Source organism: Crossiella sp. NPDC003009 (genome assembly GCF_053591555.1).
Window position 1 is genome coordinate 54,596 of the sequence record NZ_JBSFUA010000008.1, and the last position, 55,767, is coordinate 110,362.

Annotated in this window: 52 protein-coding genes and 1 tRNA gene (2 of these 53 only partly in view); 27 read left to right on the plus strand and 26 right to left on the minus strand. The window is 71.1% G+C overall.

What is annotated here, in order from left to right:
- Positions 1 to 24, plus strand: partial view of a hypothetical protein gene (locus ACWDY5_RS11375; RefSeq protein WP_449722127.1) — the end only. The gene continues 681 nt to the left of window position 1, outside the view; only the last 24 of its 705 coding nucleotides appear in the window; its start codon lies off the left edge, out of view; it ends in the stop codon at positions 22 to 24.
- A gap of 52 nt (positions 25 to 76) precedes the next feature.
- Here the strand turns inward: ACWDY5_RS11375 and acs are convergent, their stop codons facing one another.
- Both acs and ACWDY5_RS11385 read right to left on the minus strand, forming a co-directional pair.
- Entirely contained in the window at positions 77 to 2,068 is a 1,992-nt protein-coding gene (gene acs, locus ACWDY5_RS11380; protein ID WP_449722128.1) for an acetate--CoA ligase, read from the minus strand.
- Between the two features lie 131 nt (positions 2,069 to 2,199).
- Positions 2,200 to 2,805 carry a GNAT family N-acetyltransferase gene (locus tag ACWDY5_RS11385; protein WP_449722295.1) on the minus strand — a complete coding sequence of 202 codons (606 nt, stop codon included), beginning with the start codon at positions 2,803 to 2,805 and terminating at the stop codon, positions 2,200 to 2,202.
- Positions 2,806 to 2,918: 113 nt separating this feature from the next.
- Here ACWDY5_RS11385 and ACWDY5_RS11390 point away from each other — a divergent pair, with 113 nt between their 5' ends.
- Entirely contained in the window at positions 2,919 to 3,674 is a 756-nt protein-coding gene (locus ACWDY5_RS11390; RefSeq protein WP_449722129.1) for an oxidoreductase, read from the plus strand.
- Positions 3,675 to 3,689: 15 nt separating this feature from the next.
- On the opposite strand, the gene murQ is transcribed toward ACWDY5_RS11390, so the two are convergent.
- The 9 genes from murQ to ACWDY5_RS11435 all read right to left on the minus strand — a co-directional run bounded on the left by murQ (position 3,690) and on the right by ACWDY5_RS11435 (position 15,239).
- Positions 3,690 to 4,622: an N-acetylmuramic acid 6-phosphate etherase gene (gene murQ / locus ACWDY5_RS11395; protein ID WP_449722130.1), complete on the minus strand. Its 933-nt coding sequence runs from the start codon at positions 4,620 to 4,622 to the stop codon at positions 3,690 to 3,692.
- A complete protein-coding gene (locus tag ACWDY5_RS11400; RefSeq protein WP_252486285.1) occupies positions 4,619 to 5,554 on the minus strand; it encodes a MurR/RpiR family transcriptional regulator in 936 nt (311 codons plus the stop codon). Before ACWDY5_RS11400 ends, murQ begins: the two co-directional genes overlap by 4 nt.
- A 445-nt stretch (positions 5,555 to 5,999) precedes the next feature.
- Complete coding sequence (locus ACWDY5_RS11405; RefSeq protein ID WP_449722131.1) at positions 6,000 to 7,739, minus strand: serine hydrolase domain-containing protein; 1,740 nt, start codon at positions 7,737 to 7,739, stop codon at positions 6,000 to 6,002.
- A 9-nt stretch (positions 7,740 to 7,748) separates the two neighbouring features.
- Positions 7,749 to 9,017 (minus strand): exo-beta-N-acetylmuramidase NamZ family protein, encoded by a 1,269-nt coding sequence (locus tag ACWDY5_RS11410; protein ID WP_449722296.1) that lies wholly within the window; start codon positions 9,015 to 9,017, stop codon positions 7,749 to 7,751.
- Between the two features lie 17 nt (positions 9,018 to 9,034).
- The gene (locus ACWDY5_RS11415) at positions 9,035 to 10,753 is read right to left on the minus strand and encodes a glycoside hydrolase family 3 protein (protein WP_449722297.1); all 1,719 of its coding nucleotides are present in this window, start codon (positions 10,751 to 10,753) and stop codon (positions 9,035 to 9,037) included.
- A gap of 164 nt (positions 10,754 to 10,917) precedes the next feature.
- Positions 10,918 to 11,772: a carbohydrate ABC transporter permease gene (locus ACWDY5_RS11420; RefSeq protein WP_449722132.1), complete on the minus strand. Its 855-nt coding sequence runs from the start codon at positions 11,770 to 11,772 to the stop codon at positions 10,918 to 10,920.
- Positions 11,769 to 12,605 carry a carbohydrate ABC transporter permease gene (locus ACWDY5_RS11425; protein WP_449722133.1) on the minus strand — a complete coding sequence of 279 codons (837 nt, stop codon included), beginning with the start codon at positions 12,603 to 12,605 and terminating at the stop codon, positions 11,769 to 11,771. The genes ACWDY5_RS11420 and ACWDY5_RS11425 overlap by 4 nt, the downstream gene beginning before the upstream one ends.
- Positions 12,602 to 13,900, minus strand: a complete 1,299-nt coding sequence (locus ACWDY5_RS11430; RefSeq protein WP_449722134.1) for an ABC transporter substrate-binding protein — start codon at positions 13,898 to 13,900, stop codon at positions 12,602 to 12,604. The genes ACWDY5_RS11425 and ACWDY5_RS11430 overlap by 4 nt, the downstream gene beginning before the upstream one ends.
- Positions 13,901 to 14,384: 484 nt before the next feature.
- Positions 14,385 to 15,239 carry an HAD-IB family hydrolase gene (locus tag ACWDY5_RS11435; RefSeq protein WP_449722298.1) on the minus strand — a complete coding sequence of 285 codons (855 nt, stop codon included), beginning with the start codon at positions 15,237 to 15,239 and terminating at the stop codon, positions 14,385 to 14,387.
- Between the two features lie 1,077 nt (positions 15,240 to 16,316).
- Here ACWDY5_RS11435 and ssd point away from each other — a divergent pair.
- The 8 genes from ssd to ACWDY5_RS11475 all read left to right on the plus strand — a co-directional run bounded on the left by ssd (position 16,317) and on the right by ACWDY5_RS11475 (position 23,271).
- Positions 16,317 to 17,381: a septum site-determining protein Ssd gene (ssd, locus tag ACWDY5_RS11440; protein WP_449722135.1), complete on the plus strand. Its 1,065-nt coding sequence runs from the start codon at positions 16,317 to 16,319 to the stop codon at positions 17,379 to 17,381.
- A gap of 1 nt (position 17,382) precedes the next feature.
- Positions 17,383 to 18,540: a TadA family conjugal transfer-associated ATPase gene (locus ACWDY5_RS11445; protein ID WP_449722136.1), complete on the plus strand. Its 1,158-nt coding sequence runs from the start codon at positions 17,383 to 17,385 to the stop codon at positions 18,538 to 18,540.
- A complete protein-coding gene (locus ACWDY5_RS11450; protein ID WP_449722137.1) occupies positions 18,537 to 19,367 on the plus strand; it encodes a type II secretion system F family protein in 831 nt (276 codons plus the stop codon). Before ACWDY5_RS11445 ends, ACWDY5_RS11450 begins: the two co-directional genes overlap by 4 nt.
- The gene (locus tag ACWDY5_RS11455; protein WP_449722138.1) at positions 19,319 to 20,023 is read left to right on the plus strand and encodes a type II secretion system F family protein; all 705 of its coding nucleotides are present in this window, start codon (positions 19,319 to 19,321) and stop codon (positions 20,021 to 20,023) included. Before ACWDY5_RS11450 ends, ACWDY5_RS11455 begins: the two co-directional genes overlap by 49 nt.
- Positions 20,024 to 20,882: 859 nt before the next feature.
- Positions 20,883 to 21,083, plus strand: coding sequence for a DUF4244 domain-containing protein (locus tag ACWDY5_RS11460; RefSeq protein WP_449722139.1), 201 nt, complete (start codon positions 20,883 to 20,885; stop codon positions 21,081 to 21,083).
- Positions 21,080 to 21,853 (plus strand): TadE family type IV pilus minor pilin, encoded by a 774-nt coding sequence (locus ACWDY5_RS11465; RefSeq protein ID WP_449722140.1) that lies wholly within the window; start codon positions 21,080 to 21,082, stop codon positions 21,851 to 21,853. Before ACWDY5_RS11460 ends, ACWDY5_RS11465 begins: the two co-directional genes overlap by 4 nt.
- The gene (locus tag ACWDY5_RS11470) at positions 21,850 to 22,419 is read left to right on the plus strand and encodes an Rv3654c family TadE-like protein (RefSeq protein ID WP_449722141.1); all 570 of its coding nucleotides are present in this window, start codon (positions 21,850 to 21,852) and stop codon (positions 22,417 to 22,419) included. Before ACWDY5_RS11465 ends, ACWDY5_RS11470 begins: the two co-directional genes overlap by 4 nt.
- Before the next feature lie 225 nt (positions 22,420 to 22,644).
- Complete coding sequence (locus ACWDY5_RS11475; protein WP_449722142.1) at positions 22,645 to 23,271, plus strand: bifunctional DNA primase/polymerase; 627 nt, start codon at positions 22,645 to 22,647, stop codon at positions 23,269 to 23,271.
- On the opposite strand, the gene ACWDY5_RS11480 is transcribed toward ACWDY5_RS11475, so the two are convergent.
- Complete coding sequence (locus ACWDY5_RS11480; protein ID WP_449722299.1) at positions 23,249 to 25,705, minus strand: DEAD/DEAH box helicase; 2,457 nt, start codon at positions 25,703 to 25,705, stop codon at positions 23,249 to 23,251. The genes ACWDY5_RS11475 and ACWDY5_RS11480 overlap by 23 nt on opposite strands.
- Positions 25,706 to 26,067: 362 nt before the next feature.
- On the opposite strand from ACWDY5_RS11480, the gene ACWDY5_RS11485 reads away from it, so the two are divergent.
- The 3 genes from ACWDY5_RS11485 to ACWDY5_RS11495 all read left to right on the plus strand — a co-directional run bounded on the left by ACWDY5_RS11485 (position 26,068) and on the right by ACWDY5_RS11495 (position 30,148).
- Positions 26,068 to 28,392 (plus strand): sodium-translocating pyrophosphatase, encoded by a 2,325-nt coding sequence (locus ACWDY5_RS11485; protein ID WP_449722143.1) that lies wholly within the window; start codon positions 26,068 to 26,070, stop codon positions 28,390 to 28,392.
- Positions 28,393 to 28,517: 125 nt separating this feature from the next.
- A complete protein-coding gene (locus ACWDY5_RS11490) occupies positions 28,518 to 29,213 on the plus strand; it encodes a hypothetical protein (protein WP_449722144.1) in 696 nt (231 codons plus the stop codon).
- A 353-nt stretch (positions 29,214 to 29,566) separates the two neighbouring features.
- Entirely contained in the window at positions 29,567 to 30,148 is a 582-nt protein-coding gene (locus ACWDY5_RS11495; protein ID WP_449722145.1) for a hypothetical protein, read from the plus strand.
- 87 nt (positions 30,149 to 30,235) lie between these two features.
- Here the strand turns inward: ACWDY5_RS11495 and ACWDY5_RS11500 are convergent, their stop codons facing one another.
- A complete protein-coding gene (locus tag ACWDY5_RS11500; protein WP_449722146.1) occupies positions 30,236 to 31,063 on the minus strand; it encodes a S1 family peptidase in 828 nt (275 codons plus the stop codon).
- Positions 31,064 to 31,401: 338 nt separating this feature from the next.
- Between ACWDY5_RS11500 and topA the strand changes: the two genes are divergently transcribed.
- Genes topA through ACWDY5_RS11520 form a run of 4 tightly spaced genes read left to right on the plus strand, consistent with a single transcriptional unit; the run spans position 31,402 to position 37,999 of the window.
- A complete protein-coding gene (gene topA / locus ACWDY5_RS11505; RefSeq protein WP_449722300.1) occupies positions 31,402 to 34,200 on the plus strand; it encodes a type I DNA topoisomerase in 2,799 nt (932 codons plus the stop codon).
- Positions 34,201 to 34,255: 55 nt separating this feature from the next.
- Entirely contained in the window at positions 34,256 to 34,699 is a 444-nt protein-coding gene (locus ACWDY5_RS11510; protein WP_449722147.1) for a hypothetical protein, read from the plus strand.
- 52 nt (positions 34,700 to 34,751) lie between these two features.
- The gene (locus ACWDY5_RS11515) at positions 34,752 to 36,752 is read left to right on the plus strand and encodes a bifunctional MFS transporter/dTMP kinase (protein WP_449722148.1); all 2,001 of its coding nucleotides are present in this window, start codon (positions 34,752 to 34,754) and stop codon (positions 36,750 to 36,752) included.
- Positions 36,753 to 36,778: 26 nt separating this feature from the next.
- The gene (locus tag ACWDY5_RS11520) at positions 36,779 to 37,999 is read left to right on the plus strand and encodes a DNA polymerase III subunit delta' (protein ID WP_449722301.1); all 1,221 of its coding nucleotides are present in this window, start codon (positions 36,779 to 36,781) and stop codon (positions 37,997 to 37,999) included.
- A gap of 3 nt (positions 38,000 to 38,002) precedes the next feature.
- On the opposite strand, the gene ACWDY5_RS11525 is transcribed toward ACWDY5_RS11520, so the two are convergent.
- From ACWDY5_RS11525 to kduI, 3 genes are read right to left on the minus strand one after another with little or no spacing between them, the layout of a single operon-like run.
- Positions 38,003 to 38,761: an IclR family transcriptional regulator gene (locus ACWDY5_RS11525; protein WP_449722149.1), complete on the minus strand. Its 759-nt coding sequence runs from the start codon at positions 38,759 to 38,761 to the stop codon at positions 38,003 to 38,005.
- Positions 38,758 to 39,525, minus strand: coding sequence for a 2-dehydro-3-deoxy-D-gluconate 5-dehydrogenase KduD (kduD, locus tag ACWDY5_RS11530; protein ID WP_449722150.1), 768 nt, complete (start codon positions 39,523 to 39,525; stop codon positions 38,758 to 38,760). Before kduD ends, ACWDY5_RS11525 begins: the two co-directional genes overlap by 4 nt.
- A 9-nt stretch (positions 39,526 to 39,534) precedes the next feature.
- Positions 39,535 to 40,365: a 5-dehydro-4-deoxy-D-glucuronate isomerase gene (gene kduI, locus ACWDY5_RS11535; RefSeq protein WP_449722151.1), complete on the minus strand. Its 831-nt coding sequence runs from the start codon at positions 40,363 to 40,365 to the stop codon at positions 39,535 to 39,537.
- 139 nt (positions 40,366 to 40,504) lie between these two features.
- Between kduI and ACWDY5_RS11540 the strand changes: the two genes are divergently transcribed.
- Together ACWDY5_RS11540 and ACWDY5_RS11545 are read left to right on the plus strand one after the other, a co-directional pair.
- Complete coding sequence (locus ACWDY5_RS11540; RefSeq protein ID WP_449722152.1) at positions 40,505 to 42,109, plus strand: L-lactate permease; 1,605 nt, start codon at positions 40,505 to 40,507, stop codon at positions 42,107 to 42,109.
- A 50-nt stretch (positions 42,110 to 42,159) separates the two neighbouring features.
- On the plus strand, positions 42,160 to 43,392 hold the full coding sequence (locus ACWDY5_RS11545; RefSeq protein ID WP_449722153.1) for a glycoside hydrolase family 88 protein: 1,233 nt from the start codon (positions 42,160 to 42,162) through the stop codon (positions 43,390 to 43,392).
- A 22-nt stretch (positions 43,393 to 43,414) separates the two neighbouring features.
- On the opposite strand, the gene ACWDY5_RS11550 is transcribed toward ACWDY5_RS11545, so the two are convergent.
- Complete coding sequence (locus ACWDY5_RS11550; protein WP_449722154.1) at positions 43,415 to 44,761, minus strand: hypothetical protein; 1,347 nt, start codon at positions 44,759 to 44,761, stop codon at positions 43,415 to 43,417.
- Between the two features lie 168 nt (positions 44,762 to 44,929).
- Between ACWDY5_RS11550 and ACWDY5_RS11555 the strand changes: the two genes are divergently transcribed.
- A tRNA-Thr gene (locus ACWDY5_RS11555) sits at positions 44,930 to 45,003 on the plus strand.
- 103 nt (positions 45,004 to 45,106) lie between these two features.
- Positions 45,107 to 45,400, plus strand: a complete 294-nt coding sequence (locus ACWDY5_RS11560; protein ID WP_449722155.1) for a hypothetical protein — start codon at positions 45,107 to 45,109, stop codon at positions 45,398 to 45,400.
- Positions 45,401 to 45,406: 6 nt separating this feature from the next.
- On the opposite strand, the gene ACWDY5_RS11565 is transcribed toward ACWDY5_RS11560, so the two are convergent.
- Both ACWDY5_RS11565 and ACWDY5_RS11570 read right to left on the minus strand, forming a co-directional pair.
- On the minus strand, positions 45,407 to 45,910 hold the full coding sequence (locus tag ACWDY5_RS11565) for a DinB family protein (RefSeq protein ID WP_449722156.1): 504 nt from the start codon (positions 45,908 to 45,910) through the stop codon (positions 45,407 to 45,409).
- A 6-nt stretch (positions 45,911 to 45,916) separates the two neighbouring features.
- A complete protein-coding gene (locus tag ACWDY5_RS11570; protein WP_449722157.1) occupies positions 45,917 to 46,441 on the minus strand; it encodes a DinB family protein in 525 nt (174 codons plus the stop codon).
- 117 nt (positions 46,442 to 46,558) lie between these two features.
- On the opposite strand from ACWDY5_RS11570, the gene ACWDY5_RS11575 reads away from it, so the two are divergent.
- The gene (locus ACWDY5_RS11575; RefSeq protein WP_449722158.1) at positions 46,559 to 47,014 is read left to right on the plus strand and encodes a hypothetical protein; all 456 of its coding nucleotides are present in this window, start codon (positions 46,559 to 46,561) and stop codon (positions 47,012 to 47,014) included.
- 4 nt (positions 47,015 to 47,018) lie between these two features.
- On the opposite strand, the gene ACWDY5_RS11580 is transcribed toward ACWDY5_RS11575, so the two are convergent.
- The gene (locus ACWDY5_RS11580; RefSeq protein ID WP_449722159.1) at positions 47,019 to 47,432 is read right to left on the minus strand and encodes an ASCH domain-containing protein; all 414 of its coding nucleotides are present in this window, start codon (positions 47,430 to 47,432) and stop codon (positions 47,019 to 47,021) included.
- Entirely contained in the window at positions 47,419 to 48,702 is a 1,284-nt protein-coding gene (locus ACWDY5_RS11585; protein WP_449722160.1) for a hemolysin family protein, read from the minus strand. The genes ACWDY5_RS11580 and ACWDY5_RS11585 overlap by 14 nt, the downstream gene beginning before the upstream one ends.
- A gap of 35 nt (positions 48,703 to 48,737) precedes the next feature.
- Here ACWDY5_RS11585 and ACWDY5_RS11590 point away from each other — a divergent pair, with 35 nt between their 5' ends.
- From ACWDY5_RS11590 to ACWDY5_RS11600, 3 genes are all read left to right on the plus strand, one after another.
- A complete protein-coding gene (locus ACWDY5_RS11590; RefSeq protein ID WP_449722161.1) occupies positions 48,738 to 49,217 on the plus strand; it encodes a hypothetical protein in 480 nt (159 codons plus the stop codon).
- Positions 49,218 to 49,513: 296 nt separating this feature from the next.
- Positions 49,514 to 49,717: a cold-shock protein gene (locus ACWDY5_RS11595; RefSeq protein WP_252483067.1), complete on the plus strand. Its 204-nt coding sequence runs from the start codon at positions 49,514 to 49,516 to the stop codon at positions 49,715 to 49,717.
- A gap of 207 nt (positions 49,718 to 49,924) precedes the next feature.
- Positions 49,925 to 50,320 (plus strand): hypothetical protein, encoded by a 396-nt coding sequence (locus tag ACWDY5_RS11600; protein ID WP_283662603.1) that lies wholly within the window; start codon positions 49,925 to 49,927, stop codon positions 50,318 to 50,320.
- Positions 50,321 to 50,330: 10 nt separating this feature from the next.
- Here ACWDY5_RS11600 and ACWDY5_RS11605 read toward each other — a convergent pair whose 3' ends face one another.
- From ACWDY5_RS11605 to ACWDY5_RS11620, 4 genes are all read right to left on the minus strand, one after another.
- Entirely contained in the window at positions 50,331 to 51,164 is an 834-nt protein-coding gene (locus ACWDY5_RS11605) for an N-acetylmuramoyl-L-alanine amidase (protein ID WP_283662604.1), read from the minus strand.
- 121 nt (positions 51,165 to 51,285) lie between these two features.
- Positions 51,286 to 51,942, minus strand: coding sequence for a hypothetical protein (locus ACWDY5_RS11610; RefSeq protein ID WP_449722162.1), 657 nt, complete (start codon positions 51,940 to 51,942; stop codon positions 51,286 to 51,288).
- Positions 51,932 to 52,708 carry an excalibur calcium-binding domain-containing protein gene (locus ACWDY5_RS11615; protein ID WP_449722163.1) on the minus strand — a complete coding sequence of 259 codons (777 nt, stop codon included), beginning with the start codon at positions 52,706 to 52,708 and terminating at the stop codon, positions 51,932 to 51,934. Before ACWDY5_RS11615 ends, ACWDY5_RS11610 begins: the two co-directional genes overlap by 11 nt.
- Before the next feature lie 164 nt (positions 52,709 to 52,872).
- Complete coding sequence (locus tag ACWDY5_RS11620; RefSeq protein WP_449722164.1) at positions 52,873 to 53,328, minus strand: DUF4442 domain-containing protein; 456 nt, start codon at positions 53,326 to 53,328, stop codon at positions 52,873 to 52,875.
- Positions 53,329 to 53,496: 168 nt separating this feature from the next.
- Between ACWDY5_RS11620 and ACWDY5_RS11625 the strand changes: the two genes are divergently transcribed.
- Both ACWDY5_RS11625 and ACWDY5_RS11630 read left to right on the plus strand, forming a co-directional pair.
- Positions 53,497 to 53,988, plus strand: a complete 492-nt coding sequence (locus ACWDY5_RS11625) for a MarR family winged helix-turn-helix transcriptional regulator (RefSeq protein WP_449722165.1) — start codon at positions 53,497 to 53,499, stop codon at positions 53,986 to 53,988.
- Positions 53,989 to 55,659: an MDR family MFS transporter gene (locus ACWDY5_RS11630; RefSeq protein ID WP_449722166.1), complete on the plus strand. Its 1,671-nt coding sequence runs from the start codon at positions 53,989 to 53,991 to the stop codon at positions 55,657 to 55,659.
- 73 nt (positions 55,660 to 55,732) lie between these two features.
- Here the strand turns inward: ACWDY5_RS11630 and ACWDY5_RS11635 are convergent, their stop codons facing one another.
- On the minus strand, positions 55,733 to 55,767 hold the end of the coding sequence (locus tag ACWDY5_RS11635) for an inorganic diphosphatase (protein WP_252483075.1). 460 nt of this gene lie beyond the right edge of the window; the window shows 35 of its 495 coding nt (coding positions 461-495); its start codon lies off the right edge, out of view; the stop codon is at positions 55,733 to 55,735.

Here is a 55,767-nt window from a genome sequence, read left to right on the forward strand (position 1 = left end):
CCCGCGCCGTACCAGTCCTCTTGAACAGCGCGAAGGCGCCGTTCCCCAGCCCGGGGAACGGCGCCTTCGGCGTTTCTCAGTCCTCGCTGGATGAGCCCTTCTGCAGGCCCGCGCTGATCAGGTTCATCACCGTGGAGTCCGCCAGCGTGGTGACGTCGCCGACCTGCCGGTTCTCCGCCACGTCGCGCAGCAGGCGGCGCATGATCTTGCCGGAGCGGGTCTTGGGCAGCTCCGGCACGACCATGATCTGCCGCGGCTTGGCGATCGGGCCGATCTCCTTGGCCACGTGGTTGCGCAGCGCCTGCACCGCCTCGTCGCCGCCGTCCACGGCGTCCCCGCGCAGGATCACGAAGGCCACGATGCCCTGGCCGGTGGTCGGGTCGGTCGCGCCCACCACCGCGGCCTCGGCCACGGTCGGGTGCGAGACCAGCGCCGACTCCACCTCGGTGGTGGAGATGCGGTGGCCGGAGACGTTCATGACGTCGTCCACCCGGCCGAGCAGCCAGATCGCGCCGTCGGCGTCGTACTTGGCGCCGTCACCGGCGAAGTAGAAGCCCTGGGACTCGAAGCGCGACCAGTAGGTCTCCCGGAAGCGCTGCTCGTCGCCCCAGATCCCGCGCAGCATGGCCGGCCACGGCTGGTCCAGCACCAGGTAGCCGCCGCCACCCTTGCCGACCTCGTTGCCCTGGTCGTCGACCACCTTCGCGCCGATGCCGGGCAGCGGGCCCATCGCCGAACCGGGCTTGGTGCTGGTCACCCCGGGCAGCGGGGAGATCATGATCGCGCCGGTCTCGGTCTGCCACCAGGTGTCCACGATCGGCGCCTTGTTGCCGCCCACGTGCTCCCGGTACCACATCCAGGCCTCGGGGTTGATCGGCTCGCCGACGCTGCCCAGCACGCGCAGCGAGGACAGGTCGTACTTGGCCGGGATGTCCGCGCCCCACTTCATGAAGGTGCGGATCAGCGTCGGGGCGGTGTAGTAGATCGACACCCCGTACTTCTGCACGATCTCCCAGTGGCGGCCCTCGTGCGGGGTGTTCGGCGTGCCCTCGTAGACCACCTGGGTCGCGCGGTTGGCCAGCGGCCCGTAGACGATGTAGGAGTGCCCGGTCACCCAGCCGATGTCCGCGGTGCACCAGTAGACGTCGGTGTCCGGCTTGAGGTCGAAGACGTTGCGGTGGGTGTAGGCGGCCTGGGTGAGGTAGCCACCCGAGGTGTGCAGGATGCCCTTGGGCTTACCGGTGGTGCCCGAGGTGTAGAGGATGTAGAGCGGGTGCTCGGCGTCGAAGGCCTCCGCGGTGTGCTCGGCGGACTGGCCGTCCACCAGCTCGTGCCACCACAGGTCGCGGTCCTGCGTCCAGTCGATCTCCGAACCGGTGCGGCGCACCACCAGCACGTGCTCCACGCTGGGGTTGCTGGCCACCGCCTCGTCCACGGCCGGCTTGAGCGCGGCCGGGTTGCCCCGCCGGTACTGGCCGTCGGTGGTGATCACCAGGCGGGCCGAGGCGTCCTCGATCCGGGAGCGCAGCGCCTCGGCGGAGAAGCCGCCGAAGACCACGCTGTGGGTCAGGCCGAGGCGGGCGCAGGCGAGCATGGCGAAGATCGCCTCGGGCACCATCGGCATGTAGATGGCCACCCGGTCGCCCGCCACCAGGCCGAGCGAGGCCAGCGCGTTGGCCGCCTTGCTGACCTCGTCCTTGAGGTTGGCGTAGGTGATGGTGCGGGTGTCGCCGGGCTCGCCCTCCCAGTGGATGGCGACCTGCTCGCCGTGCCCGGACTCCACGTGCCGGTCCACGCAGTTGTAGGCGACGTTGATCTTGCCGCCGGTGAACCACTGCGCGAACGGCGCGTTCGACCAGTCGAGGACCTTGGTGAACGGCGTGTGCCAGTGCAGCCGCTGGGCCTGCTCGGCCCAGAACGCCTCCCGGTCCGCCGCCGCCTGCTCGTACAGGGCGGGCGTGGCGTTGGCCTGGGCGGCGAACTCGTCGCTTGGCGGGAACGTCCTGCTTTCGGTGAGCAGGTTGTCCAAGGTGTTGCTCGATCCTGCGTCGCCGCTAGGCGGGGTCATCGCGTGCGCCCTCCCTGCATCGTCGGTGCTGGCTGCGGGGCAAACGGTAGTGTCCGCCGTCACCCGCGAGTAGCCCTCCCCCTGCAAAGGTATAGACCACTCCAGCCATGCTCACTCAAAAGAGTGGCTAGTCAGACGGTCGCGGGCGCGTCGGCGAGCCGCTTGCGCAGCGCCGCCCGCGCGTCCGGCCACTCTCCGGCGAGCATCGAGTACTGCACGGTGTCGCGCAAGGTCCCGTCCGGCCGGATCCGGTGCTGCCGGAGCAGACCCTCCCGTTGCGCGCCAAGGCGTTCGATCGCGCGCTGGGAGCGCTCGTTGCGCACGTCGGTGTGCCACACCACCCGCAGCGCGGCCAGCTGCTCGAAGGCCCGGCCCAGCAGCAGCAGCTTGGCCTCGGTGTTCAGCGCGGTGCGCTGGAAGTCCGTGCCGATCCAGGTGTGCCCGATGGCCAGCGCCCGGTGCGCGGGGGTGATCTCGTAGTAGGAGGTGACCCCGGCGACCCGGCCGGTGGGCAGCGCGATCTGCGCGTAGACCAGGCGGTCGCCGTCGGCCTGGGCGGCCAGGTGGCTCTCGATGTAGGCGGTGGTGGCGGCCAGGTCGCTGGGCCAGCGCGCGGACAGGTGCGTCCACACCGCGGGGTCGCGGCCCGCGGCGTGCAAGCCGGGCGCGTGCTCCAGGGTCAGCGGTTCCAGGCGCACGTGGTTGCCGGTCAGGGTCGGTTGGCGCCACCAGTCGATGTTGTCCACGTGATCGACGGTAGGAGCCCGCAGTGGCCTGCAAAACGGCCACCAGGAAGCGATTCTGGCAGGCCAATTCGAGTTGTCGGCTCAGCCGGGTACGCTCCGCCGTCGTGAGTCCGCTCGCCACCGATCCGTTGCGTCCACTGCTCGAACTGCCCGGCGTGGCCGAGGCGGTGGAGTCCTCGCGGTTCGCCATCGCCGAGGTGCACCGGCACCCGGCCAACCGGCGCGGCTGGCCCACCACGGCCGCCGAGGCCTCCGTGCGCGCGGCCAGGGCCTCGGCCGTGCTGGACGGCGGCAGCGCGGAGATCCCGGCCGCGGGCGAGGTGAGCGACCCGGTGCTGGCCGGTTCGCTGCGGGTGGCCGAGTCCGTCGGCCTGCTGCTGACCACCTGGCAGCGCGCCCCGCTGCAGGCGCTGGCCCGGATGCACGTGCTGGCCGCCACCGACCTGGTGCCGGGCTCCGACCCGGAGCTGCTGGGCCGCCCCACCGCCGACCCCGCGGTCACCGCCCGGCTGGACCTGCTGGCCCAGCTGGTGGCGGGCGGCAGCAAGGTGCCCGGCCCGGTGGTCGCCGCGGTGGTGCACGGCGAGCTGCTCACCCTGGTGCCCTTCGCCGAGGCCAACGGCGTGATCGCGCGCGCGGCCGCCCGGCTCACCTGCATCGCCACCGGCCTGGACATGAAGGGCCTCGGCGTGCCCGAGGTGTCCTGGATGCGGCACCAGGAGGCCTACCTGGCCGCTGCCCGCGGTTTCGCCTCCGGCGAGCCGGACGGGGTCGCGGCCTGGATCGTGCACTGCTGCCAGGCCCTGGAAGCCGGCGCCAAGGAAGCCACCTCGATCGCCGAGGCGGCCGCGGCCGACTAAGCCGCGGCCCCGGCGTTACGCGGTGGCCGCTCGCAGGCTGTCCAGCGCGTGCCGGACGTGCCCGCTGCTGGCGCGCAGCGCCTGGTTGGCCGCCGCGGTGTCCACCCCGGAGAGCAGGCACACCAGCGCGGTCTTCACCTCGCCGTCGGCGGCCAGCAGCGCCGCCGAACAGGTCTTCTCGTCCAGCCCGGTCGCCTCGCCGAGGATGACCAGCGAACGGCCGCGCAGCTTGGCGTTGGTGGCCTTCATGCTGACCATCAGGTTCGAGTAGGTCCGGCCCAGCCGCACCATCACCGCGGTGGAGAAGGCGGTCAGCACCAGCTTCTGCGCGGTGCCCGCCTTCATCCTGGTGGAGCCCGCGATGGCCTCTGGCCCGGTGTCCACGGCCAGCCGCACGTCCACGTCCACCCCGGCGATCGCCGCCGGGTTGGCCGAGACCAGCCCGGTGCGCGCGCCCAGCCGCCGGGCCGCGGCCAGTGCGGAGAGCACGAACGGGGTGCGGCCGGAGGCAGCCAGGCCGAGCACGAAGTCCTTGGGGGAGGCGTGTTCCTCGATCACCGCGGCCCCGGCCGCCACGTTGTCCTCGGCGTCCTCGACCGCCTGCCGCAGCGCGGCCACACCGCCGGCGTGGTGGGCCATGAACCAGTCCGGCGGGGTGCTGAAGGTGGGCACCAGCTCGGCCGCGTCCAGCGTGGCCAGCCTGCCCGAGGTGCCCGCGCCCACGTAGTGCACCCGGCCGCCCGAGCGCAGCGCCTCCACCGCGAAGTCCACCGCCCTGGCCAGCTCCGGCAGCACCTCCGCGACCGCGCCGGGCACGAGCTGGTCCTCGGCGTTGATCATGCGCAGCACGTCCACCGTGGGCAGCTGGTCAAGTTCGAGCGTGCGGGGGTTGCGGCGCTCCGTGGGCGAGTCCACCCGGACCGAGGGGCGCGGCGCGGGAAAGCTCATTTGCCGGTCTCCCGCTGACGGCGCCTGCCGTCCGGGCGCGGCCCGAGCCGGTGACCGCTGACCGCCTCGAAGGTGACCTCCAGGGCGGCCGTGGCCGACTCGTGGTGGCGCTGGGCCACCCCGACGAACAGGCAGTCGATCACGGTGAGCTGGGCGATCCGGCTCGCGGTCGCCCCGGAGCGGAAGGTGGTCTCCCTGGCCGCGGTGGTCAGCACGTAGTCGGCGACCTCGGCGATCGGCGAGCGCGGGAAGTTGGTCAGCGCGACCGTGGTCGCGCCCCGGCCCCGGGCCACCCGCAGCGCCTCCACGGTGTCCGCGGTGGCGCCGGAGTGCGAGATGCCCACCGCCACATCGCCCTTGGACAGCACCGCGGCCGAGGTCAGCGCTATGTGCGTGTCGCTCCAGGCGAAGCTGATCCGGCCGATCCGGTGCAGCTTCTGCTGCAGGTCCATCGCGACGAAGGCGCTGGCGCCCACGCCGTAGACGTCCACCCGGCCGGCGGCCGACATCGCCTCCACGACCTTCTCCAGCTCGACCACGTCCAGCTGGTCCGCGGTCTCCTCGACCGCGCGGGCGTCGGCGAAGGAGACCTTGCTGACCACTTGGCGCAGGTCGTCGCCCTGGCCGATGTCGCTGCCGAGGTCCCGGTCGGCGCGGGCCGCAGTGCGCGCGGTGTCCGCGGCCAGCGCTATGCGCAGGTCCGGGTAGCCGCCGACGCCGATGGCCTTGCAGAAGCGGGTGACGGTGGTCTCGCTGGTGCCCGCGGCCTCAGCGACCTCCGTGATGGAGCGGTGCGCGACCACGGCGGGATCGCCGAGCACCACCTGGGCCACTCGCTGCTCGGCCCGTGCGAGACCCGGGAACAGGGAGCGGATCCGTACCAACGGACTCGCGTCAGCGATGTCCGGGGCCGAGCCAAGGGAAGAGGCCATGTCGGAAACTTACTAACAGTTAGGCGGAGAATCAACAGGTCATCTGGTGTCTTCCTGCCGTCTCAACCCACTGTAACCCCGTTACTGCGGGATGTTGAGGAAGAACTTTCGGTAACTGAAAAAGGGCAAAATGTCACCGATGTCCTTCGATCGAACGACATCGCGGATTCATGTTCAGTCGCAGGTCAGGCCTGCTGACCGGGCCCTGGAATGTCAGATCTTCCTTAAGTCTGCCAAGATCATCGGCTTGGTGCACACAATGCCCCGCCGGACTCCGTTCGGAGTAGTCGGCCAACCGGATTAGGCCGTTCGTGACTCCGAATCGTTACGCCTCGGTGTCGCCCCCGGGACCGGGGGTTGACGTGCCCGAACCCGTTCCGACACCGGTACGTGTTGTGCCCGGTGCGGACGGGGCCGGGAGGGTGGTGAGTGCTTCACCACATCGTCATCGGCTGACCGCGGTCCAGCCCCGCGCGGAGAGCTGTTCGGGGTGCCGTTCGCCGTCCAGCAGCAGGCCCCGGTGGTCGCTGACCCGGATGCCGTCCAGGAACACGCCCCGGCCGGTGTACTGCTTGTCGCTGGCGTAGCGCCAGCGCAGGGTCACCGAGGCGGCCTCGGGCAGCGTGGCGGAAATCCGCCACCAGGCCCGGTGGCCCGAACCGGCCAGCGCGGTCACCGCCGTCTCCGGCGCGCCGGGGCCGCTCGCGGTCAGGCTCAGCGGCTGCCAGCTCGCCCCGCCGTCCACGCTGGCCTCCACGGTCAGCCGGTCGGTGGCCTCGGTGTCGACGAACGCGCTGAAGCCCAGCCGGGCCGGGCCGCGCTGGTAAAGCGCCGGGCTGCGCAGCTCGGCGGACTGCTCCTCGTTGACCGCGGCGAACCAGGCCTCCGCGCCGTGCCTGGGCTTGACCGCCAGCGACTGGGCGAAGCCCTGGGCCAGCGCGCGGCGGGCCGGGTTGTTCGAACCCCAGGCCCGCGAGGGGTGCACCCGGTTGGACAGCAGCACCGCCACCGACCGGGACACCGGGTCGATGACCAGCGAGGTGCCGGTGAACCCGGTGTGCCCCGCGGTGCGCGGGCTGGACAGGCCTTCCATGTACCAGCGCTGGTCCAGCTCGAAGCCCAGGCCGTGCGCGTTGTCCGGGAAGCCGGTGTTGTGGTTGGTCATCATCTGCCGCAGCGTGCGCTCGCGCAGGATCCGGTGCCCCCGGTAGGTCCCGCCGTTGAGGATGGCCTGGCCCAGCACCGCGAGGTCATCGGCGGTGCCGAACACCCCGGCGTGCCCGGCGATCCCGCCGAGGGACCAGGCGTTCTCGTCGTGCACCTCACCGCGCACCATGCCGCGGGCCGGCACGGTCATGAACTCCGTGGCCGCGGTGCGGTCCTTGGCCGCCGGGTTGTAGCCGGTGTCCCGCATGCCCAGCGGCCCGGTGACCCCCTTGCGCACCAGCACATCGAGGGGGTCGCCGGTGACCTTCTCCACCAGCACGCCGAGGGCGATGAGGTTCAGGTCGGAGTAGATGTAGGCCTTGCCGGGCGGCTGCTGGAGCTTCGCGGTGAGCGCGCCCAGGATCCGGCTCGGCTTGTCCGGGTGGTCCCGCCACAGCGGCAGGAACGGCGGCAGCCCCGAGGTGTGCGTGAGCAGCTGCTCGACCGTGATCGCGGCCTTGCCGTTGGCCGCGAACTCGGGCAGGTAGCCGGCCACCGTGCGGGAGAGGTCCACCCGGCCTGCCTCGACCTGCTGCATCACCACGATCGAGGTGAACAGCTTGGAGATCGAGGCCAGGTCGAAGATGGTGTCGGTGCGCATCGGCGCCTGCTGCTCGGGCGGCAGCTCGGTCCCGGCGCCGTCGGCGTAGCGCAGCGCCTGGCCGGTGGCGGTCCTGGTGACGATCCGCCCGTCGTGCGCCAGCAGCGTCACCGCGCCCGCGAACAGCGGTTTCGCCGCGCCCTGCGGCTGCGTCCAGCCCTTGATCTTCGCCAGCGCGGCGTTGATCGGCGCCGGGTCCAGCCCCGCGCGGTCCGGAGTGGACTCGCGCAGGGTGGTCCAGGCGAGCGCGAAGCCCGGGTGCGGGCGGTCGAAGCGGCCGGACACCCCGCCACTGTCGCCCACCGGCCCGGCCGAGGCCGGTAGACCCGCGGTGAGCAGCGTGAGCAGCAGCGCGGGCACGATCATCCGGCGACGCATGGATCTCCCTCAGCGGTAGAGCAGGTACTGGGCGCGGTGCTTGCGGAACTCGGCCTGCTCCTGCGCGTAGGAGCCGACGATCTCCGCGGTGCCCGCGCCGCGGTCGACCATGTCCTTGAGCCGCTCGGTGCCCCAGAGCTTGTGGATGAAGTTGTCCGGCCGCCAGCCGAACAGCCCCGGGTACAGCCGCTTGGCCTCCACGATCATGGCCACCCCGGCCCGGATCGGGTCGAAGGCGCGCGGATCGGTGATGATCAGCTGCACGCCGCCGCAGCTGACGTTGACGTGCTTGTTGAAGGTGGGCACGAAGTAGTTCTCGCGGAACGTCACGCCCTTGAGTCCCAGCGCGTTGAGCGCCTCCGCCCACTTCCAGTCGATCTTGGGCAGGCCGATGGTCTCGAACGGCCGCGTGGTGCCCCTGCCCTCGGAGAGCAGCGTGCCCTCGAACAGGCAGGTGCCCGGGTAGACCAGCGCGGTCTCCGGCGTGGGCATGTTCGGGCTCGGCGGCACCCAGGGCAGCCCGGTGCCGGCGAACAGGGTCTCCCGCCGCCAGTTCCGCACCTGCACGACGTCGAGCTGCTCGACTCGCTTGCCGGTCTCGGCGGGCAGGAAGGTGTCGTTGTACAGCCGGGCCAGCTCGCCCATGGTCATGCCGTGCCGCAGCGCGATCGGCTTGCGGCCCACCCCGGAGGCGTGCTTCGGGTCCAGCTGCGGGCCGTGCGCCTGGCCGCCGATCGGGTTGGGCCGGTCCAGCACCAGCACCGCCGCGCCGGTGAGCACGGCGGCGTGCATCGCGGTGTAGAGCATCCAGATGTAGGTGTAGAACCGCACGCCCACGTCGGTGATGTCGAAGACCACCACCTCGACGTTGGCCTTGCGGTACATCTCGGCCAGCTTCACCGCGGTCGCCCCGTAGGCGTCGTAGACCCGGACCCCGGTGCGCGGATCGTCGTACTCGCCCTCGGAGCCACCGGCCTGCGCGGTGCCGCGGAAACCGTGCTCGGGGCCGAACACGCCGACCAGGTTCACCGAACCCGAGGTCACCATGGCGTCCACCAGGTGCCCGAGCCCGTCGGAGAGCACCCCGGTCGGGTTGGTCACCACCCCGACCCTGCGCCCCTTCAGCTGGGCGAAGTCGTTGTCGGCCAACCGGTCCGCCCCGGTCCGCACCCGCCCCCGGCCGCCGCCCTCGGGCTCGGCCAGCGCGGATCCGGCGGTCAGCAGCGGTACCGACAGGGCCGAGGCGGCTAAGAAACCGCGTCTGCTCACACCGTCCATTGTGGAGTCTTCTCCCGTCACCAGCTGAGGCCGAAACCGAACGGGTACTTGGTCTGCGCCGGGTTGCCGACCACCGGCACGCTCACCGGCAGCTTGCCGCTGGGCGCGAGCTCACCGAAGAGCACCTTGGTCAGCGACTCCATCGACACCGCGGTGGTGGAGTAGGTGGTCAGCCAGGTCTTGGCGTCCTCGATGGCCACGTCGTACGGGTCCCGCACGGCCACCCCGACCACCGGCTTCCCGGTCGCGGCAAGGCGTTTGACCAGCTCCCGCTGCTGCGCGTCGGTGGTCGCCCGGTTGGTCAGCACCACGATCAGGTCCTGGCCCTCGGCGGCGGCCACCGCCTTGGCGATGGTCGCCTCGGTCGGCTTCTCCCCGGTGACCTGCACCGTCGGCGTCACCCCGCGCGCGGCCAGCCGCGGCGCGAGCGCGTTCGCCGTGCTCCAGCCGGTGACCAGCACCTTGCCCGGCTTGGCCGTCAGCGGCAGCAGGTTCGCCTCGTTGCGCACCGCGGTCACCGTGCGGTCGGTGACCCGCTGCGCGGTGGCCAGGTGCTCGGGGATGCCCACGATCGAGTCCACCTTGGACTCATCCACCAGCGGATGGGTCAGCGCGCCGCGCTTGAGCTTGAGCAGCAGCACCCGCAGCAGGCTCTCCTCGATCCGCCGCTCGCTGATCTCCCCGCTGCGCACGGCCTTGAGCACCGCGTTGATCGCCACGTCCAGGTTCTTCGGCATCAGCAGCACGTCCACGCCCGCCTTGAGCGCCATCACCGGGATCTCGGCGTCCGGGTGCTTGAGCCGCACCGCCTCCATCTGCAGCGAGTCGGTGATGATCACGCCGCGGTAGCCGAGCTTGCCGCGCAGGGTGTCGGTGAGCATCTTCTTCGACAGCGTGGCCGGCTCACCCGAGTCGTCCAGCTTCGGCGTCACGATGTGCGCGCTCATGATCGAGTCCACGCCGGCCTTGATCGCGGCCTGGAACGGTGGCGCGTCCAGCGCGGCCCACTGCTCCGGGGTGTGGTTGATCTCCGGCAGCACGTAGTGGCTGTCCTGGTTGGTGTCGCCGTGGCCGGGGAAGTGCTTCACCGTGGCCGAGACGTTCTGCCCGAGCCTGCCCTGTTGGTAGCCCTTGACCTGCGCGGTCACCTGTTGCGAGACGAGCTTCGGGTCGCTGGAGAAGCTGCGCACCCCGATCACCGGGTTGGCCGGGTTGACGTTGACGTCGGCATCCGGCGCGAAGTTCTGGTTGATGCCGACCGCGCGCAGCTCCCGGCCGGTGATCGCGGCGGCCTGCCTGGCCAGCTCGGTGTCCCTGGTCGCGCCCAGCGCCATGCTGCCGGGGAACAGCGTCGCCGGGGAGCTGAGGCGGGTGACCACACCCTGTTCCTGGTCGGTGGAGATCAGCAGCGGCAGCCGCGCCCCGCTGCTCATCGCCGCCCGCTGCAACCCGTTGGACAGCGCGGCGACCTGCTTCGGGTTGACGAAGCTGTCCGTCCAGTTGAAGTAGATGACTCCGCCCAGGTGGTACTTGCGCACCACCTCCGCGGGCGTGTCCACGCCGAACTCGGTCCGGTTCTTCGGGTGCGGCGAGTCCGCGTTCGGTCCGTAGGCATAGGTGACGAAGAGCTGCCCGACCTTCTCCTCCAGGGACATGCCGCGCATCCGCGCCGCCGCGGCCTGTTCCCCGGTGGCCTGCGCCGAGTCCGGTGCCGCGCTCGCGGGGAAGACCCCCATGACGGTGACCGCGGTCAGCGCCGACAGCGCCGCCGCGAGGGGCCGGCGTACCTGGTGCACCGTTGCCTCCCTGGTCAGATCGAGTTTGGGAAACTCTTCACAAAAAGGACTGGATTGCCTGCAAGTTACTGACGTGATCTGGACGGGTCAACGCCCGTACGGCCTCATTTGAACCCGGTCTGCGCGATGCCCTGCACGATTTGCCGCTGCATCAACAGGAAAACCACCAACACGGGTGCCATTGTCACCACACTCATCGCCAAGATCAGGTTGACCGGGATCACCTCCTCCGCGGCGAAGCGCGCCAGCGCCACCTGCAAGGTGTACGTGTGCTCGTCCTGGGCCACCACCAGCGGCCACAGGAAGTCGTTCCACCGCCACACCACCGAGAAGATCGCCACCACCGCCAGCGCCGGGCGGCACAGCGGCAGCACCACTCGCAGGAAGATCCGCAGCTCCCCGGCCCCGTCGATGCGCGCCGCCTCGATCAGCTCGTCCGGGATGGTCAGCATGTACTGCCGCAGCAGGAACACCCCGGTCGGCGTGGCCACCGCCGGGATGATCAGGCCCCACAACGAGTTCACCAGCCCCAGATCGGCCACCACCTGGTAGACCGGGATGAAGATGACCTGCAACGGCACCATGATCGTGCCCAGGATGACCAGGAACAGCGTGGTCCGGCCGCGGAAGTTGTACTTGGCCAGCGCGTAGGCCGCCATCGTGTTGACCACCAGCGTCAGCACCGTCGCCGCCACCGTGACCAGCACGCTGTTGCGCAGGTAGATGACGAAGTTGAAGCGCCCCAGCGCGTCCACGTAGTTGTCCGGCCGGAAGCTTTCCGGCAGCAGCCGCGGCGGCCGCAACGCCAGCTCGGTGCTGGTCTTGAACGAGGACAACACCGTCCACACCACCGGCGCCAGCACCACCAGCGCCAGCGCGACCAGCCCCGCGTAGGCGAACACCCGCCCCACCGCCGGCGCCGGCCGGGCGCCCACCCCGGTCCAGCGCGGCCTGCTCACACCGCCTCCCTGCGCCGGGCCAGCCCGAACTGCACCAGCGTGACCAGCAAGATCACCAGGAACAACAGCACCGACCCCGCCGAGGCCAGCCCATAGCTCACCGGCGGCTCGAACCCGCGCTGGTAGATGTACTGCACGATCAGCGTGGTCGCGCCCAGCGGACCACCGCCGGTGAGGCTGTACAGGAAGTCGAAGGACTGGAACCCGGCGATGGTGGCCAGCACCAGCACCACCAGCGTGGTCGGCCGCAACAACGGCACCGTGAGCAGCCGGAACCGCTGCCACGCCCCGGCCCCGTCCAGCGCGGCCGCCTCGTGCAGGTGCGGATCGATCGCCTGCAACCCGGCCAGCAGGATCAACGTGTAGAAGCCCAGGTGGATCCACACCCCGACACCGACCGCGGCGACCATCGCCAGCACCGGGTCGACCAGCCAGCCGCGCCCCTCCAGCAGCCAGCCCCACACCAGGCCGACCACCACCGGGGAGAGCACCATCGGCAGGAAGAAGGTGGCCCGGAAGAACCCCTTGCCGCGCAGCCGCCGGTTGAGCAGCACCGCCAGCCCCAGCGCGGCCAGCACCGAGATCAGCACGTAGGCCAGCACGAACACCACCGTGTTCTGCACCGCGGCCCAGAACTGCTCATCGGAGAGCAGCCGCCGGTAGTTCTCCAGGCCCACCGGTCGGAAGGTGCGGCCGTTGCGGCTGTCGTAGAAGCTGATGTTGACGCTGTTCAGCGCCGGGTAGATGGTGAAGACCCCGAAGATCAGCAGGTTCGGCAGCAGGAACAGGTACGGCGCGAGCCGCTGCCCCCACCCGACCCGCCGCCCGGTCACCGCCCACTGACCTCCGCATACGCTTGCTCGCTCACCAGGCGCACGGTCCGCGCCGCGTCATCCGGCGAGCTCCGCCCGGCCAGCATCTTGCCGACCTCGTCCCGCAACGCGTTCGCCGTGCGCACGAACGCCGCCGAGGAGTTCGTCGTGTACGCCTCCGCCGGCACCAGTTTCGCCTCGGCCAGGAAGACCCGCATGTCGTCCACCCGCTCCGGATAGCTGATCCCCGGGGTCACCAGGTCCTTGCGGGTGGGCAGGAACTGGGCCTTGGCCGCCAGCTCCCGCTGCCGCTGCGCCCCGTTCATCCACTCGATGAACGCCACCGCCGCCGCCGGATGCTTGGCCTGCTTGAACGAGACCATGAACTTCCCGCCGGGGAAGCCGCCGCAGCGCGCCGCGCACGGGTTCGGCGCCGCCGCCCAGCGGAACTGGCTGTTCTTGGCGAACTGGCTGACCTGCCAGTTCCCCGACAGGTACACCGGGGCGTGCTGGGCGAGGAAGATCTCGTTGGCGCCCTTGTACCTGGTGCCGGACTCCAGCCAGAAGTCCGTCGGCATCGAACCCCTGGCATGCAGCTCGGCGAACAGCTTCAACGCCTCCGCCGCCCGCTCCACCGCCAGCGCGGGACGGCCGTCCAGGTCGAAGAAGGTGGTGCCGAACTGGCTGAGCATGGTGGAAAGGCGGTGCCCCGACTTGTCCATCGCGATCGCATACGGCGTGCCGGTCGCCTTGCGCACCTTCTCCGCCGCGTCCACCAGCTCGGTCCAGGTCCACCGCTCCGGCACCGGCACCCCGGCCTTGGCGAACAGGTCCAGGTTGACGAACGGCCCGTTCAACGTCAGATCGCTGGGCGCCCCGAAGAACTCCCCGCCAGGACCGCGCACCGCACGGGTGGCATCGGGCAGGAACGCCTCGGGGAAGGTCGGATCGGCCAGGTAGGGCCGCAGATCGAGCAGGTCCGCGCGGTAGGGGTTGAGGTCCTGGGTGCGCGCCACATCGGGGGCGTTGCCGCCGGAGATCCGCGCCTGCAGCGTGCGTTCCAGATCGGCGTAGGCGACCAGTTGCAGGTTCACCCGCGCGCCGGTGGCCACCTCGAACTTCTCAATCGTTTGCCGGGTGGCGATCTCATCGGCCCCGTCGGTGAAGTACAGGTAGTCCAGCTCCACCCCGCGCAACTGGTCCGGACTCGCCGGCCGGGCGTCGGTGGGCGCGGTCGCCTCAGGCACGCCAGGCGCGCAGGCGCACAGCACGAGCAGCACCGCGAACAGGGCGCCGATCCCGCGCACCGACCGCATACCGCCTCCCCCAGTCCCGCCTGTCGTGGCGGACGCTAGAGAAGCCGCGGCGGTTGTGGCTACGCCCATCCGAGCGGTGTCCCCCGAATTCCGTTTTCCTTCGAACGCGATGGTGGCGCCCAACGGCTTCCGCCGAGGGCGCCACCAACTGCGTGAACAGTCAGGTTACCAAGCGTGCATCTCGTGTCGTACAAACCTGAGCTCGACGTCCGGCGTCCCGGTACGTAGCCCCTAGACGACAAGCCTCCCGCGGCGTGCTGCGCGTGGGTGCCCGCTGTTCACGCACGGAGCCCAGTGGGGTGGCTGGTACTTCTCTTCGTATCAGCCCTGGCCAGTTGAGGTCCGCACCTCCATGTGTAGTCCGTGAGGGCGGTCACAGCAAGGGCTCAGACGGGTGCACCGTTTCAGAGGCGGGGATGAACGGAAGGTGTCGGACACCGGCCCCGTTGCGGCCCTTCCGGCCGAGGTCAATCCCCGAGGCGGATCAGTCGCCGAACTCAGTATTGCCGGCCCGCCCACGCCGGTGCCGCCGTATCCCGTACCAGGCCGCACCCGCCGCCGCGACCACCCCGAGCCCCACCGCCGCGGCCGCCACCGTGGTGCCCGAAGGCGTCGGGATCCGGGCCCGCAACGACACCGGATCGGAGAAGGTCAACACCGGCCAGCCCCGCTGCGCGGCGAGTTTCCGCAGCGCACGGTCCGGGTTCACCACCGTCGGATGCCCCACGGCCTCCAGCAGCGGCAGATCGGTGATCGAGTCGGAGTACGCGTGACAGGCGCTCAGGTCGTACCCGTGCACCTCGGCCAGCTCCCGCACCGACACGGCCTTGTTCTCGCCGTAGCAGTAGAAGTCGACATCTCCAGAGTAGCGACCCTCGGTAACCACCATCCGGGTACCGACCGAGTGCGTGGCCCCCACCATCTTCGCGATCGGCGCCACGATCTCCGCGCCAGAAGCGGACACGACCACCACGTCATGCCCCTCCTGCTTGTGCTCCCCGATCAGCTGCGTCGCCTCGGCGTAGACCAGCGGATCGACGATGTCGTGCAAGGTCTCGTCCACGATCGACCGGACCTGCTCCACATCCCACCCGGTGCACAACGCGGTGATGTGCGCCCGCATCCGGTCCATCTGGTCCGCATCCGCCCCAGCCAGCATGAACACGAACTGCGCATACGCGCTCTTGAGCACCGCCCGCCGATTGATCAACCCCTCCTGGAAGAAGGGCCTGCTGAAGGCAAGCGTGCTGGACTTCGCGATAACCGTCTTGTCCAGGTCGAAGAACGCGGCAACCCGCTTGCCAGCAGCGCTGATGCCATTGCCACGAGGTTCGGTCACCCGACCAGCATAGGTGTCAGCCAGATAGCGATGCGGTTGCGAGCCGTGTCGCTCGAACGGACGAGAAGCATCACCCACCCACGGGGGGATACAGTAGACGCGTCCGGCTGAGCCGGATGAGTTCAGTCCGACCCCCCGGGGCTGAACTCCTGACGACCCCCGTCCCTCCCCCCTGGCGGGGGTCGTCCCATGTCCGGACCCGGTTCCGCACAGTGACCACCCAAGTCACCCCCAACTTGCCAGAACCCGGCCCCCACCGCACACTCCCGCCCCGCGCCCCGCGCCCCGCGCCCCGCGCCCCGCGCCCCGCTGCGCCGCCTGACGTCACGCCGCGCTCCTGCGCCCGCCGTGCGCCTCACCACCCGGCGCCCCCAGCCGTCTAGCCGCAGCCCGCCGTCACCACACGACGCGGCTCACCGCTCCGCGCCCCGTCACCGCCCGGCCAACCGCCCCATCACCACGCACCCGGCCTGCCCGTTTCACGTCACCGCCCCCCGCCCCCCGCCCCCCGCCGCCTGCCATCGCCCCGCCGCACGGCCCACGTCGGCTGCCTGCCGCAACGCCATCGCTCCGTGGCACATGCCGCGCCACCCACCACCCGTCCTGCGCCGCCCTCACCCGCGTCGCACTCACCTGCCCAGCCCTGCCCCCTCCCGCTTCCCTCGCCCGCCCCGCCCTGCCCTGCCTCGCCCCGCCCTGCCCTGCCCTGCCTCGCCCCGCCCTGCCCTGCCTCGCCCTGCCCTGCCCTGCCTCGCCCCGCCCTGCCCTGCCCTGCCCTGCCCTGGCTCGCCCTGCTCGGCCCCATCCCGTCGCGCCTCGCCCTGCTCGGACCCCCTCCCGCCTCGCTTCGCCCCACCCCGCCACCTCTCTCTGCCGCCCGCCCGCGCGCGAGGGGATCCCCCACTTCCAGCCTGCCCCATCCCGCGCCCCCAACCAGCCAAAACCTCCTCCAAGATCGCGACTTATCCCCAACACCCCACCTATCCACAGCCCCCACCCCACCCGCTGGATCCCGCCCCCCAAACCCCGCCACGGTGGACCCACACCCGCAACCCGCGGCACCACCCAGGGGGACACATGCCAGAAACCCGTCCGTTGGTCATGGTCAACGAGGACACCCTGCTCGACGAGGTCCTCCGCGTGGCGGCCGCCGCCGGCCGCGACGTCGAATGCGTCCCTGACCTCACCGCCGCCCGCCAGCGCTGGGCCCGCGCCCCGCTGGTCGTGCTCGACGACGACGGCCTCACCCAGTGCGCCACCGCCGGCATGCCCCGCCGCAACGGCATCTACGTCCTCTGCCGCACCGACCCGCCGCCGGACATCTGGGCCCGCGCCCTGGCCGTCGGCGCCGAACAGGTCAGCTGCCTCACCGAAGCCGAACCCTGGCTTTCCGCCGCACTGGCCCGAGCCGAGGAGGTCGAGGACGAACCGGACGGCCGGGTCATCGCCGTGCTCGGCGGTCGCGGCGGCGCAGGCGCCTCGGTGTTCGCCGCCGCCCTCGCCCTCACCGCCGCCGACCGCGGCAACCCGTCCATGCTGCTGGACTGCGACCCGCTCGGCGGCGGCCTCGAGCTCGTGCTCGGCGGCGAGAAACGTGAAGGCGTCCGCTGGTCCGGCATCACGGTGAACCGCGGCAACCTCGCCAGCACCACACTCCGTAAAGCCCTGCCCCGCTTCGGCCGCAACCAGCTCACCGTGCTCTCCTGTGACGACCAGACCGCCGAACTGGAACCACAGGCCGTCGACCAGGTGCTCGAGGCCGGTCGCCGCGGCAGCGGCACCGTCGTCTGCGATCTGCCCCGCCACTTCGACCAGGCCTCCCGCACCGTCCTGGACACTGCCGACCTGGCCGTGCTGGTCGTCCCCGCCGAGGTCCGCGCCTGCACCGCCGCCGCCCGCGTCGCCGAGCGCGCCAGGCAGCGCGGCACCCCGCTGGCCATGGTCGTTCGCGGCCCAGCGCCCACCGGCCTATCCGTCCGCGACGTCGAAGCCGCCGTCCGGCTCCCCGCCTTGGTCACCATGCGGCCCTTCAGCGGCCTGGAAGCCGCCCTGGACACCGGCGGTCTGCCCCACCGGCCCCGCGGCCCACTGGCCCGCGCCGCCCGCCGGGTCCTCGACCGCGCCGAGGACGGCCGCGACTGACATGGAAGTCGATCCGGGCCTCATCGACCGGGTGCGCACCAGGATCACCCGCCTCGGCGGTGCCCTCACCCCTGCCGCCCTCGCCGACGCCGTCCGCGCCGAGACCGGCGGTCTGGTCACCGACGCCGACCTGCTCGACACCCTCCGCCTGCTCGATCGCGAACTCATCGGCGCCGGCCCGCTGGAACCCTTGTTGCGCCTGGAGGGCACCACCGACGTGCTGGTCACCGGCCCCGGCCGGGTGTGGGTCGACCGCGGCCACGGACTGACCCGCACCGAGGTCGCGCTCCCCGACGAGGACGCCGTCCGCCGCCTGGCCCAGCGACTGGCGCTGGCCGCGGGCCGCCGACTGGACGACGCCCAGCCATTCGTCGACGGCTGGCTCCCCGGCGGCGTCCGGCTGCACGCCGCCCTGTTCCCGATCGCCGCCGGCGGCACCTGCATCTCACTCCGCGCGCTGAAACCCGCCACGCACGACCTCACCACCCTGCGCGAACTCGGCACCGTCGACGAACCCACCGAGAACCTGTTGCGCCGCATGGTCAAAGCCCGCCTGAGCTTCCTCATCACCGGCGGCACCGGCTCCGGCAAGAGCACCCTGCTCAACGCGCTGCTCGGCTGTGTTGACCGCGGCGAACGAATAGTCACCGTCGAGGAAGCCGAAGAACTGCACCCCGCCCACCCGCACGTGGTCCGCCTGGTCGCCCGCCCACCCAACATCGAGGGAGCGGGCGAGATCACCCTGCACGAGCTGGTCCGCCAGGCCCTGCGCATGCGCCCCGACCGACTGGTCCTCGGTGAGGCCCGCGGCGCCGAGGTCGCCGATCTGCTCGCGGCCATGAACACCGGCCACGAAGGTTGCGCCGGCACCCTGCATGCCAACTCACCCACCGAGGTCCCCGCCCGCTTGGAAGCCCTCGCCGCGCTCGGCGGCCTGTCCCGCCCGGCCCTGCACAGCCAGCTGAGCGCTGCCCTCCAGGTAGTCCTGCACCTGCGCCGCGACGACCAGGGCAACCGAGTCCTCGCGGCCATCGGCGTCCTGGACCGCGCCGACGACTACATCCGCATAGTGCCCGCCTGGCAACAAAACCAAGGCTGGTCGGCCGCCAAAACCCGCCTCACCACCTTGCTCCGCACCCGAGAACCGGCAACCGCATGACCCCAGCCGCCGCCCTCTGCCTAGCCCTCGCCGTCCTGCTCTGGCCCCCCAGAACCAGCCACCACCGCCTGGCCCAACTCCACCCGCCCCCACCCCGGCAACCCCGAAACCACCCCTCTCGCCCGCTCCTGCTGATCCCACCCGTCCTGGCAACCCTGGTCGCCGGAATCGGCGGCCTGCTGGCCGCAACAGCCCTCACCTGGACCCTGTACCGCCACCACACCCGCACCCGCGAGCACCGCAAGGCCCGCCACACCGACACCGCCCGAGCCGACACCCTCAACCTCCTGGTGACCCAGCTGCGCACCGGCACCCACCCGGCCCTGGCCGCCGAAGCAGTCGCCAAGGAAGCCGACCCAACCGTCATCCCCACCCTGACCACCCTGGCCACCGCAGCCCGGTTGGGCGCTCACCCCAGCCACACCGACGACCGCCTGCTCCGCGCCTGGAACACCGCCCACAACCACGGCATCCCGCTGGCCGACCTACTGGACGCCGAACGCCGCGACCTGGAACAGCGAACCCGCTTCGCCGCTCAGGTCGAGGCCCGCCTGGCAGGCGCCAGAGCAACCGCCACCATCCTCGCCACTCTGCCCGCGCTCGGAATCCTGTTGGGCGAAGCCATGAACGCCCACCCCCTGCACGTCCTCACCGCAACCCCAGCAGGCCAGTTCCTGCTCCCCATAGGCGCCCTGCTGATCTGCACCGGCCTGGAATGGAGCGCCCGCCTGACCGCCAACACCACCCACCCCACCCCGCCCCAACCCAGAAACCCACCATGCCAACCCACGCCGCAGCGGCACTCCTCCTCGCCCTCGCCCTCCTAACCCTGCCACCCCGTCCGAACCACCGAGCCCGCCTCAACCTCCCACCCACACCCCGCCAAACCCGCAAAATCCCCCTCCTACCAACACTTCTAGCCCTCGCAACCGCAACCACGGCGCTCCTCATCGGCCTCCACCCGGTCCTGAGCCTCCCCCTGTCCGCCACGGTCGCGCTGATCAGCCACGCCCTCCACAACCGCGCCAGCCAACCCCCGCCCCAAGACCCCCTGTCCCTGGCCACCGCCTGCGACCTGCTGGCCGCCTGCCTCCGCGCCGGCCTCCCCATCCCACAAGCCCTGCGCCTCTCCGCCGCCGAACTGACCGGCCCACCCGCCACCGCCCTCAACGACACAGCCGCCCTCCTCACCCTGGGCGCCACCCCCGCCCAGGCCTGGACCCCAGCCACACACCTCCCGGCCCTGTCCCGCCTTGCCCGCGCCGCCCGCCACACCGCCCGCTCCGGCGCCGCCCTCGCCGACACGGCCACCAACCTCGCCACCCAAATCCGCACCGAAACCGAACACCAAGCCGAAGCCCGGGCCCAGCGCGCCACCGTCCTCATCACCGCACCCCTGGCCCTCTGCTTCCTCCCCGCCTTCCTTTGCCTGGGCATAGCCCCCACCGTCCTAGGCCTAGCCCAAACCCTCTTTTCCCCGTAACTCCAAAGCCCCACCCACGCGACCACACCGGAACACGCCCAGCTCCCGCGACCCTTCCCACGGCACTCGAGCTCCACCAAGCAGTCCGTTGACACGTCGGTGGCCCCACACGTCACCTAGCGGGCACCCACCCGACCAGCGCCGCGCCACAGCGTTCCCGGCAGCACCAAGCCCCCACACCGATGCCCGCGTCCAACTGCACCGCGCCCCCACTCGAACTCGCACCTACTCCCTAAGCCCAACCGCAAACCTCGCACCCCACGCGCCCCAGCCCTGGCGCTCCGGCCTCTGCGCCCCGGCTCGGCCCACGTCTCTCGTCCAATCCACGCACGAACCCCACGCACCGAGTCGACGCACGGCGCTCCGCGCCCCAGAACCCAGGCCGCAGGCGCCGCGCACAAAGTCCAGGCCCCACAAGCACCCCGCCCACCGCGCGCCGGGCACCGAGCCTGATGCGCCCAGCCCATGACCGTTGGCCTGCTCGACGCACCCCGCCCTGCCCTGCCCTGGCCCGCCCCGCCCTGCCCTGGCCCGCCCCGCCCTGCCCTGGCTCGCCCGCCCGTCCCGCCCTGCTCGCTCCCCCTCCAGCCCACGCTGGCCCGGCTCGATCCACACTGACTTCGTTCGTCCCACCCTTCCCGCCCGCGCGACCGGGGGTCCCCCCGAATTCCATTCTTCCAGCCAGCGAAGACAATTCCGCCGCTCAGCGCCCCAGTGATCGCGAGTTATCCACATCGACCCCGGCTATCCACAGATCGTCCCGAGCGGTCATATGGCAGTGCCAAACGCGAGCAAAGTGGGAGCTGTCGCACCAGCGGCAACCACCCGTCCATAGTGGACAAGCCACTCGGAGGCAAGCGTGCTACCTGAGACATTCCTTCTGCCCAAGCCATTCCCGCACTTCTGCCAGGCCGACGACGGAACGGTCTCGGTTGAGTACGCGTTGATCATGACTGTCGCCGCGGTGGTCGCCGGGGCTCTGCTCTTCGTCATGAACCAAGAATGGGTGCGCGAGGCGTTCACCGACTTGGTTCGAGGATCGATGACGGTGGACAAGTGATCCGTCGGCGACTGAACGGTGATCGCGGATCGGTCACCATTGAGTCGGCTATCGCCATCGGGGCCATCTTTCTGGTGGTTGGGCTTGCCATTGCCGGTTTCCAGGCGGTCGTGACGCAGTTGCGGTGTGTGGACGCGGCGCAGGAGGCGGCACGGCTGATCGCACGCGGCGAACCGGAGCGGGCCGAGGAGGTGGTGCGGGCGATGGTGCCGAATGAGGTGCGGTTGTCCACACGGTTCGAGGGCGATGCGGTGCGGGTGGAGGTTGTGGCGCGGCCACTTGGCAAGCTGTTGCCGTTCCCGTTGCGAGGCACTGCCTTGGCGTTGCTGGAACAGCCAGCTGAGCAGACCGGTGACGAGATACCTGCGGGACGATTACCCGCTTCCGGTAGCGGTCAGGACGGCGATGCCTCACCCGCTGGGACGCTCGCCCTGGCGTATCCGGGCATCGTGAACGCAGACGCACGTGTGGTCATCTCTTCACACAGAATCGCCCTCACTTATGCGGGCACCCTCGCGCTCGCGGACCCGCGCCCACTCGCTCTCGCGGACGCGCACCCAGCCGCGAGCCAGCGCGTGCGCGCGAGCCTGCCTGCGCGCGCCCACTCGCGCGAAACAAACTCCGCCCCAACCCGCCTGACTGCCAAAACCCACCACACTCCAGCCGACAACCGCACCAGCCAACCAACGACGAACTGCTCCAGCACGTCTCCGGACACCGGCCCATCCGCTCCGCCACCGCCACCACCGACCACCGGCTGGCCGCAGTGAGTGGTCGACCACACCGCTGGCCCGCCCGCTGCGGCGACCCACGCGCCCGCCGCGGCCAACGCCCCCACAGCGATGACCAACGCCCCCACGGCGGCAACCAACACATCCGCGACGGCGGCGAACGCGCCCGCAGTGGCCAACGCCCGTGCGGCGGCGACGAATGCGCCCGCGGTGGCCAACGCCCGTGCGGCGGCGACGAACGCGCCCGTGGCGATCAGCGCACTCGTGGCGGCGACCAAGGAGTCGCGACTGTGCTCGCGGTGGCGTTGGTGGTGGTGTTGCTGGCTGCGGTTGTGGTTGTGGTTCATCTCGGGGCGGTGGCGGTTGCTCGGCGGCGGGCGGAGGCGGCGGCTGATTTGGCTGCCCTTGGTGGGGCTGGGCAGGTGGTGGCGGGGCGGGGATGTGCGGCGGCGGGGCGGGTGGCGGGGGAGATGGGGGGTCGGTTGGCGGAGTGTGCGGTGGACGGATGGGTGGTGACGGTGCGGGTGGAGGTGGAGTTGCCTGGAGTGTTGTCGATGTTCGGCGCGACGAGCGCGCGGGCGCGGGCTGGTCCGGCCGAAGTGTGAACGGCGCCGGCTGCGATGAGCGGTCATCGAGCGGCGATGAGCGGGCAATCGGCGTCACTACACGGGTTTGTGGGTCGCGGTCAACGGTGAAGTGCGGGTTCCGTCCTGCTTGTGGTCTGCGTTACTCGCCGTGCCGTACCGACCGGTGGTCGACTTCGCGGTTACGTCCACTGGGGGTGGTGCCGTTTCTTGTAGGTGAAGGCTTTGGTTGCAGTAGGAGGCGACATGGACTGGTCGGATAGTTGGCGCAGCGCATTCCGGATCGAGTTGCGGGCGGAGGCCATCGGTCTCGCGTTCCGCGGCTGGCCGGTGCTGCCCGGCACCTATCCGGCGGGCTCGCAGTGGGCGGGCCGCGATGGTGTGCAGGCTGAGGGACCGGTGCCGGTGCACCGCGACTGGCAGGAGCGGATCGGCACCAAGGCCGATCAGGTCGCCTCGTGGTGGACCGGGCGTCCCTACTCGCTGCTGCTGGCCACGGGTGTCGTGCTGGACGCCATCGAGGTCGACGCGGAGCTGGGTCGCCGGGCGGCCACGGCGCTGCGGGTGGCCGGTGGGCCGGTGCCGATCGCGGCCACGCCGACCGGGAAGTGGCTGTTCCTGACCGCCGCCGGTGAGCCGCTGCGGGACGCGCTGGCCGAGCGGTCCGACATCGCGCTGCTGGGCAAGGGCAGCTGGATTCCGCTGCCGCCCTCGCCGTTCCAGCACGGCGTGGTGCACTGGCGGGTCAAGCCGCAGATCTGCAACTGGAACCTGCCCGAGTCCCACGTGGTGCAGGACGCCATCACCGAAGCCCTTCGTGACGACATGCTTGCCGGGGTCGCCGAGCTGGTCAGCTCGGAACGGTCCCACTGATTGGGGTGGCCGACCCGACGTCGTGGGGCAGCACTCCCAGTACGGCGTCCAGCACGGCCACCGCGCCCGCCTTGTCCAGCGGTTCATTACCGTTGCCGCACTTCGGCGACTGGACACAGGATGGGCAACCAGCCGGGCACTCGCAGGCAGCGATTGCCTCCCGCGTAGCGATCAACCACGGGACCACCGCGGCGAAGCCGCGATCGGCGAAACCGGCTCCTCCGGGATGCCCATCGTGCACGAACACCGTCGCCTCCCCGGTGTCCGCGTGCAGAGCGGTGGACACGCCGCCGATGTCCCAACGGTCACAGGTCGCGAACAGCGGTAGCAGGCCGATCGCAGCGTGCTCGGCTGCATGCAGCGCACCGGGGATGCGCGCCGGATCGAGACCGGCGCCCCCCGGTGCGCTGCTCCGAAGCAGCTCATCGGAGACCGTGTACCAGACCGCCCTGGTGGGCAGGGACTGCGCGGGCAGGTCAAGGGGCACCCGGTCGATCACCTCGCCGGAAGGGCGGCGGCGCAGGTAGCCGACGACCTGGGCGGTGACCTCCACCTCGCCGAGGCACACCCGCACGCCGCTCGCCGCGGAAGAGGAAGAAGACGCGGCCGGCAGGACGGGCGGGGAGGACGCGGGGGCGGAGGACGCGGGAGCAGGGGACGCAGCGGCGGAAGACGCGGGAGCAGGGGACGCAGCGGCGGAGGACGCGGGTGCGCCTGCGGGGCCTGGGAAATCGCGCTGCTCCAAGGTGCGCACGACCCTGATGTCGACCGTGGTGCTCGCCATCGTCGTCCACTCCGGGGACTCGGCGTGCACCAGCGCCAGGTGGTTGTCCAGGTCCAGCTCGTCGACCACGTAGGACTGGCCCTGGTGCAGGTACAGGGCGCCGGGGTGGACGACCGCGCAGGCGGAGTCCGGGTCGACGGTGCCGAGCAGGCGGCCGGAGTCGGCCTCCACCACCGAGATCTTGTCGCCGCCGGAGCCGCGGATGTCCACCTCGCTGTGCGGTGGGCGGACGTCGGCGTAGTACCAACCGGCTGGGCGGCGGCGGAGGTGGCCGTCGGCGACCAGGGAGTCGATCACCTGGCGGGCGGTCTCGCCGCCGAAGGCGGGCAGGCAGTCCTCGGTGAGGGGTTGTTCGGCGGCGGCGCAGACCAGTTGCGGGGCAAGGACGTACGGGTTCGCCGGGTCCAGGACCGTGGCCTCCACCGGGCGGGAGAGCATCGCTTCGGGGTGGTGCACCAGGTAGGTGTCCAGCGGGTCGTCGTTAGCGACGAAGACCACCAGCGCGCCCTGGCCGTCGCGGCCCGCTCGGCCAGCCTGCTGCCAGAACGAGGCCAGCGTGCCGGGGTAGCCCGCGATCAGCACCGCGTCCAGGCCGGCGATGTCCACGCCCAGTTCCAGGGCGTTGGTGGTGGCGACCGCGAGCAGGTCGCCGGTGCTCAGCGCGGTTTCCAGGGCCCGGCGTTCCTCCGGGAGGTAACCGCCGCGGTAGGCGGCGACCCTGGCCGCGGAGTCCAGGTCGATGTCGGCGAGGTGGCGGCGGGCGGCCATCGCGGTCAGCTCGGCGCCCCGGCGGGAGCGCACGAACGCCAGCGTGCGGGCGCCGGCCAGGACCAGGTCGGCCATGATCCGGGCCGACTCGGCGCCCGCGGAGCGGCGGACCGGGGCGCCGTTCTCCCCGGCGAGCTCGGGCAGCAGCGGGGGCTCCCACAGCGCGATCGTGCGCGGGCCGGCCGGGGAGGCGTCCTCGGTGACGCCGGCGCAGGGCAGGCCGGTGAGCCGGCCCGCCGAGGCGGCCGGGTCGGAGACCGTGGCCGAGGCCAGCACGAAGGTCGGGTTCGCGCCGTAGCGGGCCGCGATCCGGCGCAGGCGGCGCAGCAGCAGCGCCACGTGCGAGCCGAACAGGCCGCGGTAACTGTGGCACTCGTCGATCACCACGAAGGACAGCCTGCGGAAGAACGCGCGCCAGCGCTGGTGCCCCGGCAGGATGCCGCGGTGGATCATGTCCGGGTTGGTGAAGATCCACCTGGCGTGCGCGCGGACCCAGTCCCGCTCGACCAGCGGGGTGTCCCCGTCGAAGGAGGCCGGGCGCACCCCCGGCAGGTCCAGCTCCTTCACCGCACGTAACTGGTCCGCGCCCAGCGCCTTGGTCGGGGACAGGTACAGCGCGGTCGCTTTCGGGTCCGCGAGCAACCGGGACAGCACCGGCAGCTGGTAGGCCAGCGACTTGCCGGAGGCGGTGCCAGTGGCGATCACCACATGCCTGCCCGACCACGCCAGCTCCGCCGCCTCCGCCTGGTGCGACCACGGCCGCGGCACCCCGCAGTCGGTCAGCTTCTCGATCAACGGCCGGGCCGCCCAGTCCGGCCAGTCCGTATGCGCGGCAACGCGTTCCGGCAGTTCGGCCACATGGGTCAACGGCGAGGACTCCATCGGGAGGCCACCGGCCACCCGGTCCAGCAGTCCGCCGCCGCGACCGTGCCGCCGCCCGGTCTCCGCCGCCCGCTCCGTTCCCGCGCCCACCACAGCAGCCTGACACAGCACACCGTCGGTTCGCGCCGATCCCCGAACGGACCAAGATCCACAGCTCAGGCCACTTGAACGGTCTAGCGACACCCCCGCCAAGTGACTCTAGGTATTTGACAAGGGACGCCCCGCAAGGCCCTGTGACCTTGCCAATAGACTCCGCCTCCGTCGCACCGCCGCGATGGTGGCGCGCGTGACTCACCACGCGTCAGAGCGGACGCACATGCCCGGCTCCTGGCGCAACGGACCACGGAGAAGCAGGAGGACGGATGTCCCCCCACAGCCTCGCCCAGGGCAACTGGGCGGCGGAGCTGGTGCTCACCGGGGGCGAACGCGGCATTGTCGCGATCGTCGCGGTAGTCGCCCTCGCCGCCCTAGTCATTGGGTACGTCCTGCTCCGCGAGGTCTTGGCCGCAGGCCAGGGCACCGTGAAGATGCAGGAGATCGCCAAAGCGGTGCAGGAAGGAGCAGCGGCCTACCTGAACCGGCAGTTCAGGACCCTCGGCATCTTTGTCGTCTTGGTGTTCTTGCTGCTGTTCGCGCTGCCCGCGGAGGACTGGACCGAGCGGTTCGGCCGCTCGTTGTTCTTCATCATCGGCGCGGTGTTCTCCGCGGCGATCGGCTACCTCGGCATGTGGTTGTCGACCCGCGCGAACGTCCGGGTCGCGGCCGCGGCCAACGAGGGCGCCGGTGGCCGGGAGAAGGCCACCAGGATCGCCTTCCGCACCGGCGGTGTGGTCGGCATGATCACCGTCGGCCTCGGCCTGTTCGGGGCCGCGCTGGTCGTGCTGGTGTACGTGGGCCAGGCCCCGAAGGTGTTGGAGGGCTTCGGGTTCGGCGCCGCGCTGCTGGCCATGTTCATGCGTGTCGGCGGCGGCATCTTCACCAAGGCCGCCGACGTCGGCGCCGACCTGGTCGGCAAGGTCGAGCAGAACATCCCCGAGGACGACCCGCGCAACGCCGCCACCATCGCGGACAACGTGGGCGACAACGTCGGTGACTGCGCCGGTATGGCCGCCGACCTGTTCGAGTCCTACGCGGTGACCCTGGTCGCCGCGCTGATCCTGGGCACCGCCGCCTTCGGCTCGCAGGGTCTGCTGTTCCCGCTGATCGTGCCCGCCATCGGCGTGCTCACCGCGGTGCTCGGCGTCTACATCACCAAGGCCAGGGCGGGGGAGAGCGGGCTGACCGCGATCAACCGGTCCTTCTACATCTCCGCGATCATCTCCGCGGTGCTGTGCACGATCGCGGCCTTCGCGTTCCTGCCGAGCAGCTTCACCGGCCTCACCGGCGTCTCCGAGGAGATCGCGGCCACCGCGGGCAACCCGGCCATGGTCGCGGCCATCGCGGTGATCATCGGCATCGTGCTCGCCGGCATCATCCTGTGGCTGACCGGCTACTTCACCGGCACCGAGTACCGCCCGGTCAAGGACGTCGGCAAGACCTCGCTCACCGGCGCGGCCACCGTGATCCTGGCCGGCATCTCGGTCGGTTTCGAGTCCGCGGTCTACACCGCCATCGTCATCGGCGGCGCGGTCTACGGCGCGTTCCTGCTCTCCGGCTCGGTCACGGTGGCGCTGTTCGCCATCGCGCTGGCCGGGTGTGGTCTGCTGACCACCGTCGGCGTCATCGTCGCGATGGACACCTTCGGCCCGGTCTCGGACAACGCCCAGGGCATCGCCGAGATGTCCGGCGACGTGCACGGCGAGGGCGCGCAGATCCTGACCGAGCTGGACGCGGTCGGCAACACCACCAAGGCGATCACCAAGGGCATCGCCATCGCGACCGCGGTGCTCGCCGCGACCGCGCTGTTCGGCTCCTACACCGACGCGATCAAGCAGGCGCTGCTCGGCGCCGGGCAGGCATTCGAGAACGCGGACTTCGTCGTCTTCGGCCCCGGCATCCTGGTCGGCCTGATCATCGGCGCGGCCGTGGTGTTCATGTTCTCCGGCCTGGCCGTCAACGCGGTCACCAGGGCCGCGGGCGCGATCGTGTTCGAGGTGCGCCGCCAGTTCCGGGAGAACCCCGGGATCATGGACGGCACCACCAAGCCGGAGTACGGCAAGGTCGTGGACATCTGCACCAAGGACTCGCTGCGTGAGCTGGCCACCCCCGGCCTGCTCGCGGTGCTGGCCCCGATCGCGGTCGGCTTCGGCCTCGGCGTGGGCCCGCTGGCCGGTTACCTGGCGGGCGCGATCGCCTCCGGCACGCTGATGGCGGTGTTCCTGGCCAACTCCGGTGGCGCGTGGGACAACGCGAAGAAGCTGGTCGAGGACGGCCACCACGGTGGCAAGGGCTCCGACGCGCACGCCGCGACGGTCATCGGCGACACCGTCGGCGACCCGTTCAAGGACACCGCGGGCCCGGCGATCAACCCGCTGATCAAGGTGATGAACCTGGTCGCGGTGCTCATCGCCCCGGCGATCATCACCCTGTCCGTCGGCGCGGACGCCTCCCCGGCCATCCGGGCGGCCATCGCGATCTTCGCGGTGCTCGTCATCGTGGCCGCGGTGATCGTGTCCAAGCGGCGCGGCACCGCCATCGCCGAGGACAGCCCGGCCGACGGTGAGAAGGTCGCCAACGGCGCTGCCTGACCAACGCGGTCTGAACGACAGCTAGAGAGATGCGGCCCGTCCCCGGTATCGGGGGCGGGCCGCACTTCGTCCTCACCTCGGGTCGCCTAACGTCGGCTGGCGACCCCAGCGAAGAAGGAGTGCACATGGCCCGCCGTACCCCCGCCGGCGTCCTGGCCGCGGCTGCCGGTCTCACCCTCGTCCTGGCCGCCTGTGGCTCCGGCGCCGACACGCCGGGTGTCCAGGGTGCCGACACGCCGTCCAGCGGCTCCAGTGCCACCTCAGCCCCGCAGAACAGCCCCAGCAGCAGCCCCGGTGCCGACTCCGGCGCGCCCGCACCCGGCGGCGGTGGGTCCGGCAGTGCCGCCGCCGACCCGGTGCGGTGGAACGACGCGCTCTGCAAGGGCCTGGGCGGCTCCATGCGGGCCATGCTCACCGCGCTCAAGAGCAGCGCGCCGGACCAGCAGCCGGAGGCCCGCAAACAGGCCACCGTCGGCTACCTCGACGCCACCGAGACCGCCCTCGGCACCGCCAGGACCGACTTGGAACGCCTCGGCCACCCGGCCGCGCTGCGCCAGGACACGCACGCCGAGGTGGTCGGCTACCTGGGCAAGGCGGTGGAGGTGGTGAAGCAGAAGAAGCCGGAGATCGCGGCGCTGGACGTCAAGGACCCGCGGTTCGAGGAGAAGCTCCAGCCCTTCGCCGCCGAGGAGTTGGACCCGGCCCGGCTGCTGGCCAAGTTCGAGGAGGTCCGCACCGCGCCCGGCATGGAGGAGGCCTACCGCAAGGCCCCCGAGTGCCAGCGCATGGTCAAGGACACCGAGGGCGCCTTCGGTGGCTGAGGCGGCGGAGCGGTTCGAGACCAAGAGCCTGGCCCTGCTGCCCGGTCAGCGCGTCCGCGCCGTGGTCGGGGCGCACTTCGTGTAGGGCCTCGGCGACTTCTGCGGGCGGAAGGCCGTCCTGAGCGCGGGCGGCGACGGCCTCGTTCTGGACGTCCGCAGCAACGGCGGGCCGGGCAGCCACACGGTCCTCGCGCACCGGAGCTGCCTGGCCGAGCGGATCCGCCCGGAGAACGAGGGCGAGCGGGCCAGAGCGCTGACGGCCGGGCTGCCCCACCCTGACGCCAACTCGAAGTTCACACCATCGAGTGAAGTTGGGCGTCGCTCCAGTCGAACATGTGTTCTACGCTGCACCCGTGGGACAGCTGTCCTTCTACTCCGCGGAGGCCAGGCAACCCAGGGTTGCCGACCTGGCCGGGCTGCTGTGCGGGCCGGGGCAGGCGGTCGGCTTCGGGCGCGGCGCCGCGGCCAAGGTGACCGTGGAGCTGGCCGAGTCCTGGCGGGCGCACGCGGTGGTGCTGGCCTGCGCCGAGCGCGGGGTGCAGGCCGAGGTCGGCGCCACCGAGGACGGGCGCAGGCAGCTGCGCACCGCCTTCCGCCGCGACCTCGCGCCGCTGGCCACCGCCTGGCTGCGCGGCGCGGCGAAGGCCGTGCCCGAGGACCTGGAGCTGGACGGCCCGGCGCTGCGGATCTGGGCGCTGACCGCTGGCCAGCCGGAGACCAGCGGCTACTCACTCGGCCTCGACCCGCTCGCCCCGCACACGTATCCGCAGCTCACCGCGGCCCTGCTGCGGCTGGGCCTGGCCGGCAGCCTGCTCGGCGCCAAAGCCGGCGGGCCCGCGCTGCGCTTCACCGGGCGACGGCGGCTGGCCCGCCTCGCCGAACTGGTCGGCCCTGCCCCGGTGGCGGCCGAGCACAGCTACTGGCCGGCCGCCTGAGTGCCGGCCAGCGCGAAGGCGAAGGGGCCGTTCCGGGCACTCCCACCGTGCGGAACGGCCCCTTCGCCGCGATACCTCAGACGCGGCTCAGCGGCGCGGCTTGGGCAGCGTGCAGCCCGCCTTATTCGGGTCGATGTTGTTGCCCGCGGTGACACAGGCGTTGACCTGGAAGGTCTGCTGCCCGTAGTTGATGCCGCGGCGCACCGTCACGTTGCCGGCCGCGTCCACCTCGCACGGGTTGTTCTGGGTGCACCGGCCGCCGTTCTCGTTGCCGGTGTTGTTCACCCCGACCACGCTGCCGTCCGCGGTGTCGATGATCGGCGAGCCCGAGGTGCCGCCGATGGTCTTGCACTCAGGCGTGTAGCGAATGGAGTCCTTCCAGGTCCAGTTCGCCTCCTTCACCTGGTGCACGAAGGCGTCGATCTTGCAGGAGTAGATCCGCTTCCAGTAGCCGGAGACCACCCTGATGTCCGCGCCCTGCTTCGGGTGCGCGGTGTTGAGGGTCAGCGCCTTGGTCCGGTACCGGCTCTCGATGTCGGCGTAGCTCTCCTTGAGCTGGTAGAGCGCCAGGTCGGTGTCGGTCATGGTCGCGTAGGCCAGCTTGGTCGCGGTCAGCGTGCCCAGGTTCTGCGCCGAGGGGTTCAGCAGGGTGAAGGTGCGCTGCGAGGGCTGGTTCACGATCACCTCGCCCGCGGCCATGAACTTCACGCAGTGCCCGTTGGTCAGCACCAGCGCCTTGTCCGTGTTCGCCACCCCGGCGGGCCGGACAAGTGAGCCGGAACAATTGTTCAACGCCACGATCGCGGTGTAGTCCACCGCGTTCGCCGAGGCCGCCGCCGGCCCGGCGGTGAGGGTTCCCATGATCGTCAACGCGGTCCCCGTGGCCGCGAGAAAACCGACAAAACGCCTGGTCATCCGGGTTCTCCTTCGAGCAGGGCGAAGCGGACTGTGCCGTTCGAGCACATCCTGTCGGACCGGCGGCCGCCACCCCCGGAAGTCGGCGGCGAAACACTGGAAGTGAACGGTCTTACCGGCTGTTGAACGGGGTGGCCGGAGCGCCCTGTGACCACATCGGCGTGGGAGACCGCTCGTGACGGCTGTCATGATGGGTCATTGCACGGGGGATGAAGCGGCAAGCTGGGGGGCCCGGCCGGGTGGACGGGCAGATCGGTCAGACAAGGAAGCAGGCGCGCGTGGCACGGTCGAAGAGCAGCGAAAACGGGGCGGGCGGTGGCTCCGGCAACCGACGACTGGTGATCGTCGAGTCGCCCGCGAAGGCCCGTAAGATCGCCTCCTACCTTGGGCGCAACTTCGTCGTGGAGTCCTCCAAGGGGCACATCCGCGACCTGCCCAAGGGCGCCTCGGACGTGCCTGCCAAGTACAAGGGCGAGGCATGGGCCCGCCTCGGCGTGAACGTGGACAACGGCTTCGAACCGCTCTACGTGGTCTCGGTGGACAAGAAGACCACGGTCAGCGAGCTGAAGGAGGCGCTCAAGAGCGTCGACGAGCTCTACCTGGCCACAGACGGTGACCGCGAGGGCGAGGCCATCGCCTGGCACCTGCTGGAGACGCTCAAGCCCAAGGTGCCGGTGCGCCGGATGGTCTTCCACGAGATCACCGAGTCCGCCATCCAGGCCGCCGCGGCCAACCCGCGTGACCTCGACCACGACCTGGTCGACGCCCAGGAGACCCGCCGCATCCTGGACCGGCTCTACGGCTACGAGGTCAGCCCCGTGCTGTGGAAGAAGGTCATGCCGAAGCTCTCGGCGGGCCGGGTGCAGTCGGTGGCCACCCGCATCGTGGTCGAGCGCGAACGCGAGCGGATGCGCTTCACCCCCGCCGGGTACTGGGACATCTCCGCAGTGCTGGACGCGGGCGCGCAGGCCGAGCCGCGCACCTTCGGCGCCCGGCTGCTCACCGTGGACGGCGCCCGGCTGGCCACCGGCCGCGACTTCGGCCCCGACGGCCGCCTCAAGCAGGGCTCCGAGGTCAGGGTGCTGGTCGAGTCCGAGGCCCGCGCGCTGGCCGGCGCGCTGGCCGGGGTGGACTACGCGGTCACCTCGGTGGAGGAGAAGCCCTACACCCGCAAGCCCTACGCGCCGTTCATGACCTCCACCCTGCAGCAGGAGGCGGGGCGCAAGCTGCGGTTCTCGGCCGAGCGGACCATGCGCACCGCGCAGCGGCTGTACGAGAACGGCTACATCACCTACATGCGTACCGACTCCACCACGCTGTCGGAGACCGCGATCGACGCGGCGCGCAGGCAGGCCACCCACCTCTACGGCGCGGAGTTCGTCAGCAAGACCCCGCGCCAGTACACCCGCAAGGTCAAGAACGCCCAGGAGGCGCACGAGGCGATCCGGCCGGCCGGTGAGTCCTTCCAGACCCCCGGCCAGGTCGCCAACGAGCTGGAGTCCGACGAGTTCCGGCTCTACGAGCTGATCTGGCAGCGCACCATCGCCTCCCAGATGTCCGACGCCCGCGGCACCACCATGAGCGTGCGCATCACCGGCACCGCGACCAGCGGCGAGGAGTGCGTCTTCAGCGCCTCCGGCCGCACCATCACCTTCGCCGGGTTCCTCAAGGCCTACGTGGAGGCGGTGGACTCCGAGGCCGGTGGCGAGTCCGACGACGCCGAGCGCAGGCTGCCGAACCTGGTCAAGGACCAGCCGATCCAGGCCAACGAGCTGTCCCCGGACGGCCACACCACCAGCCCGCCGCCGCGCTACAGCGAGGCCAGCCTGATCAAGGCGATGGAGGAGCTGGGCATCGGCCGCCCGTCCACCTACTCGCCCACCATCAGCACCATCCAGAACCGCGGCTACGTGTGGAAGAAGGGCTCCGCGCTGGTGCCCTCCTGGGTCGCCTTCGCCGTGGTCGGCCTGCTGGAACAGCACTTCGGACGGCTGGTCGACTACGACTTCACCGCCGCGCTGGAGGACGAGCTCGACGGCATCGCGGGCGGCCGCCAGGAGCGCACCGCCTGGCTGTCCGGGTTCTACTTCGGCGGCGAGATCGGGCCGGAGGGCTCGATCGGCCGCGCGGGCGGGCTGAAGAAGCTGGTCGGCTCCAGCGTCGAGCACATCGACGCCCGCGAGGTGAACTCGATCCCGTTGTTCTCCGACGAGGCCGGGCGCACCGTGGTGGTCAGGGTCGGCCGTTACGGCCCCTACCTGGAGCGGCCGGAGCTGGACGAGAGCGGCAACCCCACCGGTGAGTCGCAGCGGGCCAACCTGCCCGACGAGCTGCCGCCGGACGAGCTGACCGCGGAGATCGCCGAGACCCTGTTCTCCACCCCGATGGAGGGCCGCACCCTCGGCACCGACCCGGTCTCCGGGCACGAGATCGTGGCCAAGGACGGCCGCTACGGCGCCTACGTCACCGAGGTCCTGCCCGAGGGCAGCAAGAACAAGCCGCGCACCGGCTCGCTGTTCAAGGACATGGACCTGGCCACGGTCACCCTGGAGGACGCGCTGCGGCTGCTGTCCCTGCCCAGGGTGGTCGGCACCGACCCGAACACCGGCGAGGAGATCACCGCGCAGAACGGCCGCTACGGTCCGTACCTCAAGCGCGGCACCGACTCCCGCTCCCTGGTCACCGAGGAGCAGCTGTTCACGGTGACCCTGGAGGAGGCGCTGGCGATCTACGCCGAGCCGAAGAAGCGCGGCCGCCAGGCCGCCGCGTCCGCGCCGCCGCTGAAGGAGCTGGGCAACGACCCGGTCTCCGGCAAGCCGATGGTGGTCAAGGACGGCCGGTTCGGCCCGTACGTCACCGACGGGGAGTACAACGCCTCGCTGCGCAAGAGCGACAGCGTGGAGACCCTCACCGACGAGCGCGCGGCCGAGCTGCTGGCGGAGAAGCGGGCCAAGGGCCCGGCGCCGAAGAAGAAGGCCGCGCCGAAGAAGGCCGCCGCGAAGAAGACCACCACCGCGGCCAAGAAGACCACGACGGCCAAGACCACCGCGGCCAAGACCACCACCGCGAAGTCCGCCACCACCAAGGCCGCGGCCAAGCCCGCGGCGAGCAAGTCGAAGGCGGCCAGCAAGTCCTGATTCACCCGGCCACCTCCCGGAACCGGCGTTAACCTGGTTCCAGGAGGTGGCTCCCGTGGCCAAGGACGCGCTCTCCGGTGGTGACGGCACGCAGTCCCCGTCGCCCCTGCCGCCGATGTCCGACCCGCTGCTCCCACCCCGCAACCCGGCGGGGGAGGAGCCGACGACCACCAGGGCCGAGGTGCCGTCGGCACCCGGCGACCCGGAACAGCTGCGCGCCGCGATCGAGGCCGCGCTCAGCGCCGACGGGGCCACCCGGCCGCCCGGCTACGCCCAGGCCACCCCGTTCCACCAGCAGGTCGATCCGCTGCCGCGCCGCCGGTTCGTGCCCAAGGCCCGGATCCCGCGCCCCCGCCTGCCGGACATGCGCCGGGCCATGCCCGCCGGTGGCATCACCCCGGCCACCCTCGTCTTCCTCGCGCTGATCCTGCTCACGCTGGTGCTGGTGTACGCGTTCCTGTCCAGCTTCATCAGCTGGTTCTCCGGCCTCTTCAGTTAGCTCCCGGCTACCCTGGGCCCCGTTCGGGGACGTGAACGCCAGCGCGAGCGAGGTGAGCAGGATCCGGCAGGAACCAGCCGAGTCTTCGGCCTCGACCGTGCACCGGGTGCGCAGCGTGCTGGCCATCGGCCCGTTCCGCAGGCTCTGGGCGGTCAACTCGCTGTGCAGCGTCGGCGACTGGCTCGCGTTGCTGGCCACCACCGCGCTTGCCACCAACCTGACCACCGGCTACCAGGCGCAGAGCTTCGCCTTCGGCGGCGTGGTGGCGATCAAGCTGCTGCCCGCGCTGCTGCTGGCCCCGCTGGCCGGGGCGCTGGCCGACAAGTTCGACCGGCGCAGGCTGATGGTGGTCTGCGACGTGCTGCGCTGCCTGGTGCTGCTGAGCATCCCGCTGGCCGGCTCGCTGTGGTGGCTGTTCGTGGCCACCTTCCTGCTGGAGCTGTGCACGCTGTTCTGGGTGCCGGCCAAGGACGCCTCGATCCCCAACCTGCTGCGTCGGCCGGACCAGGTGGAGACGGCCAACCAGCTGTCCATGGTGATGACCTACGGCGTGTCCGTGGTGACCGCCTCCGGCCTGTTCACCGCGCTGACCGTGCTCGGCCCGACCCTGTTCCTGCCGCTGACCCCCACCCAGATCGTCTACTTCGCGCTGGTGCTCAACGGGCTGATCTACCTCTCCACCGCGATCACCGTGGCCACCCGCATCCCGGAGATCTCCGGCCGCGCCGGCTCCGGCGCGGAGCAGGCGCGCGGGGCCAGCGTGCTCGCACTGGTCAGGGACGGCCTGCGGTTCGTCGGCACCACCCCGCTGATTCGCGGCCTGGTGATCGGCATCGCCGGCGCCTTCACCGCCGGTGGCGCGGTGATCGCCTGCGCCAAGCTGTACGCGGTCAGCCTCAAGGGCGGCGACGCCAGCTACGGCCTGCTGTTCGTCTCGATCTTCCTCGGCCTGGGCAGCGGCATGGTCATCGCGCCCAAGCTGTCCCAGCGCATCCCGCACAACCGGCTCTTCGGCGCGGCCATCGTCGGCGCGGGCGCGGTGCTGCTGCTGGTCGCGCTGGCCCCGCACCTGTGGCTGGCGCTGCTCACCGTCCTCGGCGTCGGCGCCTCCGCCGGGGTGGCCTTCCTGACCGGCATGACCATCATCGGCGCCAAGGTCGAGGACGCCATCCGCGGTCGCACCGTGGCCTTCATGCAGTCCCTGGTCCGGCTGGTGCTGATGGGCTCGATGGCGCTGGTCCCGGTGCTGGTCGGCCTGCTGCCGCCGCGCACCTGGCACATCTTCGGCGCGGAGGTCGCCGTGGACGGCACCCGGCCGATCCTCTTCGGCGCCGGCATCATCGCCGCGGTGCTCGGCGTGGTGGCCTACCGGCAGATGGACGACCGGCGCAGCGGGCCGATCCTGTCCGACCTGATGTCCGTGCTGCGCCGCCAGCGCCGCAGCAGCGGGCTGCTGATCGCGGTGGAGGGCGACACCGTGGCCGACACCTCCGCGCAGTCCCAGCGGCTGGCCGAGTGGCTGCGCGCCGAGGGCCAGGAGGTGGTGCTGGCCGCCGATCCCGCGGTGGAGGAGCGGCGGCTGCTGGCCGAGGCCGGGCTGCACAGCCCGAGGGCGCACGTGCTGATGTCCGCCGCGGTCCGCGCCGATCTGGTGGAACAGGTGGTCAAGCCCGCGCTGGCGGCCGGCGCGGTGGTGGTCCTGGAGCGGTCGGTGCACGGCCCGCTGGCCGAGCTGGGCGCCAGCGCCGGGATGGACGCCGCCGAGCTGGAGGGCCTGGCCGAGTTCTCCACCGGCAGGCTGGCCGCCGATGTCACCGTGCTGCTGGACAAGGACCCGGCCACCCCCTCGGCGAACCTGGCCGAACAGCCATGGCGGATGCACCGGCTGCTCACCGAGATGGCCGCCGCCGAACCCGACCGCTACGTGGTGGTGGAGGCCGGCGGCGGGGTTGAGGAGGTGGCCGAACGGGTGCGCGAGGCGGTCCGCCCGGTGCTGGCCAACCGCCAGCAAGGCACGCCAGAACCGGGATTGTCGGCCGCCGGGGCAGGATAGGACCCGTGACGCTCACCCGAGAGGACATCCAGCAGGCGCCGACCAGCGGGGTGTGGGGCGACGTGGTCGGCCAGCCCGGCGTGGCCCTGGTGCTGGCCACCGCCGCGCGCGCTGCCGCTGACCTGGTCGAAGGCCGTCCGGTCCAGCCGGGCTCGATGACCCACGCCTGGCTGTTCACCGGCCCGCCCGGCTCCGGCCGCTCGGTGGCCGCCCGCGCCTTCGCCGCCGCCCTGCAGTGCGCGCAGCCCAGCGGCGACGGGATCTGGGGCTGCGGCCAGTGCCGCCCCTGCCACACCGTGCTCAGCGGCACGCACGCCGACGTGCGGGTGGTGGCGCCGGAGGGGCTGTCCATCGCGGTGGCCGAGATGCGCGCGCTGGTGCAGATCGCCGCCCGCCGCCCCACCGCGGGCCGCTGGCAGGTGGTGATCATCGAGGACGCCGACCGGCTCACCGAGGGCGCGGCCAACGCGCTGCTCAAGGCGGTCGAGGAACCACCGTCGCGGACCGTGTTCCTGCTCTGCGCGCCCTCGGACCACCCGGAGGACGTCTCGGTCACCATCCGCTCCCGCTGCCGGGTGCTGGCCCTGGGCACGCCGACCGTGGCCGCGATCGAGGACGTGCTGCGCCGCCGCGACGGCATCCCGGCCGACCTGGCCGCCTGGGCCGCCTCGGTCTGCGGCGGCCACGTCGGCCGGGCCCGCAGGCTGGCCACCGACCCGGAGGCCCGCGCCCGCCGGGAGTCCGTGCTGCGCATCCCCACTGGCCTTCGCCGCCCCAACGACGTGTTCACCAGCGCCGACGACCTGGTCAAGGCGGCCGAGTCGGAGGCGGCCGCGGTCAGCGAGGCCAAGGACGGCGCCGAGCGGGACGCGCTGGAGACCGCGCTCGGCGGTGGCGGCACCGGCAAGGGCGTGGCCGCCGCGGCCCGCGGCGCGAAGTCCGCGCTCAAGGACCTGGAGAAGCGGCAGAAGTCCAGGGCCACCCGCACCCAGCGGGACGCCCTCGACCTGGCCCTGGTCGACCTGGCCGGGTTCTACCGGGACGTGCTCACCGCGCGGCTGGGCGCCGAGGTGCCGCTCAACCACCCCGACCGCGCCGCCGACATCCGCACCGCGGCCGCCAGCTGGACGCCGGAGGCCACCCTGCGGCGGCTGGAGGCGGTGCTGTCCTGCCGGGAGGCGCTGGGCCTCAACGTCAAGCCGCGGATCGCGATCGAGGCCATGGTGACCACGCTGTACCACGGCTGAGGCTCATCCCGGCTCGGGAGCGCCGAAGGCCGCGGAGACCTCCCTGGCCGCCCGCAGCACCCTCGGCGCGTGCGCCACCAACTCGGCCAGCTCCTGCTCCAGCGCCAGCGCGGACACGCTGACCCCGCCGACCACCGCGCCGGTGTGGTCGCGCACCACCGCGCCGACGCAGCGCACCCCCGGCTCGTTCTCCTCGTCGTCCACCGCGAACCCGGTGGCGCGCGCCCCGGCCAGCCGGTCCCGCAGCGCGGCCGGGCTGACCGCGGTCCTGGGCGTGCGCGCCGCCAGCCGCAACCGGCCCAGCAGCGGGGCCAGCTCCACCTCGGGCAGCGCGGCCAGCACCGCCTTGCCGATCGCGCTGGAGTGCAGCGGCAAGCTCATGCCGACCCTGGAGGCCATTCGGTACGGCTTGTCGCCCTCGACCTTGTCCACGTACACCAGCTCCGCGCCCAGCAGCATGGCGAAGTGCACCGCGCAGCCGGTCTCGCCCTGCAGCGCGGCCAGCGCGGGCCGGGCCCGCCTGGCCGGGTCCAGCCGTTGCAGCACCCGCCCGGCCAGCGCCAGCACCTTCGGCCCCGCCAGGTAGTTGCCCTGCCGGTCCGCCAGCGCGAAACCCTGCTCCGCCAAGGTCTGCAGCACCCGGTGCACGGTCGACTTGGGCAGCCCGGTGGCCCGCGCCAGCTCGGTGACCCTGCTGTGCTCGGCCAGCGCGTCCAGCACCGCCAGCGCCTTCTCCACCGCACCGCCGGGGCCCTCGGTCACCGGCCCATCCAGCCGCCGTCGACCACCAGCACGTGCCCGTTGACGTAGTCGGAGGCCGGCGAGGCCAGGAACACCGCCGCGCCCACCAGGTCATCGGGATCGCCCCAGCGCCCGGCCGGGATGCGCGCCCGGATGGCCGGCTCGCGGGCCGGGTCCGCGCGCAGCGCCGCGGTGTTGCTGGTGCTGATGTAGCCCGGCGCGATCGCGTTGACCTGCACGCCGTGCGCGGCCCACTCGTTGGCCAGCGCCGAGGTCAGCCCGGCCACCGCGTGCTTGCTCGCGGTGTAGGCGGGCACCAGGATGCCGCCCTGGAAGCTGAGCAGCGAGGCGATGTTGACGATCTTGCCGGAGCCGCGCGCCACCATCTGCCGCCCGGCCAGCTGGCAGAGCGCGAACACCGAGTCCAGGTTGACGCTGAGCACCCGCCGCCAGTCCGCCAGCGGCACGTCCACGGCGGCCTGGCGGTGGATGGTGCCGGCGTTGTTGACCAGGACGTCGATCTCCTGCTCCGCCAGCAGCGCGCCCACCTCCCGCTGCACACCGTCCACATCGGACAGATCGACGAGCAGGCTGCGCGCACGCACCCCGTGCCCTCGGATCTCGGCCGCCACCTCGGCGAGGTCACCGCCGCGACCCAGCAGCACCAGGTCGGCCCCGGCACTGGCCAGGCCGTTGGCGATGGCCCTGCCGATGCCGGTGCGCGCGCCGGTCACCAGCGCGGTCCGGCCGCGCAGCGAGAACAACCGCTGGACTGCCCCGTCCACCCCGCCCCCTCAGCGCAGCTCGGTCAGCGCGACCGGGTCCATGTCGTCGTAGGCCTGGTTCTCCCCGCCCATGGCCCAGACGAAGGAGTAGGCGTGCGTGCCCGCGCCGCTGTGCACCGACCAGCTCGGCGAGATCACCGCCTGCTCGTTGGCCACCACCAGGTTCCTGGTCGCGGCCGGCTCACCGAGCAGGTGGACCACTCGCTGGTCCTCGGGCAGGTCGAAGTAGAGGTAGCACTCGGTGCGCCGGTCGTGCGTGTGCGGCGGCATCGTGTTCCACACGCTGCCCTCGGCGAGGGTGGTGATACCGAGTACCAACTGGCAGGACTTGATTCCATTCACATGGATGAACTTTCGGATCGATCGGACGTTCGCGGTCCGCGGCTCGCCCAATTCCAGAATGTCCACATCCGTGAACCGCGCCAATTCCGTCGGATGGCTGGTATGGGCCGGGGTGGAGAACAGGTAGAAATGCGGGGAGTCCGTCTCCGCCGATTCGAACACGACGTCGACCGCGCCGCGGCCGACGTAGAGGCAGTCCCGATGCGCCAGCCGATACGCCGTGCCGTCGACGGTCACGGTGCCGCCGCCGCGCACCGCCACCACCGCCAACTCGCGCCGGGCCAGGAAGTTCTCCGCGCGCAGCGGGTCGGCCGAGGGCAGTCGGAGCGGCTCACCCGGCTTCGGCACGGCGCCGCCGAGCACGGTCCGGTCCTCGTGCGAGTACACCGTGTGCACCTGTCCCGGTTCGAAAAGATCCGCTACCAGGTAGTGCGCGCGGAGCTGCTCGGTGTCGAAACCGGCGACTTGCGCGGGATTTGTCGCGTGCCTTACCTGCATGAATTGCCTCCCCTGTGGGCCTATGCGCTGGATGGCCCTTTACGTTTCGGACTGGGCGGTGTCACGATGTGGCCGCTTGCCATGGAACACCGTTCTGACAAACGGAACAAGTCCGCGAACAGGCGAGGAGGCAGCCCCCGTGTACCAGCAGGATCCGAACCCCACGGGGTCGCTGTTGCTCTCCGCGTTGCTCGCGCTGCTGCCGCTGGTGGTGCTGCTCGTGCTGCTCGGCGTCTTCCGCTGGCAGGCGCACTGGGCCGGGCTGAGCACGCTGGCGCTGTCGCTGGCGATCGCGGTGCTCGGCTACTCGATGCCGCTGGGGCTGGCGCTCAACTCCGCCGCCTACGGCGCGGGGCAGAGCGTGCTGGTGGTCCTGTGGATCACCTTCAACGCGATCTGGATCTACCACCTGACCGTGCACAGCGGGCACTTCGCGGTGCTGCGCCGGGCGTTCAGCTCGATCAGTGACGACCCGCGCACCCAGGCGATCGTCATCGCGTTCTCCTTCGGGGCGTTGCTGGAAGCGCTTGCCGGGGGCGGCGGACCGGTGGCGATCTGCTCGGTGATGCTCATCGCGCTTGGCGTGCACCCGCTCAAGGCGGCCACGCTGGCCCTGGTCGCGGACACCGCGCCGGTGGCCTTCGGCGGCATGGGCAACCCGATCACGGTGCTCAGCTCGGTCACCGGCCTGTCCGCCGATGCCTACGGCGCGATGGCCGGGCGGCAGGTCTCCATCCTGGCCGTGCTGATCCCGTTCCTGCTGGTCTTCATCGTCGACGGCAGGCGAGGGCTGCGCGAGGCCTGGCCGGTGGCGCTGGCCGCAGGGCTGTCCTTCGGCCTCGCCCAGTTCGTGGTCTCCAACTACATCTCCTACCGGCTCTGCGACATCATCGCCGCGATCGTCTCGGTCGGCGCGGTGCTGGTGGTGACCCGGATGCGCCGCACCGCGCCGGTGCCGGTGACCGTCGGCGGCGGCCCTGACGAGCGGCCGGCGCCGGACTCCCGGCGGGAGGTGGCCACCGCCTTCGCCCCGTACGCGATCATCGTGGCGGTCTTCTCGCTGGCACAGTTCGACGCGGTGAAGGCGCTGCTGAACCAGGCCACCTGGGTGTTCCAGTGGCCGGGCCTGCAGGTGGCCGCGGCCAGTGGGAAAGCGGTCTCCACCAGCTACACCTTCAACATCGGCTCGGCCACCGGCACCCTGCTGCTGGTCTCCGGCCTGCTGTCCCTGCTGGTGCTGCGGATCTCCCCGCTGACGGCGCTGCGCGTCTACGGCCGGACCATCCGCCAGTTCGGCTGGGCGATCCTGGCCATTCTCAGCGTGTTCGCGCTCTCCTACGTGATGAACCTGTCCGGCCAGATCATCACCCTCGGCGTGTGGCTGGCCGGCACCGGCGCGTTCTTCGCCTTCCTGTCCCCGATCGTCGGCTGGTTCGGCGTCACCATCACCGGCACCGACGCCGGCGCCAACGCCCTCTTCGGCGGGTTGCAGACCACCGCCGCCCAGCAGCTCGGCGCCTCGCCGATCCTGTTCGGCGCGAGCAACTCCTCCGGCGGCGTGATGGCCAAGATGATCTCGCCGCAGAACCTGGCCATCGGCACCGCCGCGGTCGGCCTGGTGGGCAAGGAGGGCGACCTGTTCCGCCGGGTGTTCGGCTGGAGCCTGTTGCTGCTGCTGGCCATGTGCGTCCTCAGCTACCTGCAGTCGACCCCCGTGCTGGGCTGGATGGTCCCCAGCCCCTAAGACCCTGGGCGCCACCCCTTCCCCGTGAGGCAACCCCGAGAGGAACAACGATGACAGCGCTATCCCGACGTGTGCTGCTCACCGGCGCGGCGGCGACCGCCGGCGCACTGGCCATGCAGCCAGGCGCGGCGCTGGCCGCTCCTGGCGGCCCGGCGGAGGCGGCGTTCGCGCCGAACCCGGCCCGGCTGCGCCAGACCCTGGACTACGCGGTCGCCAAGCTGCGCAAGACCGCGCCGACCGTGGCCACGTTCCCCGAGGAGACCAAGTTCGAGAAGTGGATCCCGGTCAACGACGGCGGCTGGGTCGGCGGCTTCTGGCCCGGCCTGCTCTGGCTGGGCTTCGTGGACAGCAAGGACCCGCAGTTCGAGAAGTGGGCCCGTGAAGCCGCGCTGCGGCTGACCCCGCGCATCCCGGACACCGGCACCCACGACATGGGCTTCCTGTTCTACCCGTCCTGGGTCACCGCCTACCGGCTCACCGGGGAGACCTCCTGGCGGGACGGCGCGGTGCAGGCCGCGGAGTCGCTGAGCAAGCGGTACAACACCGCGGGCAAGTTCATCAGAGCCTGGGGTTCGCTGGGCTCCACCGGCAACGCGGGCCGCACCATCATCGACACGATGATGAACCTGGACCTGCTGTACTGGGCCACCGAGGTCAGTGGGAACGGCAAGTACGCCGAGATCGCCTCCAGCCACGCCCGCACCACCATCAAGCACTTCATCCGGCCGGACGGCTCCACCCCGCACGTGTTCGACTTCGACCCGGTCAGCGGCGCGGCGATCGGCCCGAACACGGTGCAGGGCTACAGCCCGGCCTCCTGCTGGTCGCGCGGGCAGGCGTGGGGGATCTACGGGTTCACCACCACCTACCGGCGCACCAAGGACCGCGAGTTCCTCACCGCGGCGACCAGGATGGCCGACCACGTGCTGCCGTACCTGGCGGAGAGCCCGGTGCCGATCTGGGACTACCGCTCTCCGCTGGCGCCGCACGACATCAGGGACTCCTCGGCGGGCGCGGTCACCGCCTGCGCGCTGCTGGACCTGGCCAAGATCACCGGCAACCCGCGTTACCAGAGCACGGCGCTGACCGTGCTGGACGCGCTGTCCCGCACCTGCCTGACCACCAGGTCGGAGCGGCACGACGCGGTGCTGGCCCGCGGCACCAAGAACCGGCGCGCTGAGAACGGCATCGAGGTGTCGCTGCCCTACGGCGACTACTACCTGATGGAGGCCATCCTCCGCGTGCTCAAGCCCAGGGAGATCGCCAAGGCCATCGGCCTCTGACCCTCCCGGTCGCGGTGCCCCGTCAGCCGGTCCGGCGGCGGCGGGGCAGCGCGGCGACCACGATCACCCCGCACAGCAACAGGATCATCCCGGTCCACAGCAGCGGAACCGTCGAGTACGCCGCGCTGGTGTAGGCCAGCGGCGGCGGCGCGTCCTTGCCCCGGGCCGGCGGCGGCGCGGGTGCGGGCGAGCTCGTCGCGGGCGTCACCGCCTTGCACACGTACCCACCGGCCGGGGCCGCGGCCCGCACCACCTGCTCGCCCAACGAGATCTGCACCAGCGAGGTCGGCAAACCCGGCAGCTTCAACGCATCCGTGGGCAACAGCGCGACGTCCAGCAGCCGCGCCACCGCGCCCACCGCCGCCCCGTCCCGCTTCTCGTTCACCTGCGCGATGGTCAGCCGCAACACGCCGATGTCCAGCTGCCGCAACGCATCCCCACCCGGCAGCGGACCACTGACCGGCACATCCAGCTTCGGCGCCGCCGCGTCCAGCTTGCCGAGCTCCTTGCCACCACGGGAGATCCGCAACACCGGAGCCTCGTACTTCACCGTCGAGGTCTTGGCATCACCCGTCGAGGTCGCCACCAGCTTCGGCGCGCTGACCACGTCGATCCGCACCTCACCCGGCGTGCCGGCCAGCAACTGGATGCTCGCCACCTGCACCGTCGAGGTCGCCTGCACCGCTTTCCCCTGCCGCCCAGGCACATCCACCAGCCGAACGGTGGACCGCGCACTCAGCGTGTCCGGCAGCCGCAACAACGCCCCACCACCGGGCAACAGCCCCGGAACCGCCGGAATCACGTTCACCGCCGACAAGCTCGCCAGCGAAGTCCGGGCATCCGAGATCGGCTCCACACAGGGTCCGAGCTTCTCGTCCCACCGCGCGTGCACACTGCCCTCGAGCAGCCCCAGCTTCACCAGCGCGTCCAGCGGCGACGCGGGCGGCGTCAGCCCACCGGTGAGCGGCTTCGGATTGTCCGGAATCGCCATCTGCGCCAACGACCCCGGCAACCGGGGCGCCCGCCCGTTCACCGCGAACCCGGCCGGCGAGGACTCCGCGATGGCCCGCTCGAAGAACTGCACCGCCTGCGAGTTCACCTGCGCCGAAGCCAGCCCCAGCCCCAGCTCACCCACGGCCTGCTTGGGCAGCTTCTGCTCATCCTCATCGGTCAACCCAGGCGAGTTGGTCTGCACCGCCCCCGGCAACACCCGGATGATCCCCAGCCCCGTCCCCGCATCAGCCACCAACGGCGGGAACTTGGGCGCGTTCGGATCGGTGATCGGCGGCTGGTTCGGATCCACCGGCCCCGGCACCGGCGTGGTCGGCGGCGGCGCCGCCCCGGCCACCGGCCCCAGCGCGAGCAGCACGACAGCAGGCAGAGCACAGACAATGGATAGGCGGCGTGCACGCATCAGCCCGGGTCCTCCTCGCGGCGTCACGGGCAACGCGGTCGATGAGACCGGCGTCACGCAAAGCCTAACGACGGGGGGTACTGCGGGTAACGCACTTCCTGGCGCTACACTGATCCGCGTCTCGCCGCCTTAGCTCAGTCGGCTAGAGCGACGCACTCGTAATGCGTAGGTCAAGGGTTCGACTCCCTTAGGCGGCTCAGCGAGCAGAAGACCCAGGTCAGCGCACTTGACCTGGGTCTTCTGCCGTTCGGGGCCCGGTTCTGTCGGGGTGATCCGGAAGATGGCGGGGTGACTTCAGCGATGGCGCGATGCGAACGTTGTGACCTGCCCGTGGGCCAGTGTCCGCACACCCGGCGGCGGGTCGTGGTGCGCACCGAACCGGATCTCATCCTGGTGAGCCGGACCAACACCGCGCACCTGCCCGGCGCCTGCAACCACGACGCCCCGCCGGACTACCGGGGCTGGGGCGAGATCCGAGGGGTGCCGCGGGCCTGGGAGCGGCTGGGCAATGCCGAGGCGATTCCCGCGACCGGTGGGGACAATCCCGCGCGGGTGGCGGACAAGCGGTGCCGGCACTGCGCGGGGTCGGCCTGAGTCCGATCAGCCCATCGACTTCTGGCCGTCGAGGGACTCGCGGATGATGTCCGCGTGCCCGGCGTGCTGCGCGGTTTCGGCGATCAGGTGGGTGATCACCCGGCGGGCGGTCCACGAGCCCTTCTCGAACCAGGGGGCCTCAGGCAGGGGATGGGCCACATCGAGGCTGGGCAGGGTGGCGATGAGGTCGTCGGTGCGCTGGGCGGTTTCGGCGTAGCGGGCCAGCAGCACCGCCAGGGTCTCGCCGGGCTTGGGGGTGAAGGTGTCGGTCCAGGTTTCGCCGGCTTCCTCGTCCCAGGTCATCACCTCCTGGCCGTGCTGGATGAAGTGGGTCCAGCCCGCTTCGGCGTTGTCGACGTGCTTGATCAGGCCGGCCAGGGTGAGCTCGCTGGCGGTGGTGCGCCGGCTGGCCTGCTCGTCGGTGAGGTTCTGGGTGGTCAGGCGGAGGAAGTTCCGGGCGTTGGCGAGCGCGTCGAGCAGGTCGGCGCGCTCGCCCGTCGGGGTGGTCATGCCGGGTCAGCCCATCGACTTCTGGCCGTCGAGGGACTCGCGGATGATGTCCGCGTGCCCGGCGTGCTGGGCGGTCTCGGCGATCAGGTGGGCGAAGACCCGCCGGGCGGACCAGGCGGCGCCCGGCTCGAACCAGGGGGCCTCGGGCAGCGGGTGGGCCAGGTCGAGGCTGGGCAGGGTGGCGATCAGCTCGTCGGTGCGCTGGGCGATCTCGGCGTAGCGGGCCAGCAGCACCTCCAGGGTCTCCGCCTCGCTGATGTGCCAGGCCTCGGCCCAGTCGGTCTCGTCCATCGCGATGGCCGAGGGGCCTTCCAGGATGAAGTCGACCCAGCCCTTCTCGGTGTTCGCCACGTGCTTGATCAGCTTGGCGATGGTCAGCTCGCTGACGGTGGTGTTCTTGTTCGCCTGCTCGTCGGTCAGCCCCTGCGCGGTGTGCCGGAGGAAGAACCGGGTCTTGCCCAGGGTCTCCAGCAGGTCGGCGCGCTCGCCGGTCAGAGTGGTGTCGGTGCTGATCGGTGCGGAGCTGGTCATCGGATCTGCCTTCCTCGTTTGGGCTGCTGGGGACTACGTTATGAGCCCTATAGGTCAGCTACGGTCCTAATTTCGCACCAAGTTTGGGGACGTTTTCCGGCGGGGCATGCTGGGGTGGTGACCACCGCCGCGGTGACCGAGCCGACCGGGCGCAGGCTGACCGTCGCCTGCGTGGCCGGGTTGCTGCCCGGACTGGTGTTGTGGCTGGTCAACGCGCTGATCACCGGTCAGGTGCTGTGCACCAACCAGGGCTTCAACTGCCTCGGCGTGGCGCTGCTGGCCTTCCCGCTGGGTGTGGTGGCCGGCGCGGGGCTGGCCTGGCTGGCGCTGCACCTGGCCGGGGTCGGGCAGGCGTGGCGGATCGCGCTGCTCGGGCCGGTCGGGATCTGGGCGGTCGGCCGGGTGCTGACCGAGTTGTCCGTGCCGCTGCCGCAGCCGGTGTTGCTGCTGCTCTACGGGGTTCTCGGGTACCTGGTCGCCGCCTTCGCCACCGCGTCCGGGGTGGCCTGGCCGTGGCGGCTCGGGGTGGCGTTGCTGGTGCTCGTGCCCGCGCTGCTGCTGAGCCTGGGCTGAGCGCTCAGGGCAGCAGGCGGAAGTGCGTGCAGACCACCTCGGTCTGGTCCCCGACCTCGGCGCCTGCCTCCGTCCAGAACTTGGCGTGCACCTGCCGCCAGTGCTCGATCGAGGTGAAGCCCTCGCCCTCGGCCTGGGCGAACTCCCAGCTGACCTCGGCGAAGGGCACGACCTCGGCCTTGGTCACCTCGGCGGTGCCGATCCGCTTGCTCTCGCTGTCCACCAGCGCCAGCAGCTCGCCGACGTGCTCCACCGGCTCGCCCTCGGCCTGGTAGTCGGCCACCAGCAGGCCCGCGGTGGCCCGCTTGTCGCCCTTGAGCACGCACTCGTTGAGCCAGTCCCGCATCTCGCCGGGCGTGCCCAGTTCCAGCACCCGCAGGCCGTCCAACCGGTCCCAGGCCATCTCAGTTCTCCCCATGCTTGGTCTTGGGGCGCAAGTGGACCTGGGTGATGGCGTGCCGGTCCACCGCTTTTACCTCGATGACCCAGTCGGCCAGCTCCACCCGGTCGCCCGGCTGGTCGGGGATGCGGCGCAGCGCGATCAGCGCCAGGCCCGCGATGGTGGTGTAGTCGCCCTCCGGCGCGTCGGTCAGCTCGACGCCGAGGTCTTCCAGGTCATGCACCGGGAAGGTGCCGGGCAGCAGCATGGAGCCGTCCGGCTCGGTGCGCACGGACAGGATGTCCCGGTCGGTCTCGTCGTAGATCTCGCCGACGATCTCCTCCAGCAGGTCCTCCAGCGTGACGATGCCGTCCACCGCGCCGCGCTCGTCGACCACCAGCGCGAACTGCTGGTGGCTGGCCTTGAACTGACGCAGGGCGTCGGAGACGCGCAGGCTGTCCGGGAAGATCGTCGCCGGGCGGGCAGCGTCCAGCACGGTGCCGTTGTCATCGAGCAGGTCGCGCAGGTGCACGATGCCCGCCACGTCGTCCAGGTGGCCGGAGCGGACCACCGGCGCCCTGGAGTGCCCCGACTCCGCCAGCACCGACCTGGCCTGCGCCACGGTGGCATCGGCCGCCACGGTGACCACCGCGCGGCGCGGCACCAGCACGTGCCGGAGCAGCCGCTCGTGGATCTCCAGCGCGCCGGTGATGATCATCCGCTGCTCGGCGTTGAGGCCGCGGTGCCCGGCCACCAGGTCGCGCAGCTCCGCCGGGCTCAGCTGCTCTGACCCGGCGTCGGGGTTGCCGCCGAACAGGCGCACCACCAGGTTCGTGGACCGGCTCAGCGCCCAGATCGCCGGGCGGGCGATGCTCGCGATCAGGTCCAGCGGCCGGGCCACCAGCATCGCCCAGCGGTGCGCGTACTGCATGGCCAGCCGCTTGGGCGCGAGCTCGCCGAAGACCAGGGTGAAGAAGGTCAGCACCAGCGTCACCAGCGCCACCGCCAGCGGACCGGCCGCGGTGCCCGCGAAGGACAGCGCCGGGATCAGCGGCTGGGCCAGGGTCACCGCCGCGGTGGCCGAGGCGAGCGCGCCGGAGAGGGTGATCGCCAGCTGGATCGCGGCCAGGAACCGGTTCGGGTCCCTGGTCAGCCGCAGCAGCACCGTGGCGGTCCGGCCACCGCGCCGTTCCAGCTGCCGCAACTGCCCTTCCCGCAACGAGATCAGCGCGATCTCGCTGCCCGCGAACAGTGCGTTGACCAGGATCAGGAACGCGACGAGCGCGAGGTTGAGCCAGTAACCGTCCATGGTGTCGAACACAGTAGTGGCGCACTATGCGGGATATGCACCCGGAAGCCGACGAGCACGCGCGGGCCCGCGGCCAGGCCGTCGCGCTGCTGCTCGCCTTGCGGGCGCACGACCTGGAGCGGACCAGGCAGGTGCTGGCGGAGAACGCGCGGGCCGGCCGGGACCGGCTGGTCGAGCTGCTCTACGTGCTGGTGCGCGGGGCCACCGCGATGCTGCACGAGGTCGGCTGGGACATCGCGGGCACGCTGGCCGTGCGGCTGGAGTCCCGGCCCGACCCGGCCCCGGTGGACGCCGAGGTGGAGCGGGCGCGGGCGCTGGTGCTGGCCTCGGTGCAGCTGGAGGCCGACGGCGACGCGGCAGCGGCCGAGCTGGCCGCCGGGCAGGTGGTGGACGCCGAGCCGAGCGTGGTCCTGGTGTGGGGACTGGTCACCGCGGCCGAGCTGATCGAGCAGCTGCTGGTGGTCTGCCGGGACCGCGGCGTGCCGGTGCCGGCCTGGCTGGAACCGGTGCGATAACTGTGGGTAAGACGCTCTAAAGCGGAAGATTCACCTGGACAGCCGATGTACTTCCGTACTCTCCGCTGACCATAACGAACCCGTAGTGTTCTGGATCACTCTCGTTATGTGGATCTCTCCTCGGGAGAGCGGTTCTGCGCTACGCTTTGCTAGTCGTAGTCAGCTTTGCCTTGAGCGCCCGTGGGGCTTATGACCACGGGTTTTCTTGTATGCCGAACCCTTCGGGGAATGGGCGGATCTTGACCGCGACCACGCCTCCAACCTGGGCGTGAGATCGGCCCTGCAAGGAGAGAAAAATGGCTTCTGGCACTGTCAAGTGGTTCAACAGCGAGAAGGGCTTCGGCTTCATCGCGCAGGACGACGGCGGACCGGACGTGTTCGTGCACTACTCGGCGATCGTCGCCAAGGGCTACCGCTCGCTGGAGGAGAACCAGCGGGTGGAGTTCGAGATCACCCAGGGTCCGAAGGGCCCGCAGGCTGACCAGGTTCGCGCAGTCTGATCTTCGCGGTTCTGATCTTCCTTAGTTCAACCTGGCGAATGGCCCGCACCACTCGGTGCGGGCCATTCGTGTCTCTATCAACTACCCACTGTATTGATTCCGTGCGCAAGATCACCCAAGCGCACCCTTGCGGTTAACCGTTTTCTTCCGCTAAGTGCACCCATTTGGGTGATTACGCAGCGGAGCTTCGAGGCGAAGACTCCCCGCATGCGTGCTGACCTCGAAGAACATCTAACGGCCGTACCGCGGCGACTCCGTCTGCGCCACGGCGAGGCCACCCAACTGCTCGACGGACTACTCGGAGCGGGTGAACGGGTCCGTGCGGCGGTGGCCGGGATGCTCTCCGGGGTGGGGCCGGTGCTGGTGGTCGCGACCAACCGCCGGGTGCTGGCGGCCGGTCGCGACGGGTGGAACCTCGCCGTGCTCTACTCGCAGATCTCCAGCGTCGACTCGGGCGGCTGGCTGGGGCACACCGTGGTCATCCAGTCCGCGGGCACCGTCTACGCGGTGCGCGCCAGCCGGGCGACCCAGCTGTTCACCGCGACCGTGCAGGCCGGCATTCCCTCCGGTGCGCCCACCGCCAGGCTCGCCACCGCGATCTAGCGCCTGCCGGCTAAGCGGGCAGCTCCCCGATCACGTGCGGCACCAGCCCGGCCAGTCGCCGGATCGAGTCGGTGTCCAGCGCGATCGGCTCACTCTGCCCGGCCAGCCGGTGGTTGCCGTGGAAGTCGACGTCCTCTTCTCCCTGCAGGGCGACCAGCACACTTCCTGGCACGTACAGCCACTGCGACCCGGTCGCTTCATGCCGGATCAGCCGCGGGCCGCCCATGGGCCATCGACGCAGCTCGTCGACGGCTGTCTCTAATCGGATCAGCCGGTCCCGGTCGGACTGCTGGAACTGGTCCCCGTTGATCCACTGCGCGACTCCCGCCCGGAAGCCGGTCATGTCGCCGGGCCACCCGGCCGGATCGATCTTGCGCGAAGGAGCCCACTCCTTGTGCGCGATCGCCCGGTCGACGGCCAGTCGCAGGTGGCGGAGCAGCACGGCGACCCCTCGCGGGTAGACGTCGAGCTGCGCCTGCGTCCAGTCGCCGCGTCCGGTGGACTCGGCCTCGATGCCGATGATGTGGTTGTTGCCGTTGTCCCGGCCGCACCACGCGACGTAGCCCGCGCCCGCGTGGTACGAGCGGCCGGCCGCGATGACGTACCAGGTGCCGTCCCGGGCCAGGCCCAGGTTGGACAGCGGACCGGCCAGGCCGGGCCTGCCGTTCACGACCACGTCCAGGGACGGGAAGTTCCCGATCGCCGGACCTGCCGTGTGGTGCATCATCACGCCGCGGATGTCCGAGACGTTGCCGTGGCCGCGGTCCTGCCAGCCGGCCACCTCCTGCACGGACAGCCCGGCTTGCCGGAGCACGGTGGCCATCCAGGTGAGTGCGTGAGCCATGGCGATCACCCCAAGCTCAACGAGAAGTGATAACTGAGAGTTACTAATTGGATGCGCTCGGTTATCTCTAGGGTGTGGTGAAAAAACCACCTGGTCTACCACCAAGTGGGTGAGTGTCCGGCTAGTCGAGCAATTCGACGGTGATCAGCTCGTCGGTTGGGGCCGCGACCACCTGCGCGCCGCCCCGGAAGCGCACCACCAGGTCGCCGGAGGCGGTGGCCGCGGTGCCGGAGACCTGGCCGACCGGGCCGAGGCTGCCGTAGAGCCGTGCCCACTGGCCGGGCCGCAGCACCGAGGCCAGCACGGCCGGACCGGCGGTGAACCGGGAGGCCGGTTGCAACCAGGAGATCACCAGCTGCCAGCAGCCGAAACCGGCCACCAGGCCGATGGCCAGCCCGAGCCAGCCCAGCACCGGGGTGAGCACGGCGGCCCCGGCCAGCGCGGTCAGCGCGGGAGTGGGCACCGGGCGGCCGCCGATGATCAGCCAGCCGGTGGTGCGCACCAGACCGTCGGCGCACAGCCCGCGCGGGGTGCGGCCGTCCGGCAGCAGTGGTGGCTCCACCTCATCCGGCGGTCGCTCGCCGAGCACCTCGGTGACCAGCACCGGGTCCACCGGCAGGGTGTGCGCGCACTCCGGGCACACCAGCAGCAAACCGGAGCCGTTGCGCTGGGGCGCCAGCTCACCGTGGCCGATCGGGCAGCCGTAGGCCCGGCCAGGCTCCCGCTGCCACTCGATCAACGCGGTGACCGCCGCGTCGTCGGACTGCTCACTGGTCACAGGCAACCCCGTCGCCATCCTTGTCCAGCTCCGCCCGGTAGCCGGGCTGGTCGCGCAGCAGCGGCGCCTTGCCCGCCTTCCGGACCTGCCCGCAGTTCTTGTAGAACGGCTCGGCCGGGGTGGTCTGCTGCGGTTTCGTCTCAGTGGGCGGCGGCGGACCGGCGCTGGTCGGCGGGGGATCGGTGGTGGTCGGCACGTTGGGGGTGCTGGTGGCCGCGCTCCGTTGGCAGGCGGCCAGCCAGTCGGTGAGCAGCCGGGCGTACTCGTGGCCGCCGGTGAACAGCCTGGCTGCCCGGCCGGCCGCGTCCTCGCGCAGGTCCAGCAGGCCAACCTTCTTGCCCAGCAGCTCCTTCTCGGCGAACCGGGCCGCCTCCGCCGCAGTGCAGCCGGGCTGCGCACTGGGCGGCGGGGTGTCGACCACCTGCAGGGTCACCGGGTCGCCGCGCTCGTCGGTGCCGGTGATGGTGCGCGCGTCCAGCACCTTGGTCACGGTCAGCACCCGGCTCGGCCAGGCCGGGGTGCGCCCGGCCACCGGCGGCGCGGTGATGCTCGGCGTGGTCCCGCTGGAGGTGCTCAGTGGCCGCACCACCTCGCCGCCACCGGCCAGCGGGGTGCCCTGATCCGCGGGCAGCACCGGCAGCGAGCCGGCCGCGCTGATCATGGCCACCACGGCCAGGGTGCCGCCGGTGGTGCTGAGCAGTCGCTGCCAGGTCGCGGCCCGCCACCACCAGCGGCGGAGCGCGGAGACCCTGGGCAACTCACTCATCGCTTCTCCTGGCGGACTCGACTCGGCTCCGGGCAGTTCACCACTGTTCACCAGCCGTGACAATCCTTGCACCGATGCCCGCCCCGAACAGGGCGCTCAGATACAAAAAGCCGGACCAGGACACGCAACGCGTGCCAGGTCCGGCCCCGGAAGGGTGGTGGGCGCTACTTCGAGTGCGGCTTGAGGGTCCAGATGATGTCCAGCGCACCGGTGACCACGCCCTCGCCGTTGGTGATCTCCACGTGCACCGGGATCTCCGGCCGGGTGCCCGACTCCAGCTCGGCCACCGCCTCGGCCGCCGGGCGGCCCAGCGTCGCGGTCGCGGTCAGCTGGCCGAGCGCGAGCTTGTAGAAGCCGATCTGGCCCTTGGTGGGCAGCGGGATCGCGACCGCCAGCTGCTCGGCGAAGGCGGCCAGCACCAGCGCGCCGGAGGCGGTCTCGGCTGCGCCGAACATCATCGCCGCGTGCGGTCCGCCGACGTGGTTGCGCAGCTCCTCGGCATCGCCGAGGGAGACCACCACGCGGTCGGGGCTGGTCTCGGTGAACTCGATGCCGACGGTGCGCACCCACGGCACGACCTGCTTCATCAGCTCGCCGACCTGGCTGGTGTCCACGCTCATGCCCGGCATGTTACTCACGAGTAACCGCATTTGGGAAGCGTCGTGACCAGGCGAGCGCGCAGCGTGCGGCGAGCCAGCTCACACGAAAAATAGTTTGCGGAATAAGAGTTCTCGTCGCATGCTTGTATGCAGCAACTAATTGGATGATGCAAGCAACTAGAGGATCACATGGACGAGACGGGACTGGCCCAGGCCAACGAGATCGGCATGGCCCTGGTCCGGCTCAACCGGGCAACGGCCTGCATGGCGGCACAGAGCGCAAAACTGGGGATCGACAAGACTTCGTTCACTCTGCTCGCCACGCTGGCGCACACCGGGCCGCTGCGGTCCAGCGCGCTGGCCGAGGCCGTCCACTCCGATCCATCCACGATCAGCCGTCAGGTGGCCCAACTGGTCAAGGACGGCCTGGTCGAACGAACCGCCGACCCAGTCGATGGCCGGGCCACCCTGCTGGCCGCCACCGACTCCGGGCGTGAGCTGTTCCTCCGGCACCGCGACCGGCGCAACGAGATGATCGCCAGCATGGTGTCGGACTGGCCGCCGGAGGACCGGCGGCAGTTCGCCACCCTGCTGCATCGCTTCGTGGGCGCCTACGAGGAGCACATGCCCGGCCTGATCGCCGAACTGGTGGACTACGCCCGTTCGGGAGTGGAGAAGTAGATGTCAGACACCGCAACCGCGCCATCCGGCGTTGGCCTGAGCCACCGCCAGATCATGGCCATCATGACCGGTCTGATGATGGGCATGTTCCTGGCCGCCCTCGACCAGACCATCGTCTCGGCGGCCATGCGCACCATCGCCGACCAGCTGCACGGGCAGACCGTGCAGGCCTGGGCGACCACCGCCTACCTGATCACCGCCACCATCTCGACCCCGCTGTACGGCAAGCTGTCCGACATCTACGGCCGCAAGCCGATGTACCTGACCGCGATCTCGCTGTTCCTGATCGGCTCCGCGCTGTGCGGGGTGGCGAACTCGATGTACGAGCTGGCCGCCTTCCGAGCCGTGCAGGGCCTGGGCGCCGGTGGCCTGATGTCCCTGGCGCTGGCCATCATCGCCGACGTGCTGCCGCCCCGGGAGCGGGCCAGGTACCAGGGCTTCTTCATGGCCGTCTTCGGCATCTCCAGCGTGGCCGGTCCGGTCGCCGGCGGCTTCTTCGCCGGGCTGGACAGCTTCATCGGCGTCGAGGGCTGGCGCTGGGTCTTCCTGGTCAACCTGCCGCTGGGCATCGCCGCGCTGGTCGTGGTCACCAAGGTGCTCAACATCCCGCACAAGCGGGTCAACCACCGCATCGACTTCCTCGGCGCGGCCGCGCTGACCGTCGGCCTGGTGCCGCTGCTGATCGTGGCCGAGCAGGGCCGCCAGTGGGGCTGGGGCGACCCGCTCACCCTGGGCCTGATCGGGCTGGGCGTGGCCGGGCTGGTGGCCTTCGTGCTCACCGAGCGGCGGATGGGCGATGAGGCGCTGCTGCCGCTGCGGCTGTTCCGCAGCTCGGTGTTCAGCCTGGGCAACGGGCTCAACTTCATCATCGGCATCGGCATGTTCGGCGGGCTGCTGTCCCTGCCGCTGTACCTGCAGATCGTCAAGGGCATGAGCCCGACCGAGTCCGGCCTGATGATGCTGCCGCTGACCTTCGGCATCCTCTCCGCCAGCCTGTTCGCCGGCACCAGGACGGCCAAGACGGGGCGGTACAAGTCCTTCCCGATCGTCGGCATCGGCCTGATCGTGGCCGCGCTGCTGCTGTTCAGCACCATCGGGTTCAGCACCCCGCTGTGGCTGAGCGCGATCTACATGGTGCTGATGGGCTGGGGCCTCGGGGCCTGCATGCAGACCCTGGTGCTGGCCGTGCAGAACGACGTCTCGTCCTCGGACATGGGCGTGGCCACCGCCTCGGTGACCTTCTTCCGGCAGATGGGCGGCACCATCGGCGCCGCGGCCTTCCTGTCCATCCTGTTCGGGGTGGTCGGCGACCGCATCGCCAGCGCTCTCCGTTCGGCCGCGCTCACCCCGGAGTTCCTGGCCGCGGTGCGCGACCCGGCGGTGCTGGCCAACCCGGCCAACAAGCCGGTGCTGGACATGATGGCCAACGGCGGCGCCGGCGCGCCGTCGCTGGACGACACGTCCTTCCTGATCAACCTCGACCCCAGGCTGGCGCGGCCGTTCCAGGACGGCTTCTCCTCCGCGATGGACACCGTGTTCTTCACCGGCGCGATGGTGATGCTGGTGGCCTTCGCCCTGGTCTGGTTCCTCAAGGAGAAGCCGCTGTCCAACCAGTCCGGCATGCAGCGCCGGGCCCAGGAGGAGCACGCGGCGGCCGCACTGGCCGGCTGATCAGCTTCAGTACGACGACGGCCCCGGGCGCACTGCGCGCTCGGGGCCGTTGTGGTGTTCGGTGTGCTGGGCGTCAGTGCTGCCCGTCAGCGGTCTTGAGGCGCTCGT

What these genes read in the sequence shown, in the direction of transcription:
- ACWDY5_RS11570 (WP_449722157.1), bottom strand. Translation starts at nt 46,441, where the DNA reads ATGACCAGCTCCGCACCGATCAGCACCGACACCACTCTGACCGGCGAG.
- ACWDY5_RS11475 (WP_449722142.1), top strand. Translation starts at nt 22,645, where the DNA reads ATGGACTGGTCGGATAGTTGGCGCAGCGCATTCCGGATCGAGTTGCGG.
- ACWDY5_RS11455 (WP_449722138.1), top strand. Translation starts at nt 19,319, where the DNA reads ATGCCAACCCACGCCGCAGCGGCACTCCTCCTCGCCCTCGCCCTCCTA.
- ACWDY5_RS11625 (WP_449722165.1), top strand. Translation starts at nt 53,497, where the DNA reads ATGGACGAGACGGGACTGGCCCAGGCCAACGAGATCGGCATGGCCCTG.
- ACWDY5_RS11590 (WP_449722161.1), top strand. Translation starts at nt 48,738, where the DNA reads ATGCACCCGGAAGCCGACGAGCACGCGCGGGCCCGCGGCCAGGCCGTC.
- ACWDY5_RS11600 (WP_283662603.1), top strand. Translation starts at nt 49,925, where the DNA reads ATGCGTGCTGACCTCGAAGAACATCTAACGGCCGTACCGCGGCGACTC.
- ACWDY5_RS11545 (WP_449722153.1), top strand. Translation starts at nt 42,160, where the DNA reads ATGACAGCGCTATCCCGACGTGTGCTGCTCACCGGCGCGGCGGCGACC.
- ACWDY5_RS11485 (WP_449722143.1), top strand. Translation starts at nt 26,068, where the DNA reads ATGTCCCCCCACAGCCTCGCCCAGGGCAACTGGGCGGCGGAGCTGGTG.
- ACWDY5_RS11630 (WP_449722166.1), top strand. Translation starts at nt 53,989, where the DNA reads ATGTCAGACACCGCAACCGCGCCATCCGGCGTTGGCCTGAGCCACCGC.
- ACWDY5_RS11620 (WP_449722164.1), bottom strand. Translation starts at nt 53,328, where the DNA reads ATGAGCGTGGACACCAGCCAGGTCGGCGAGCTGATGAAGCAGGTCGTG.
- ACWDY5_RS11405 (WP_449722131.1), bottom strand. Translation starts at nt 7,739, where the DNA reads ATGCGTCGCCGGATGATCGTGCCCGCGCTGCTGCTCACGCTGCTCACC.
- ACWDY5_RS11565 (WP_449722156.1), bottom strand. Translation starts at nt 45,910, where the DNA reads ATGACCACCCCGACGGGCGAGCGCGCCGACCTGCTCGACGCGCTCGCC.
- ACWDY5_RS11445 (WP_449722136.1), top strand. Translation starts at nt 17,383, where the DNA reads ATGGAAGTCGATCCGGGCCTCATCGACCGGGTGCGCACCAGGATCACC.
- ACWDY5_RS11580 (WP_449722159.1), bottom strand. Translation starts at nt 47,432, where the DNA reads ATGGGGAGAACTGAGATGGCCTGGGACCGGTTGGACGGCCTGCGGGTG.
- ACWDY5_RS11605 (WP_283662604.1), bottom strand. Translation starts at nt 51,164, where the DNA reads ATGGCTCACGCACTCACCTGGATGGCCACCGTGCTCCGGCAAGCCGGG.
- ACWDY5_RS11450 (WP_449722137.1), top strand. Translation starts at nt 18,537, where the DNA reads ATGACCCCAGCCGCCGCCCTCTGCCTAGCCCTCGCCGTCCTGCTCTGG.
- ACWDY5_RS11430 (WP_449722134.1), bottom strand. Translation starts at nt 13,900, where the DNA reads ATGCGGTCGGTGCGCGGGATCGGCGCCCTGTTCGCGGTGCTGCTCGTG.
- ACWDY5_RS11410 (WP_449722296.1), bottom strand. Translation starts at nt 9,017, where the DNA reads ATGGACGGTGTGAGCAGACGCGGTTTCTTAGCCGCCTCGGCCCTGTCG.
- kduI (WP_449722151.1), bottom strand. Translation starts at nt 40,365, where the DNA reads ATGCAGGTAAGGCACGCGACAAATCCCGCGCAAGTCGCCGGTTTCGAC.
- ACWDY5_RS11595 (WP_252483067.1), top strand. Translation starts at nt 49,514, where the DNA reads ATGGCTTCTGGCACTGTCAAGTGGTTCAACAGCGAGAAGGGCTTCGGC.
- ACWDY5_RS11480 (WP_449722299.1), bottom strand. Translation starts at nt 25,705, where the DNA reads ATGGAGTCCTCGCCGTTGACCCATGTGGCCGAACTGCCGGAACGCGTT.
- ACWDY5_RS11415 (WP_449722297.1), bottom strand. Translation starts at nt 10,753, where the DNA reads ATGGGGGTCTTCCCCGCGAGCGCGGCACCGGACTCGGCGCAGGCCACC.
- ACWDY5_RS11490 (WP_449722144.1), top strand. Translation starts at nt 28,518, where the DNA reads ATGGCCCGCCGTACCCCCGCCGGCGTCCTGGCCGCGGCTGCCGGTCTC.
- ACWDY5_RS11400 (WP_252486285.1), bottom strand. Translation starts at nt 5,554, where the DNA reads ATGGCCTCTTCCCTTGGCTCGGCCCCGGACATCGCTGACGCGAGTCCG.
- ACWDY5_RS11560 (WP_449722155.1), top strand. Translation starts at nt 45,107, where the DNA reads ATGGCGCGATGCGAACGTTGTGACCTGCCCGTGGGCCAGTGTCCGCAC.
- murQ (WP_449722130.1), bottom strand. Translation starts at nt 4,622, where the DNA reads ATGAGCTTTCCCGCGCCGCGCCCCTCGGTCCGGGTGGACTCGCCCACG.
- acs (WP_449722128.1), bottom strand. Translation starts at nt 2,068, where the DNA reads ATGACCCCGCCTAGCGGCGACGCAGGATCGAGCAACACCTTGGACAAC.
- ssd (WP_449722135.1), top strand. Translation starts at nt 16,317, where the DNA reads ATGCCAGAAACCCGTCCGTTGGTCATGGTCAACGAGGACACCCTGCTC.
- ACWDY5_RS11585 (WP_449722160.1), bottom strand. Translation starts at nt 48,702, where the DNA reads ATGGACGGTTACTGGCTCAACCTCGCGCTCGTCGCGTTCCTGATCCTG.
- ACWDY5_RS11615 (WP_449722163.1), bottom strand. Translation starts at nt 52,708, where the DNA reads ATGAGTGAGTTGCCCAGGGTCTCCGCGCTCCGCCGCTGGTGGTGGCGG.
- ACWDY5_RS11500 (WP_449722146.1), bottom strand. Translation starts at nt 31,063, where the DNA reads ATGACCAGGCGTTTTGTCGGTTTTCTCGCGGCCACGGGGACCGCGTTG.